The following is a 57,671-nucleotide window of genomic DNA, read 5'->3' on the forward strand; positions in this document are numbered from 1 at the left end:
GTTGAGCCCCGGGCTTTCACATCTGACTTACCACGCCACCTACGCACCCTTTACGCCCAGTGATTCCGAACAACGCTTGAGACCTCTGTATTACCGCGGCTGCTGGCACAGAGTTAGCCGTCTCTTCCTCTTGCGGTACCATCAATTTGCAAAGGTGTTACCCCTGCAACCTTGTTCTCGCATGACAGGAGTTTACAATCCGAAGACCTTATCCTCCACGCGGCGTCGCTCCATCAGGGTTGCCCCCATTGTGAAAGATTCTCGACTGCTGCCACCCGTAGGTGTCTGGACCGTGTCTCAGTTCCAGTGTGGCTGGTCGTCCTCTAAGACCAGCTACCCGTCGTAGCCTTGGTGGGCTTTTACCCCGCCAACTAGCTGATAGGCCGCGGACCAATCGGGAAGTGACAGGCCTTGCGGTCCCCGTCTTTGATCTCTCGATCACATGCGGTATTAATCCAAGTTTCCCTGGGCTATCCCCCGCTTCCCGGAATGTATCCACGTGTTACGCACCCGTTCGCCACTGGACTGTCGCGATATTGCTACCTCAACAGTCCCGTTCGACTTGCATGTCTTATCCACGCCGCCAGCGTTCGTTCTGAGCCAGAATCAAACTCTCCAAAAAAATATTTTGCTGGCATTTAAGCCAGCCAAATTGACTGTGTCTGTTTAAACCACAGACACCTGCGCACTTTCGCGCGCAGCGCACAATTTAGCCTTCTGTTTTCTAGCAACACTGCTTGGCTTTCACCTCGCAAATGTCGCTTCTGTTTTCTGAAAGATCGTTTCTGAATTTCGGGAAAAGTGAGCTGCTTTTGCCTCTCGCACTTCCTTTTTTTCAGCCCGCGTTTTTCGCTGCGGGACGGAGAGATTAGTACAACTCCGAATCCCCGCAACATGATTTTGAACTTTTTTCTTCAATCCTCGTATTCGGTGCTCAAACTTTTTCAAAAAGCAGGCTTTTACCGGCTTGACAGTCTTGGAAACCTTTGAGGTGCGTTGCTTTCCTCAAGGCAACATCAGCTTCGTTGAAGAAGAGGCGGGCACATGCAACGCCACTCCTCACGATGAGTTTGTTTGCCGTTCTTGTGCGAGATCAACGATGGCCATCGTGCTTTCGTTTTCACTCCATGTATCAGCATGCACATCACGTTTTCTCCTCGTGCGCATCAGCACTGATGAATGTGGGACATGTTAGCATCCGCTCTACGCGAAGCTGCGCATCCATGCTTTGAATGCCAACGCACGCGCAATACGCTTCAGAATGCGCTCACGCTTCGCGGCTGCTGTTTGATCACAGCCACTCAGACCGCGTTATCGTCACGCTCTCACGAAAAACCGTGATGCGAGGTGCATTGAATACGAGAAGCAAAAAATCCGGGCGCCTTGCGGCAGCCCGGATTTTGTCATTCGTCTGACAGTTCAATCGCACTGATCAACCATTCGCACGCAGGATCTGCGCGAGGACGTAGGGGAGGATGCCGCCGGCGCGGTAGTAGTCGATTTCGACGGGGGTGTCGATGCGGACGACCAGCGGGATGTCGAAGGACGTGCCGTCGGCCTTGTGGACGCGGAGGGTGGCTTCGCTCATGGGCTTGAAGTCGTTGGACAGGCCCAGGAGGTCGAAGGTGGCATCGGCGAGGTCTTTGACCTTGTCGTAGTCGGCCTTGTTCTTGAAGTTGCAGGGCAGGACGCCCATGCCGACGAGGTTGCTGCGGTGGATGCGCTCGAAGGACTTCGTGATGACGGCCTTCACACCGAGGAGACGGGTGCCTTTGGCGGCCCAGTCGCGGCTGGAGCCCATGCCGTAGTCTTCACCGCCGAGGATGATGCTCGGGGTGCCTGCGGCTTTGTAGGCCTCGGCCGCGTCGTAGATGCTCATTTCGGTGCCTGCGGGCTGCAACAAGGTGTCGCCGCCTTCTTTGCCGCCGAGCATGAGGTTCTTGATGCGCACGTTGGCGAAGGTTCCGCGGGTCATGACGAGGTCATTGCCGCGACGGCTGCCGTAGCTGTTGAAATCGGCCTGCGTGACGCCGTTGTCGGTGAGGAAGCGGCCTGCGGGGCTGGCTTTCTTGATGGCTCCGGCGGGGCTGATGTGATCGGTGGTGACCGAGTCGCCGAAGATGCCGAGCGGGCGTGCGCCTTTGATTTCCACGATGTCGCCGGGGGTCATGCTGAAGTCGGCGAAGAAGGGCGGATGCTGGATGTAGGTGGATTTGCCGTCCCACTCGAAGACTTCGCCGATGCTGCCCTGGATCTCGTTCCACTTCGGATTCTGCGAGGCGAAGTCGGTGTAGAGCTTGCGGAAGACATCGGGCGAAAGCGCGGACTCCATGGCATCGCGCACTTCTTTGAGCGTGGGCCAGATGTCCTTCAAATAGACGCCGCTGCCGGCGACGAGCTCGTCCTTGCTCAAATCGATATCGACAGTGCCAGCGATGGCATAGGCGACGACGAGCGGGGGCGACATGAGGAAGTTTGCCTTGATGCTCTGATGCACGCGAGCCTCAAAGTTACGGTTCCCGGAGAGCACGGAGGCGGCGACGACGTCCTGGCCTTTGACGACATCTTCAATGCCAGCGTCGAGCGGGCCGGAGTTGCCGATGCAGGTGGTGCAGCCGTAGCCGACGGTCTGGAAGCCGAGCTTGTCGAGCTCGACCTGGAGGCCGGTCTTGGTGAGGTAATCGGTCACGACGCGGCTGCCTGGGCCGAGGCTGGTTTTGACGGAAGGCTTCACGGTGAGGCCCTTGGCGTTCGCTTTCTTCGCGAGGAGACCGGCGGCGAGCATGACGCTCGGATTGGAGGTATTCGTGCAGCTCGTGATGGCGGCGATGAGCACGGAGCCGTCGGTGATGGTGTCTTTCGTGTCGGCTTTGCTGTTCACGACGACTTCGGCGGGCTTGAAGGACTCCGCTTTGCCGAAACCACCGGCCTTCACATCCGCGCCGAGGAGGTCGCGGAATTTCGTTTTCAATGCAGGCACCTCAATGCGGTCCTGCGGACGCTTCGGACCGGACACGCAGGGCACGACGCCGCTGAGGTCGATCTCCATCTCGGTGGTGAATTCGATGCTGCCTTTCTCGGTGGGGATGCCCCACAGGCCCTGCGCCTTGTAGTAGGCCTCGACAGTCTTGCAAAGTTCCTCGCTGCGGCCGGTGCCGCGCAGGTAGGCGACGGTTTCTTCGTCCACGCCGAAGAAGCCCATCGTCGCGCCATACTCAGGCGCCATGTTGGCGATGGTCGCACGATCGGTGACCGGCAGGCTGACCGCGCCGGGGCCGTAGAATTCGACGAATTTGCCGACAACGCCGAGCTTGCGCAGCTTCTGAGTCACTTCGAGCACGAGGTCAGTCGCGGTGACGCCTTCTTTAAGCGCTCCGGTGAGGTAAACGCCGACCACTTCCGGCACGAGGAAGGTCACCGGCTGGCCGAGCATGCCCGCTTCCGCTTCAATGCCGCCCACGCCCCAACCGACAACGCCGAGGCCGTTGATCATCGTCGTGTGCGAGTCCGTGCCGACGAGCGAATCCGGGTAATACACGCCATCTTTTTCCAAAACACCCTTCGCGAGGTATTCGAGGTTCACCTGATGCACGATGCCGATGCCGGGAGGCACGACTTTGAAGGTATCGAAGGCCTGCTCGCCCCATTTCAGGAACTGGTAGCGTTCCTTGTTGCGCTCAAACTCCAGCGCGAGGTTTTGATTCAGCGCCTGCTGCGTGCCGGCGAAATCGACCTGCACCGAGTGGTCCACCACGAGATCGACGGGCACCAGCGGCTCGACCATCTTCGGATTCTTGCCGAGCTGCTTCACTTTGGAACGCATCGCGGCCAGATCGACGAGAAGCGGCACACCCGTGAAGTCCTGCAGCACGATGCGGGCGACGGTGAACGGGATTTCATACTCGCCGGGCGCTTTCGCGTTCCAGTTCGCGAGATTCTTCACATCCGCCTCGGTGACCTTCTTGCCGTCCAAATTGCGCAGCAACGACTCCAGCACGATGCGGATGGAAACCGGCAGCTTCGAGACTTTGCCGATACCCGCGGCCTCAAGAGCCGGGAGGGAGTAAAATTTGCCAGTGGAGCCGGAGCCGGTGGTGAAGGTTTGGAGGGTGTTCATTGCGAAGGGAAACGGAGAAATAGCGATGCTAGCAGGATTGACACCTACTTTTTAATGCCCGCATCTCCGGCGGCATCCGGCCAGGAGGAGCTCAAAGCAGCGACGCTGTTGTTTCCCTGGCTTCCCGGCTCAAAAACGATCAAACTCACTCCATGAGCGCCACCGTCTTTCCCATGATCCCCGCCGCGAGCAAGTCAGTGTGGTTCTTCGGCATCATCTGCCTCCTGCTGGTTGGCCTGCTTTTCCTGATGGGCTGGCTCGCCTGGTCCATGCAGCATGCGCAATTCACCGTCTCCAAAGACGGCCTGCGGCTTGAAGGTGATCTCTGGGGACGGACGATCCCTCTCAAGTCGCTCAAGCTCGACGAAGCGGTCGTCACCAACCTCAACATCGACAGGGATCATCAGCCCAAATGGCGCACGATGGGCACCGGACTGCCAGGCTACGCCGCCGGATGGTTCAAGCTGCGAAACGGCACCAAGGCGCTCGTCTACGTCACCGACCGCACACATGTCGCCCGAATTCCGACGACAGACGGCTACACGGTGATGCTCAGTGTTGCCGAACCACAGGCGCTGATTGACGCTTTGAAGCGTTTTAACCACCATTGACCACCATCCCGCGCAACGCGCTGGAGGACATCATCGGCTGAAGCAGGGCGAGTCCAGCGCGCAACTGGGCCGGGGTGGTCACTGAAGGGTTATTGACGATCAGCACGTCCGTGGCCAGCGGGGCCAGCGGGGCGACGTTGGCAAAGCTTTTCAGCAAAGGCGAAGCATCGAGAATGATCCAATCGACCTCCGTCTTCGCGCGCTCGATCCAGGTGCGATAGCCGTCGAGAAGCTCATTCGTCGCATGCGCGGGCAGGTCGCAGCCGGGGAGCAGGAAAAGATTGCTGTGGCCGTAGCGCAGCGCCTCGATGTGCTGCGCGTAGGCGCCGTAACCCTGTGCCGCACGCGGGAACCATTGATGCAGCGTGGGGGAGGACGGATTGCACTCCATCATGAACACGCGGCGCCCCTGGTGGCAGAACGCGGCGGCCAGCGCGGCAGAGACAAGCGTCTTGCCCTCGCCCGTGCCGGCGCTGGTGACGAGCACGACACCAGCGGTGCTTCCACGGTTCATCGCCTGATGCTCCAATGTGGTGGTGAGCTGATGCAGGGCGCTGGAAGCGCCGACAGGCTCGGGCTTGAGGAGCTCCGAAAGCATCGCTTCCGGTGTGATGCCGTGCACATAAGGCAGACGCGCGAGAATCGTGGTCGAAGCATCCAGCGGTTTGATGGCAGGCATGAGCCGTGTTTGCTGGCGCGGGGCCGGAGTGGGCTCCATGGCCGGCAACGCGGTCGTGGCAGGGTTCGCAACCGCAAAAGGTGAGGCCACAGGCGCGGGGAAGCCGCCCGTGCCCTGCATGTATGGCATTGCGTGCTGCCGCTGGCGTTCAACCTCCTGCACTGCAGGGTTTGCATTTGTGGCGCTGAAAAGCTGGCGCACATGGTCGTTGAAAATGCCGCGACCCAGGGGCAGCCCGATGAGGGACAGGCCGAAAAGCATCACGGCGGCCACGGCGGCTACGGGCTTGTTGGGTTTCACAGGTTTTTCAGGCACCATGGCCACGTCCGCCACACGCAGCAGGCCGCTGTCGCGGAACTGTCCTGTGAGCGCGGCCTGGCTGCGGCGCATCTCGATTTTCTCATACAAGTCGCGGTCCATGCGCACTTGGTCGCGCAGGAGGCTCTGCTGCACGTTTTTGCCGTTGAGATCCAGCGCCACGCCGCGCGCGTCCTCGAGCTGGTGGCGGTAATCGACGATCTGCCGCTGCTGGGTCTCCACCTCCGCCTGGATCATGCTGACGACGGCGGCCACCGCACGGTCGAGAGCGGATTTCAGCGCGTCGATCTCGTTGGCAAGGCCGATCATGCGCGGGTGCTTGCGGCCGCAGGTGGCCTCCAGCGGCGCACGTTCGGCGATCTTGGCGTCAAGCTGCTTGCGGATGTAGGCCACGTCCGGATTGTCCGCGAAGAGCTTCAGCTCCGTGAGGTCACGGCCGGCATTCTGCGCGGCCACGAGGTTGTCGAGGTCGCTTTTGGCCTTGGTAAGCTTCAAGTCGGCCTCGGTGATGGCGGCGTTGAGCTGGCGCACCTTGTCATTCGAAATGTCCTTGGTGTCCGTGTCCTCCATGATGCCCTGGCTTTTGCGATACTCGGCCAGCTTCTGCTCAGACTCGCGCAGGCGCTTTTGCAGCTCCTCGGACTTCTTTTCGAGGTAGCTGGAGGCGTCCGCGCTGATCTTCGACTCCTGCTCTCCGACGTAACTGATGTATTCCTCGATGTACTCGTTGGCAAAGTCGGCGGCGAGGCGCGGATCACGGTCGCGCACCTGCACGCGCAGCACATGGGACTCCTTCAGCGGCTCCACGCGCACGTTCGCGATCATCAGGTCGATGAAGCGTTCCTTCGGATCACCCGGCTTGCCGGGTTTGTACAATCCCATGAGCTTCATGAGCTCGTCCTTACGGCTGAGCGAGTCCGCCTCGCGTTTCAGATACGCATCCCGCTTCTGCGCGTCAAAGTGGTCGTAGAAGTGGGCGAGGAAGCGGCGGGAGAGCAGCTCGGTGCGGTGGTTGTTGATGAGCTGGGGAGCGCTCAGCTCCGTGACACCCCGTGTGGCCATGGCCTCGAAGTTGAACACGTTCGCGTCCTGGATGCGCAGCAGCAACTGAGACTCCGCCTCGTAGATCTTCACCCCCATGCCGAGGTAATAAAAGGTGAACGCGGCCAGCAGCAGGCCGAGAAACGCGCCCGCAGGCCAGTATTTGCGGATGTAGCCGAGCACATCCGCCACGCTGATGAGCGGCTGCACCTCGAAGTCGCGCGGATTGACCGGCGGAAGGAACGCGCGCGGATCAAACACCGGCGACATGCCCGGCTGCGCGGGCATCGTCATGGAGGGAGCCATGGGAGCCAGGCTGCGTGAAGGCGCGAGCGCAAGCATGGCTCCTAAACCGGGCTGGGGCGCGGTCGGAACGGGATGCATGCTGTAAGGAATGGCCATGATGGTCAGAAGGACGAATGAGGAAGGGCCAATGAGGAATGAACGGCGAATTCACCGCGGACAGCCTTCTGCAGGCGCATGGCGCGGATGATGATCTCGTTCACGAGGCGCACGTCGAAGACATCGGCGGCAAGTTGACGGCTGCCTTGGCCCTGCGCGGCGATCTGCGCGGGATTCGCAAGATACCACTCCATCGCGCACTCGACGGCGGCGATGTTCTGCGGCTGGCAGAGGAAGCCGTTCTCGCCCTGCATGAGCATCTCGCCGTTTTCGCGCTGCGTTTCGCCCTCGGCGGTGAGTTTGACGCATTCACGCGCGCCGACGGAGTTCGTTGTGATGACAGGGCGTCCCGTCGCGAGCGCCTCCAGGGTCGCGTGTGGCACGCCTTCGCGATACCACGTCGGCAAAACGAAGACGTGCATCGTTTTGAGCAGCGGGGCGACATCCCTGACCATGCCGTAGTGCGTGAGAGTGCCTTCGGCGACCCACTGGCGCACCTCGCTCTCGTCCACACGGTTTGGATTCGGGTCAAACGGGCCCACGAGATGAAATTCCGCGTGCGGCTGGAGCTGCTTTATGCGCCGCGCGGCCTCCGCGAACACTCGCACGCCCTTGCTGATGAGCAGGCGGCTCACGAGCACGAAGCGGATGCGGCCTGCGGCGATGTCCGCGTCGTTTTCCAGCGGCGCGTGGCCGAATTCTTCTATGTTCACGCCGGAACCGGCGGTGACATGCACGGGCACGCCTTGCGGCAGCATGTTCATGCCGGTGAAGAGAGTGACATCGTCGTGATTCTGCATGAAGATCACATCTGCGCGCTTCAGCGCGAAGCGGTGCAGCGCCTCGGAAATGAAGCTGACGATCTTTTGCTTCCACGTCACCGGTTTGACAAAGGTGAAGCCCAGGCCTGGCAGCAATGCGTAAACACGGCGGATGCCGGCCAGGCGCGCGATGACGCAGCCATAAACGACCGACTTGATCGTGTAGGCGAAGAGCGCGTCCGGTTTTTCCGAGCGGAACAGCCGCCACATGTCACAGAGAGTGACGAGATCCTTCAGCGGATTGATCTTCGAGCGCGCCATGCGGATGGCACGGTGCCTGCCGCCGAGTTTGCCGACAAATTCACGCACATGCGGATAATCCTCCGCCGCGGCAGTGACGACCTCGCAGCCATGCGCGGCGAAGTCGCGGATCAGATCGCCGCGATGATAGACGAGTGTGTTCGCGTCGGCGGTGAGGACGAGGAGCTTCATGCGGCGCGTTCCTCCGGGGTTGAATGGCTGAATTTCCGCCGCGCGGCGCGCAGCGTGTTGAAAACGGTGGCGCGCAGGCTGGTGGGGTTGTGAGCCTCGAGGTCGAGCAGCCAGCGCGTGGAGTCGCTCCACTGCTGCTTGTACTCGTAGTCGCCCGGCAGCATGTCGAACATGCCCAGCCTGAGGCGGATCGCGTGCATCACACAGGCGCCGACGACCAGCTTTCCGGGCGAAAGGCGCGCCAGCGTGTCATCCCAGCCCATCTGGTATTGGAAAAACTCCCCGCGCTCGATGAAGCCGTAAACGGCGGCGATGATCCGGCCGCGTGACTCGAGCAGAGGCATGACCGCACGTTCCCGGGGCAGCCAGGCTGACGCAATGCGACGGTGCAGCCGCGCAGCGGCCGGTGTTGCGAAGGTGGAGACGCCAGGCGGGAAATTCACCGCATGCAGACGGCACAGCTCGTCGAACGCATGCGCATGAGGCACGCGCTCTCCCGCCCGGGTGATGATGCCTTCATGTTCCTTGGTGAACGCACGCCACTTCCGGCGCAGCGCGCCGCGCCAGTTGGTGCTGTGCCGCGACTCGATCTGCTCCCACGTGGCCGGCAGGGTGATGCAGCGGCAGGCGTTGCGGTTCAAAACCCCTGAACGAATGAAATTCTGCTCCAAAGCCGCGAAGAGGTGCGGGGTGTTCGGAGACTCCTGCGGCACAAAACTCAGCCGCACGAGGTCGCATTCATCACGCAGCAAAGTGAAAGCCCGGCAGAGCAGCGGCGTCAGCTCGTCCTCGCGGCCGGCGGGCACGATGAAATCAAGCCTTTCGCCATGCGCGGGGCCGAAACCGCCGAGGAAGGCGAGCGTGACGAGGTGACGGCGCGCACGGTCGTCCTCGCGGGCGAGCATGAGCGGCGCGATGGCCTGCGGAACGCCTTCGGTGTCACGCAGCACACCGAGCGCGAGCTGCGCGCCCGCGCCGCATTCCTCCCACCACACACGCATCCAGTCCCAACGCAGGAACGGGGTGCGCGTGGCCATCTGTTCGACAAGGACGTCCCAAAACGGCTCCAAGGCGAGAAAGCCAGCCTCATCGCGCACGAGCTCGAGCTTGGGCGCGCCATGCCGGCCCGCCAACGGTGATGCGGAAAGCACGGCGGTCATTGCGCGCCTCCTTTCTGCACGGCGGCGGTCTGTTTGCGCTGATGCGCGGTTTCAAGCATGGCGCCAAGCTGGTGACGGGCGTCCATGAGCATGCCGGGGTTGTTGTCCCAGTCTCCGAATCCCCGTGCAAAACTGGCAGCGAGGCGCTGCGCCTCCTCATGCAGGCCGAACTGGCGTGCGAGCGTGAGGTAATCATAGTCCTCGGCTGTTTCGCGCAGCCATTTCAAGCGCATCGAAGCCACAGGGGCATGACGGCCGTGGCGTTTTTCCGTGGCGGGGTAGATGTAGGAGCCGTCGCCGTTGTAAATCGCGCCGTCGGGCGTTTTGAACGTGCCCGCGTCGCTCCACACATCGACGCCATCGGCGGCGAAGAGCGTGTCCCAGTAGGTTAGGCCGGTGATGCCATGTTTGGGCAGCAGCCAGCCGGTGACGCGGTGCGCCATCGGCGGATAATCGAGAGCCCAGACCGGCGGAAAACCGCTCTCGAGTTTCTTCGGCATTCCGTGCTGCTTTTCCCACTCGTCCGGCATCTGCACCAGAGCCGCGTAGGCCCAGACTTCGTCACCGGCCTGACGCCGCAGGGCGATGTCATGTTTTCCGCCGGCCCATTCCATGTCCTTCCACACGGAGCTGAAATGCGGCACCCAGATGTCCACGGAGCCGTTGAGCGTGCCCCACGCGGCTTTTTCCGCCGTCGGCTGCTCGGTGATGAGCAAAGGCACGCGGATGCCATGCTTCTTCTCGACTTCGTTGAAGAACTCGCCCCAGCGGCGCACGTTCTCGTAGGCGGCGGCGTCATTCGGCTCGTCGAGGTCGCCCATGATGACGTAGCCGCGTGATTCGCAGCGGATTTTCACCAGCAGCTTCATCCACTGGGCGACGTAGCCCATCGCTGCGTCACGGTCTTTGCCGAGCGGATCAGCGAACGGCCACTGCGGCCAGATCGGCAGGCCGATGGTGCTGCAATGGCGGTGCAGCAGGTGCTTTCGCAAGGCGCGCTCCGCCTTGTCCTCATCGAGCAAGCCTGTGGCGGCTTCAGGATAGCTGCCGAAGATTTGATCCACGCTCAAACGATGCGCGGCGAAGAGGTCATAATACTCGTTCAACAGCCCCGCATGCGTGAGGGATGGCGTGTTGTCCTTGTATTCAAGACCATGCACTTCGGCGACGCGGCGCACGGTGGTCATGATGGAGGTGCGCAGCGACGGGACGACGGGAAGATCGAAGTCCCAGACCTTCAGCGTGTAAACGGCGGTGTGCTCGGAGCCGTCGGCGAGCTTGAAACGCACCTCGCCGAAGTAATCGCCCGCGGCGGTGGTGTAGGGCACGAAGACATCCACCCAGAAGGGCTGGTTCACGACTTTGTCCCCGCTGATTTCCTGCGCGGGCATATCCAGGGGCATCAAGGCGTCGGCGTAATCTCCCGGCGGCAGCGGGGCCATCGGCGTGGATTTTGAGACGCGCACATAATGCTCGCGAAACACAAGCGGCGCGGGCAGCAGGGCGTCAGAGTCCTTGCGCGCGATGCCGCTGGCGCGCACGTCGATCGTTTTGAGCTGGGCCGGTGTGGCGGTGACGATGATCTGCAGCGGCTCCCATTCGCCGCGGGCGGCGTGCAGAGCGATGGTCTGCGCGGAGGGCGGAGTGCCCTCACGCGGGATGCGCGTCATGCCATCGCAAAGCGAGATCTGCACCGGTTGCGCGAAGGCGATGCCGCCAAGAGCGGAAAGCAGGAGAGCGGGCTTCATTTTCGCACCTCCATGAGCTGCGCATAGGTTTCCGCATACTGCCGTGAGGCTTGCGCAATGGTGAACTGCTCCAGCACACGCTCGCGTGATCTTTTCGCGATGTCTTCGCGTGCGGCGGGTCCGAGGCGCAGCGTTTCCTCCCAGGCCTGCGCGAGAGCCGCCGCGTCATGTGCGGGAACGACTTTCCCTGTGCCTTCGAGCAGACGGGAGCAATCTCCCACGTCCGTGGTGACGCACGGAACGCCACAGGCCATCGATTCGATAACGGTCATCGGGCAGGCCTCGGTGCGGGAGGAGAGAGAGAACACGCTGAACGCGGGATACAGCCGCCAGGGATCGGAGCGGAATGATTCGAAGCGCACCTGGTCGCGACGTGGGAGCTGGGCGAGCAAGGCGCGTGATTCGGCGTCCATCTCGACCTCGACGCCGCCGCAGAGGACGAAATGCGCGTCAGGCACTTCGTTTTGCAGGATCGCTGCGGCACGCAGGAAGGTCGGCAGGTCCTTCATCTCGTGAAAACGGCCTATGAAACCGACGACGGGCGCGTTGGGCGGCAGCCGCAGCTCGGCGCGTGTGTCGAGCGCGGCGTCCATGTCCGGCTTGAAGCGTGCTGGATCGATGCCATTCGGAATCCAGCGCATTTTGGAGCGCGGATAGCCGATGGCGGTGTGGTCCTCGATGGCGGCGGCGGAGCAGGAGATGATCCGTTTTGGGATGAACCGGGAGCTGAGCGAGAGGACGCGGCGGAAAAACGCGACCTTGCGGACGCTGTCGCCGGGATTGCGGTGGATTTCACGGCAGTGGATGCTCCAGACGATGTTTTTCACACCTGAAAGCCATGCCGCCCATCCACCGACGAGATCAGCATGATGCATCCAGGTTTGCACGATGTCCGGACGCTCCGCACGCAGCACGGCACGCAGGCGGGCGAGCGTTTCGTGCTTTAGGAACGCGATGCCCTCAAGGTCATGCACGTCCACCCCGGCCTCTTTCAGACGCCTCAAATGGTGCGGCCAGGGCCGCGCGTTCACAGCGACGACCACGGTGCGGAATTGCGCCGGATCGAGCGACTCGGCGAGATTCATCAACATCGCCTCCGCACCGCCGCCGCCGATGGTGTAGGCGTAGTGCATCACCACGGGGCGTCTGTCACATGCAGGCGCTGGAAGCGACCGCACGGGCACTGAAACACGCGCCGACGGCCCTGCGGGCAGCAGCATCGCATCAGTGGCGTCGAGTGTGATCGTTTTCATATCAGCGACATCGCCTTCAGGCAGCTCCGCCTCCATTCTTTGAGCGTCTCAAAAGCGCCGGACACCGTGGCCTCGGCCTCCCACACGGATTCGGGAGAGCCATAACGCGGGAGCTGGAACATCGGCGCCTCGGTGCCCACGCGGCCGTTGATGGTGCTGCACGCGCATTTGAAGCCGGCCTCACGCACAAGCAGCATCGTCTCGCGGGTATAATCCCCTTCTCCTCCGTTGGGATAAGCGAAAGATGCTGGCAGGTCACCCAGCTCCGCAAGGATGCGGTTGCGGCAGGTGGAAATCTCCGCGCGCATCGTCATGGAATCGCAACGGGAGAGGATTGGATGCGTGTGCGTGTGGCCGCCGATCTCTATCAGGCCGCTGTCGGCCATTTCACGAGCCATGTCCCAGGACATCGGTCGCATGGGAGCGGGCAGGTCCACCAGCGTGGGTGGATGCACCTCCAGAGCGCGTTCGAGGCGGTCCACCTCGTCAAGGAGGTCGGCGTCGGGGAGTTCCTTCAACTCCGGCATCAACTGCATCAGCGACTGCTGGCGCTGCTCACGCGTGCCGAGGTAAAGCCGCAGCTTCCTGCCGTTGATTTTCCATTCCAGGGTTTCCTTCCGCGTGCGTCCGAGCGCCAGGTCCACTCGCTGGAACCACAGCATGTCCACACCATCAAGGAAGCCGGTGGCGACAAAGATGGTCGCGGGCAAGTTGAATCTCCTCAGGATGGGATAGGCCAGTTTGAAATTGGACTCGTAGCCATCGTCAAAAGTGATGACGACCGAGTTGTCCGGCAGACTGAGCTGATTGTTCTGAGCCGCGATCAGGTCTGCGAGGGAAACCACCCGGTAATCAGACGCCAGCATCGCGCACACGCTGCGAAAGACCTCCACCGGTAGATGCAGGGTCCAATCTAGGATGTCCGGGCTGCCCGCATCCTCACACAATCCGTGAAATGTCAGGATCGTGGCCTCCGCCGCACGCCTCGTCCGCGTGAAAGAAGAAAACCCGCTGCCGACGAGGGCAGCGGCCTTGACGGCGCGCGATTGGAAGACAGGCGGCATGATCGAAAGGCGTTGGACCCCGTCTCTTGCGAGGCTGGGTCATGGGTTCTGGGTGTGAAAGCTCGTGACTGAGGGCTGACGACTCAATTTTAGGAGCTGAATTCATTAAGTTCAATAGAATAATCATAATTACTGTATTAATTTATGGTGCCCTTGCCTTTCCAGCTTTCCAGAAAGCAAACAGGGCCGGAGGGGAAACCTCCGGCCCTGACGGCTCGAAAAGATGGAGTTGTGAGCGGGAAACTCAGCTCACAGCGGCCTGATCCAGACGTTCCGAAGACGCACCGGCGGGTCGTTTTTGTGGTCCTGGATGCGGATCGGTGCCTTTTCGGGAAATTCGCCGCTGTAGTCGGTGATGTTCTTGTGCTTTGTCGGCCCCATGATCTTCGTGTGGTTCTGCACGCAGATGCCGTTCACAAAGGTCGTGATGTAGGCGGGTTCGACGACTTTGCCATTTTCCAGCTTTGGGGCGGTGAAGACAATGTCATAGACCTGCCACTGGCCGGCGGGGCGGACGGCGTTCACCAGCGGCGGCGTCTGGCCGTAAACGCTGCCCGTCATGCCGTCGGCGTAGGTGGGGTTGTTGTCGCAGTCCAGCATCTGGGACTCGTAGCGGTCCATGAAGAACACGCCGGCGTTGCCCTTCTTCTGCGAATTGCCCTTCGTGTGCGGCTCGCTCATCCACTCGAGGTGGAGCTGGCAGCTGCCAAACTCCTGCTTCGTCCAGCAGTCACCACCGGCGATCATGAGCACGCCGCTGTCGATTTTCCATGGGCAGGGCACCATTTTACCGGTTTCCTTGCCCTTCTCGTCCTTCTCCTTGGCCTGGAGGGCGTCGGTGTTCGTGCCGTCGAAGATCACAATCGCATCCGAAGGCGGCGCACCCGGCTTTTCGCCAGGAGCCACGGCATTGGGACGCGGACGGTCGATGTCATGCACCTTCCACTTCGTGCCGGGAATGACCGGTGTGTCCGAGTAGCCGATGGGCGAGGGCTTTTCCGCCGCCGGAGCGGCCGGTTTTGTGTCTGCGGCGAATGCGCCGATGCCCGCGAGGGCGAAGAAGAAGGTTGGGGCGATGTTTTTCATGAAGGGAAGCAGACAACGAGAAGCCACAGGGGACGTTGCAGCGCAAGTCATGAAGTTCGTGGGAAAAACAGGTTGCCAATTCCGCAGGAGAGCGGATTCTGTCGGCCCTTCAAATCGCGGGATGGAGCAGCCCGGTAGCTCGTCAGGCTCATAACCTGAAGGTCGCAGGTTCAAATCCTGCTCCCGCAACCAATCTCAAAGCCCTGTAATTCAACGAGTTACAGGGCTTTTTGTTGGCCGATTTTCGAGGGTCGGAAAAACGGCCAAATGGCACAAAATAGCCTCAAAACAGCCTTAAAATGGCACGAGTTTGGGCACGAGTTACGCCACGAGTTCCCTAGTGAAATGAGGCGCTCAAGGTTTCCGGGGGAACTCGTGCCCGACTCGTGCCACGAAAATCAGGCTGGAACGTAGTCCTCCGGGTCTCGCATGGAAGGCGGGACGCTCTCCCGGAATCCAGGACAGGCGGTGCTTTGAGCGCCGGAAGGTGCCGCCGGGTAAACTCGTGCCCGCGAGAAAAGACACGCGTGCCGCCCACGGCTAAGCTGGCATGAAGCCTTGTGCTAAATCAGGGCTCAGCGTCGAGATCAGCGCGGCAGGTGGGGCAGAGTTTGCAGGTCGGGGCGACTTCGTTGCCGCAATAGCCACAGGTGTAAATGCTGCGATATTTTACATCTACGAGGCATGCGACGGCAAGGAGCACAGCGCCTATGATCCAATGGAAGAAGAGGAAGCAGGGCTGGCCGACGAGCACCAGAATTATGCAGGCTGTGCGCGATCCGCTCACTGGCACGCGATGACGGTGGCGATAGGTGAAAATGGGCTCGTCTTTGTTGTCGCTCATGACGTGCTAACGCTTGCAGCCTACGAGGCAAAACGCACCGCGAAAAAACATCTTTTCTGCTCTCCGCCCTCAATTTTCTCAGACGAGTCCGCCTCCCCCCCGATCTGACTTTGAAGGCCGGAAGTCTCCCAAATCGGCCTTTCGACTCCCGCCCGACTCCCACGAGTTCCCTTGATCTGCAATGGCTCCGGCGTGTTTGGGAGGCGTGGGAGACTTCCCGGCCTGGATCTTATTCATACTCTCTCCCTGCTCTCCTGCTTCTTCCCTTTTTGATCTCATGTGCATGGGTGGAAAAGAAGTCTCCCAAGTCTCCCAATGCATCGCAACGCCTTGATTCTGCGGGAAAGTGCCGGGAGTCTCGTGGGAGCCGGTGGGAGACTTTGGCCGCGCCTTTGTCGCAAAGCGCAAATAGCGACACCAAAGCGCAAATAGCGACTACCCTTTGCGCGTTTGCGCGTCGCTTTGGCGATGTCGCGACATCACGCGGAAAAGCAGGGAGACGCAAAACCCGAGTGGAGAGAGGGGCAGCAAAAAGATTCCTTATGCCGGGGGGGCTCGTCTCCCGCATGAGTGAGAAAGCGCGATTTCACCGCGCTGGGAGCCTTTCGCGCCGTCAGATATCGAGGGGAACCGGGGGAGCGTGCGCTCAATCCGTGCGCCACGCCACGCCGCGATAGCCCACGGCATCGTGTCCGGCGAAGTCCTTCACGCTGTTCGATTCGTCCGCTCCGAACAACTCCTTCATCACGACGGGAAGCCGTGCCCCGATCTCGCGATCACTTGGCACGTTCCACCGCCGGAGTTTGCACTCGTCTTTGAAGCGCTCCCGAATGTCTTTTTTCGGGAGAGACTCGCCGTCCTTCTTCTCGATCCGATCAAGCACGAATTCCCGCACGGGGTCGGAGCGGTCAAGCATGTCATCAATGAGCCGCTGCTGTGCCGGGAGAAGCGGGAGCTTGCCGGAGACGAGGCACGCGAGCGCCGTGTGCAACGCACGGTTCGCGATGCCGGAGCCTTCTTCCCGAAGGAGCACGCGCTCCAGGTCGCGAATGCGCTGCTTCAGCTCGTGAGCCATGAAGCGCACTACCACGAGCCGCCGCGCCCACGCGTCACGATCTCCCTGCATCTTGATTCGCAGCTCGTCATTCGTCGCCACGATCACGTTGAAGATGCCGTAGAACGTGGGCCGTGCGTTGCCCTGCTTCAGCTCCGCCTGCATCAAGTCGCCGCCCGTGAGTGCCTTCAAAACTTCCGCGCCGGGAGAGAGGAAGAACTTCGGGTTCACGTCCGCTCCGAGAAGCAGAGTCCGCCCGATGAAGGAGCCGAGTTCAAAGCGCTCGTGCAAGAGATGCGTGCGAAGCTGTGCCGTGTTCTCTCCGCCCACGAGTAGCGCCGCCAGCTTTCCGAAAGTGCTCTTCCCGCTCTGGCTCGCTCCCTGAAGAATGAGGATTTTCTGAAGCGCATTGAAGCCGAGAAGCCCGAAGCCGAGAAAGGCAAAGAGCAAATCGAGGTCTGCTTCCGCCGTGTCCGGGTTGAGCGCCGGGAGAAGGAACTCGTTCACCGTCCGGGGACAGTCCGCCGACGGGTCGTAGTTCACGGGGCAGCGATTGCGCGAATAGTGCCGCTTGTCGAAGCCCTCGCGAAATCCGGCCGGAACTCCATCACGGAGCACGAACACCCCGTTCGCGAAGTGAATGAAGCGCTCGCCGTGCATGAAATCCACGTCCCGCTTGAACACGTCCCGCGCTTCCGCGATGGCCTTCAGCCGATACACGATCTCGTGATCTGACTTCAAGCAAAGCCGCTCCTCCAGGTTCAAGGAAGGATAGCCGGAAGCGATCTCGCTCCGCCTGCTCTCCGCCAGCATGAAGGAGCGGACACACGCCACGAGCTTTTCCTCCGTCATCACTCGCCAGAGGCCCGTAGCCTTTTCGTAATCGTAAAAGCGCTGTTCCTCCGGCTCCCAAAGCACGTCATGCTTGGCACCGTAGAGGCCAGCGAAGAAGGGCGGAGAAAACTTCGTGATGCTGGACAGTTCGCCGTCCGTGCTCCGGTAGAATGCAGGTTCCCCGTGAGCCGTGATGAGACTTTGCCGGAGTTCGCGCTCCGTGCGTTCCTCCGCTGGATTCTTGGCACCGTTCTCCGCGGCTCGCTCCTTCGCGGAGTAGATTCGTGTTCGATTACTCATGATTCAAAAGGCCGCGATGGAGCCGAGTTCCTCGATCTCGTGCCGCTCCATCAGAAGCACGTCGTTCAAATCGCCCACGGCATCGCCGGAGTTGGTGACGAGGCCGGAAAGGTCGAAGCAATGCGCCGCGCCTCCCGCCTTCGTGATTTGGGTTTCCCAGCGAAGCGCCGCCTCTTCGCCTGCTTTGCTCGTGTCGAGATGCGGGAAGATGCGGACTCGCCGCTGTGCGATCTCCGGCAGCGCTTCAGAAGGAATCCAATTCGCCGCGCCAGTCATTGCCACCGCCGCGCATCGCCCGTGCAAATGCTCCGCCGTGATGAAGTGCCAGGCCGCGAGGAAATCGCCGGAGCCTTCCACTAGAAGCACGCTCTCCGCCGTGGCGAGGTCTGCCGCGCCAATGGGCCACGAGGCCCACGAGCCGGGTGCCGCGAGCGTCTTTTTTGCTCCGGCAGGATGTGGAAACGGCTTCCCGTCCATGCGCCGGAACTGGCAGTTCCACCGCGTCGAATCCGTGATGCACCACGAGGCAAAGCCGCGCCACGGAGCCACGAAGAGCACGCCGAGCGCCGCCGCATGGAGCACGCACTCCAGCGATACGTGGCGCTGTCTCGCGATGTGCTCCGCCTCCGTGCTCGTGGGCGCTCTCAGGGCCGGGAGAAGCGGCTTCTCACGCACAGGAGCCGCTGGCGTCACGATCTGCCGCGCCCGTGGCACTCGTGGGCCGTGCCGCCGCTCCTGCGGCTCTCCCTTCACTCCGGCGAGTTCGATGAAGAGACGGCACGCCTCGCGCATGTCCAGCCCTTCCACCGCCGCGAGAAGCGCCGGAGCGTCGAACACGTCGCCGCTTTTGAAGTCCTTCGCCAGTTCCTCGCCGCCGGAGGTGGTGAACACGGAGAAGCTCTTCCTCCGGTCATCAGGCCGGAAAGGGGCGAAGCATTCCCGCGCTGGCTCGTGAGGCCAGCCACGGAGCCGCCAGAGGTCGGAGAGCCGGAGCCGCTCCTTCGCCCGTGCCAGGGCGCTGTCGGGGTCGTGACTCATAGGCCGGGGAAGAGAGGCGGAGATTCGTCTCCGGGTTTCTTGCGCGGCTTCCGCCACGGCTTCGCGATCTCGCCACGAGCTAGGTTCACCACGGAGACGCATTCGCGGAACTGCTGCGGGTCGGAGAAGTCGAAGTTCCGAATCGGCTTCTTGTGGGCGAAGAACCACGTCACGCCGTAGCTGGCGAGGTCGAGAGTCCCGCCCGTGGCACTCTCAAAGCGCCGCCGAAAGTCCTTCAGCGATGCCGCGCCCACGAGCCGGAGAATGCACTCCGCAGGCTCCCAGCCAGCCCGGAAGCATCGCACGAGGTATTCCACGAGATTGTAAACCCTATCACTCCGGCGATAAGCAAGAGAGTTTCGATAGCTCTGCATGTAGCGCCGATGGCGGAGCCGCTTCTTGTTCTCTGGCGTGCTCATAGATACTTCGCCTCCCGCGTGAACTGCTTCGCGAGTGCGGCTTCCACCTCGCGCACGTTGTAGCGCACGAAGCGGTGCCCGATCTTCACGCACGGAATCAGCCGCCGCTGCCGCATCTTGCGGAGCCAGCGCTCCGTGGGCCTGCTTCGAGGGTCGGGGAAAAGAGCTTCGAGAAGCCCCGTGTCATCAACCAGGCCCGAACGGAGCGATTCGGGGCGGGTTCCTGTCTGTTTGGGTAGAGTTGGCGGTGCCATAACGAGCGCCACCGTGTCAAAACGTGCCGCTTGCATAATGGGGCAGAACTGCCCCGCCAGAATCTCCGGAGATTTCCTGACCTACTTTTTGCCCCGTTGTTTTTTCGGTCTGCCGCTCTTGCCACGAGGAAGGCCACTCAATCCAAGTGCTCTTCTCGCGTCCCGCAGTTCTTTGTCATCACCACGCCATTTCCATTTCTCGCGAATAACGGAATCTAGTTCGCCGATGGTTGGGAGTGACTCCGGGGCCATCGGACGCTCCCCGACAATTTCCAAAAACGCACCAAGCATAACCGCTTTGAGACCATCTTGAAGCGTCGGCTTGAACCAGCTTGGCATGGATAGGTCATCACCAAAATCTAACGCGCCTTGGCTAATCGGAAACCTGTCCACAAGCTCTGCTAAAAAGCGCAGCATTTTTGCTGCATCGTTACTCAACATCACCTCGACAAATTGCTTTCCAATTAGAGGCAGGACACCTTGCTCTGCGAGCTTTGGCCTTAATTCCGACATTTGAGCCGTCTTTGCCAGAGTTTGAATAATCAATGGCAATTGTTCCAGAAATGCGTCGTCTTTAAAATGCAGATAATCCACAACTAGATCATGCAAATTGGTGACTAAGCCAAACTCCCCAACTCTCGATCTAAGCATGATTCGTCTCCTCTCGTTCATGCAGCCTCGTTCAAACCATGCCTTTAGAAACGGATCACCATTTTTAAAACGAGGCACCCAGCTTGGCAGTTTTAACCCGGCTTCACTCATGCAGCCGTCTCCTTTCTGAATGGAATGATCTTCGCAGGCTCCGCCGCTGGCGGGAGGATGCTCCAAAAGCGCTTGGCTTGCTCTCCGCGCTTCTTCGCTGGCGATTCGTAATGCTCCTTCACGATTTGCTCGCTGTTGCCGCCTTCCTTCGCCGCCTTCGCGAAGCTGTCGAAGCTCGCCACGAAGTAGGTGAACCACGAATGGCGGCACACGTCATGCGTAAGCGCGAGCTTCCGCCGGATGTCCTTCAAATCGCGATCCGTGTTTTTCTCCGGCAGAATCTCGCCGGGGAAGGCCGCGAGCCATTTTTTCAGATTCGGCTGCATCGTGATCGTGCGCTTGCGTCCCGTTTTCGTGATGTCAGCCGGAAGCTCGATCTCCCCGCAGTCCAAATCCACGCACTCGTGGCGCTTCTCATGGCGTGCGAGCTTGTGCGCCTCCGCCGGTCGCAGTCCGGCGAAGAGAAGCAACGCATAGAATCGCGCATAGGCTCCGCCCTTGAACTCGACAACGTGCGCCATGAGTGCTTCCGCCTGCTCTGGCGTGAGAACGTCCGGCTCCGGCCTTTGCTGATGCACGAGCTTGTGAGCATAGCGCGTCGTGTTCGTGACGGGATTTTCCGAGCACCAACGGCGCTTTTTGTCGGAGCACCACGCAAAGAAGGAACTCAAGTCCGCCCGATAGCCGTTCCAGGTCGAGAACTTCGCCCGATGAGCGCCGTCCTTTGATTTCAGGCCGGAGAGGAAGGCTTCCACGTCTCCTGTGGAAATCTCGTGAACCATGCACTCCCGCTCCGCCTCTTCCGATTCCTTCAAGCGTGCCGCGATGAAAGCCGCGAACTGTGAGAGCGTGCGCTCAAGCTGGTAAATGGAGCGCTCCCGCAGTCCTTCGCGCTCCTTGCCATCAAGGAACTTCTTCCGCGCCTCCGTGAGCGTGATTTCCGTCTCTGGCGCTTTGAAGTGCCGGAGGAAGTATTCCACCACCTCGTCCAGCGAATAGCGCCCACGAAGCCGCCGGAAGGCATTCTCCGCCTGTGCGATCTGCTCCGGCTCCAAATCAGTCGAGATGGCCTTCTTGAGTTCCTTCTTGTTCGCCACGCGCTCCACGTTCGCCGTGGCGAAGCTCCGTGCCTCTTCCTCGTCTTTGAACTTCCGCCGAATGCGAGCGCCGTCTCCGTCGTGCCCTTCCACCATGAAGTAGCTGTAGTCGTAGCCGTTGCCCTCCTTCACAGAGGCGTGAATCTGCTTCAGCTTGAGCACTCCCAAGTCCTTCAAGAGGATCGTTCGTGGCTTCTTCTTTGAGTGTTTGGTTCGTGCCATATCGTGCCTTTCTGGTGTCTGAATAAGTGCCCCAAATGGCACGAGTCAAGGCACGAGTTGGCACTTCTCCTTGTAAATCAGGGCATGTCCACAGTCTCATAAACTGAAGGTCGCAGGTTCAAATCCTGCTCCCGCAACCAATTTCAAAGCCCGCAGCAAACGCTGCGGGCTTTTTGTTTCAGGATGGCTGCTCCACCTCGAAATAATCATCCTCCGCGATGTCCGGGATGCCGACGACGAGGACGCGCATCTTGCCGCGGGCGCCGTGGACGACGCCGGGCGGGATGTGGACGAGGGAGCCTTTGCTGACGGGTTGTTCGACGCCGTCGAGCATGACCGAGCCGCCGCCTTCGAGGACGTAATACAGCTCCGTGGACCGTTTGTGGTAATGGAGCTTCGCGCCGTCGATGTCCACGGCATGCGCCCAGGCGGCGGGGTGCAACTCAACGTCCTCCCGGCTGATGAGGCGGTCACGCCAGCCGCAAGTGCTGCGTTCACGCGGCGTGTGGCCTTCGTGGCGGACGAGAAGCGGGCCGGAGGCGGACATGGGAGGCTATTTCCTCGGCAGATGCGTTTTGATCTCCTCGGCGAGATGGACGAAGTCGCCCTTCTCACAAAGGCGGACGAAGCCCTCGGTGAAGCGCTTCAGCTCGTCCCACACTTTTCGGATGTGCTCGGCTTCTTCGAGCGTGATGCGGTCGTCGGACGCCGCCTTGCTGATGGCGGTGAGCAGGTCGGCGAACTGCTGCACGATCTCCTGGGTGGCAGGCATGAGCTCCATGCCACGCGGGCCGCCGCTGGCGGGATTCTGCACAAAGACGCCGTTCGCCTTATGGCAGAGCCACTGGATGAGCTGCGGATCGCGCGTGATCTCGTAGAGCTGCCGCACGCGGTCGAGCGGATTGGCGGTGCCGCTGCCCTGCAGCTCGTCGGGCTGGGACCACTTGTAGGCGAGCGAGAGTGAGACGCCCATCTGCGCGGCGACCTCCTTGAAGCTGGTGCGCTCGACAGCCTTGCTGATCACTTCATGGGATTCCATGCCCGATTTGTTTCAGAAGCGCGGCGGTTTGGCAAGCAGCATCCTTGCCGTTTTGCCCCGGCAAATGTCGAGCGCGGCCGATCTTTGCGCTTGTGGGCAAAAGCTTCGCCGCCGTAAGCTCCGGCCCTCATGAAAAAAACCCACCTTCTCCTCCTAGCGGCGGTCTCGTTCATCCTGACCTCCTGCCTTGAAATCAAATCCACGGTCATCGTCAACAAGGACGGCACCGCCACCATCGAGGAGTCCATGCTGCTCGGCGCTCAACTCGCGGCGATGGCCGCGGCCGGCGGCAGCCAGGGCGACCAGCTCAAGGGCCTCACCATGGACAAGGAGAAGGCCGAGGCGCGCGCGAAGAAGCTCGGCGAGGGCGTCACGGTGAAATCCCATGAGGAAGTCAAAACACCCGATGGCAAAACCGGCACGAAGGTCGTCTTTGCCGTCGCCGACCTCTCGAAGCTGAAATATGTGCCTTTTGAGCCGGAACAAGAAGGCAAGCCCGCCTCCAACACAGAGCCCATGACCTTCGCGCTCAGCGGCTCCTCCCTCACGATCACCAATCCGGAGTCGGAGAAGAAAAAAGGCGGCGATGCCGACAAGCCGAAGAAGAGCCCGGAGCAGCTCGCGCAGATGAAAGCACAGATGGGCATGATGAAACCCATGTTCGCCGGCATGCGCATGGCCGTGGAAGTGAAAGGCGCGGGCGGCATCGCCAGCTCCGACGCCACTCACCTCAATGACGGCACCATCAGCTACCTCGACATCCAGTTCGACAAGCTTATGGACAACTCCGACGCCTTCATGGAGGTCATGGAGTCCGGCGACGGCGGCATGAGCATGAGCGAGGCCGCCAGTAAGTTCAGCAAGGTCGAAGGCCTCAAGATCGAAGGCAAAAAGGTGGTCAAAGTCGAGCTCAAGTAGGTCTGCCAGGTCCATCCAGGGCTGATCTGCCTCATTCAATTTCTCGAAAACGGCCGGAGCGTGATGCTCCGGCCGTTTTTTTGTTTGCCGCAGCGCTTTGAAGCCGGACAGTCGCGCCCGCATGATCTCCCAGCTCCTCGATTTCGTCCTGCACGTCGATAAACATCTGCAAACCTTCGCGCTGGAGCATGGCGCACTGATTTACGGCCTGCTGTTCGCGATCATCTTCTGCGAGACCGGCCTCGTGGTGATGCCGTTCCTGCCGGGTGACTCGCTGCTCTTCGCCGTCGGCGCTTTGGCCGCGCAGGGGTTGCTGCGCATCGAGCTGATCATTCCGCTGCTCATGTGCGCCGCGATCATCGGCGACAATTTGAACTACTGGATCGGCCGCAAGGCGGGCGGCTGGATCGTGAACCAGCGCTGGTTCAAACGCGACTACCTCGCGAAGACGGAGGCTTTCTTCGTGAAGCACGGCGGCAAGGCCATCATCCTCGCCCGATTCGTCCCCATCGTGCGCACCTTCGCGCCGTTCACCGCCGGGTTCGGACGCATGGACTACCGCCGCTTCCTTTGCTACAGCCTCGGCGGCGGGCTGTTCTGGGTGCTGAGCTTTAGCATCGCCGGTTACTTCCTGGGCAGCATTCCGATCATCAAAAACAACATCAAGCTGGTGTTCCTGCTCATCATCGTCGTCTCCGTGCTGCCCATCGTGATCGAAGTGATCAAGCACAAGGCGGAGGCGCGGCGGGCACGCCAAAACAGCGGAGATTAAGGCCGCACCCACGCTCCGGTGCGCGGATCGAGGTAATAGCCTGGGTTCGCGCCCATGCCGGTCGCATTCACTGGCTGACGGGGCATCGGCGCTCCCATGAAGGGCTGGTTGGGAACATAACCGGGAACTCCTGCGCCTGGATACACAGGCACACCGCCGATGGTCTGGTAGCTCTGCACGCCGCCGGAGGACTGGATCACCGTGCTGCTGCTGCGGCTGCCGAAAAGACCGGATTCATTCTGCTGGTAAATGAACTGGTTGCCCTGCGGCATCGCCGTGGGGCCGGAACCGGGCGCGTAACCACCGCGCGGCACGGTTGCATTGCGGTTGGCGCTGGTGCTTGCCGTGCTGGCGGCGGAGGGCGGCGGGTTCGAGGACGCGTAATAATAGCTCGACCCATCCTGCGGGGCCGGCATTTCACACGAAGAAAGGCAGGCGAGGCACAAGACAAATGCGCGGAGGCTTGTTTTCATGGTGGGATCGTATCACGAAGATCGATCCGGTGGTGGAAAACTTTGCCACCAAGGGCAAACGCGGCACAATGCGGCCCATGCAGCCCGTTGTCGTTCAGCATCCTCTGGCGCAATGCCACCTCGCCGCCATCCGCGCGCAGGCGACGCCCTCGCATCAGTTCCGCCGGCATCTGAACCTGCTGGCGCGCATGCTTTTTCTGGAGGCATCCCGCGAGCTGCCCCTGCGCGAGATCAGCGTGCGGACGCCGATCACTCAAACCACCGGCGCGGCGCTGGCGCGGCCCGTCGTCTTCGTGCCGATCCTCCGCGCAGGCCTCGGCTTGCTCGATGGCATCCTGCCGCTTGTCCCGGAGGCCACGGTCGCGCACGTGGGCATCAAGCGGAACGAGGAAACCGCGCTGCCCCAGTCCTACTATGCGAATCTGCCCGCCAACCTTGGCAGCGCGGATGTTTTCCTGCTCGATCCCATGCTCGCCACCGGCGGCAGCGCCTGCGAGGCAGCGCGCCAGCTCAAGGCAGCCGGCGCCCTGCGCATCACCATGATCTGCGTCGTGAGCTGTCCTGAGGGACTTTCTGCCATGGAAAGCGCCCACCCGGATGTTCCCATCGTGACCGCCGCCATCGACCAGGGCCTGAACGACAAATGCTACATCGTCCCCGGCCTAGGCGATGCTGGAGACCGCTATTTCGGCACCTAAGATCACATTCTGACGAGCACGATCCGCATTCCTCACGACGTTTCACTTTCCCATGCCCATCTCCCTCCCACCCCTGACCCGCCGCGGCTTCTTGAAGCGCGGCTCCGCCGCCGCGTTTGGCGCGCTCGCCACGTCATCGCCCGCCGTTGAGATTCCCGAACAGGTCTGGGTGCTTTTTTCGGACACGCACATCGCCGCTGACGAGGCGCTGAACGCACGCGGCGTCTGCATGGCGGAAAATCTGCGCCGCTGCGCCAACCAGGTCCTCAAAATCGGCCAGAAACCCTTCGGACTCATCGTGAACGGCGACTGCGCCTACCTCGAGGGCATCAGCGAGGACTACGTCACCTTCCTGCGCTGCATGCAGCCGCTGCGGGAGCAGTCGATCCAGATTCACTGCACCCTGGGCAACCACGACCACCGCACTAATTTCCTCAACGCCGTCATCGGCCCGCCGCCGCCGAACGCGGAGCGGCCGATGAACGTGCCGGACAAGCACGTCACCACCGTCACCAGCGCCCAGGTGAACTGGATCCTGCTCGACTCGCTCGACCTCGTGAACAAAACACCCGGCCTGCTCGGCCAGGCCCAGCTCACCTGGATCGAGCGCGAACTGCGCAATTCGCCGAACAAACCGACCTTCATCGTCGCGCATCACAACCCGATGCAAGCCAGCATGGATGAGAAGAAAAAAGGCGGCTGTCTGCAGGACAGCGACGCCCTCTTCGACCTCCTGGCCTCATATTCAAAGGTGCAGGGCTTCATCTACGGCCACACCCACACCTGGTTGAAGACGAAACACGAGAAAACCGGCCTCCCGCTCATCAACCTCCCGCCCATCGCCTACACCTTCGATCCGAAGCGTCCGAATGGCTGGGTCATCGCCCGCATCGACGCCGATCGCGCCGAGTTTGAGCTGCGCGCCCTGAATCCGGCCCATGAGGAGCACGGGCAGAAGCATGTGATCCATTTCACCTGAGCCTGGATGCCCAGGTTCGCGGCCCTCGGGACATTACCGCCCCGAGGATCTTCGGACTCCGGCATTCAAAGTCCGCCCAGCTTGCAGATGCGGTCCCAGTGCTTCTGCTCCACCGGCGTGATGGAAAGTCGATTGCCACGACGCAGGATGAGCATGTCCGCCAGCTTCGTGTCCGCACGCAGCATGTCGAGCGTGACGAAGGTTTTGAAATCCGCCTCCCACTTCACGTCCACCATCAGCCAGCGCGGCTCCTCACGCTTGCTGCCCGCGTCGAAATACTCCGATGATGGGTCAAACTGCGTGGGATCGGGATAAGCCTCCTTCACGATCTTCACCACGCCCGCGATGCCCGGCACCTCGCAGCTTGAGTGGTAGAAAAACCCGAGATCGCCCACCGCCATCTGATCCCGCATCATGTTCCGCACCTGGTAATTGCGAACGCCATTCCAGGGTTCCGTCTTCTTCGGCCGCGACTTGAGGTCGGTGAAGGAAAACACGTCGGGTTCGGATTTGAGAAGCCAGTGAGACATTGAAGAGGAAAATGACGAAACCAGAATGTCGAATGACGAATCAATGTCGAAGCTCAAATGACAAAGTGCCGCGAATTCGAGTTTCGGAATTCCTCATTGGTCATTCAGCAAAGCGCTAAACGGTGATCAGCCGGTTCCGTGCCGTGATGGGCCAGCGCTCGGTCGTTTTGCCGGCTTCGATGACATACGCCTCGCCGTGCATCGAAACCGTCGGGCAAACGTGGCGTGGGATGCCGTGGAGCGCTTGGCCGATGACAAATTCGTGGGCGCGCTCGGTTTCGAGCACGAGGTGTTCCTCGCTCTGCATCACGGCCGTCGCATCCGGGAGTTCTTCGAAGCGCACACGCGGGTGCGGATTCTCGGGAGCGACGGATTTATGGCCGAGATCGAGCGTGATGCGGTTTTTGCCTGGTTTGCTGATCACGCGGGCCAGCAGGACGGCAGCAGGCTGGAAGGGCAGGTCGGCGGGATATTTGTCGCCGTAACCAAAATCCCACAGCACAGTGGTGCCGGGGCTGAGCGTGCGGTCGGCATAGCCCGCATGGATGCCAAAGGTGGGCGAGCCGCCGGCGACGAGCTCCTTCACCACGATGCCCTCGCCCTGCAAGCGGCAGCGGAACTGCATCACAGGCTCGAATGCGGCGTCGCAGCGCTCCCGGCGCACATCGAGGCTCTCATCGTGAATGTGGCCGTCGTAGGCGTGGATGCCGCGGAAATGCAGCAACGGCGTGTCTTTGATGACATGCACGAGGTAGGCCGCCTCGTCTCCCGGCACGATGCCGGTGCGGCTCATGCCGCAATCCATCTCGATGTAAACGCCGAGCGTGACCTTGTGCTGCTGCGCCGCGGCGGCGAGGAAGCGGATCGTCTCCTCCGCGTCGGCGATGCTGGAGAACTGCGTGCCGGGAAACTTCAGCGCCAGCTCCGCCAGCCGGTGCGCGTTGATGCCGACGCACGGCATGGCGAGCAAAACATCGGCCGCGCCGACGGCAGCACACATCTCCGCCTCGGCGATGGTGGCGGTTTTGAAGGACGTGATGCCCATCTCGATCTGCATCGCGATGATCTCGGCGCACTTGTGCGTCTTCACATGCGGGCGCAGGCGATTCGCATCTCCTCCGGCGATCTTGAGCATGAGCTGCAGGTTGTGCTCGATGCGCCCGCGGTAAAAAAGCAGCGCGGGAGACGGGATGTCAGCTTCGTTTTCGACGTGGAACCAGGCGGGATGCATGAGGCATCGTGGCGAGCGCCATAGGCGCGGTCAAATCCACGTTACAGAGCCAGCGTCGCCGCAGAGCAGGCTTGACCATGTCGGCCGTCCCCGTCAGCATCCGCACGCCATGAACCGCTCCACGCTTTCCTTCGTTTTTGCCGCCCTCACCACCACTGCCATCGCCGGGGAGAACTTCCTCGTCTATTTCGGCACCAACACGAACGCCAAAAACGGCAGCAAGGGCATCTATGTGGCCCGTTTCAACTCCGCCTCCGGCGAGCTGACCCAGCCCGAACTCGCCGCCGAGGCCGGCAATCCGGGCTTCCTCGCCATTCATCCGTCGAAAAAGTATCTCTACGCCATCGGCGACGTGACGCTGCCCGATGGCAAGAAAGGCGGCGGCATCAGCTCCTTCAACATCGACCTCAAATCCGGCAAGCTCACGCCGATCAACCAGGCCAGCGCCGTCGGCAGCGGCCCCTGCCATGTGAATGTCGATAAAACCGGCAAAATGGCCGCCCTCGCGAACTACGGCAGCGGCAGCGTTGCTTCCTATGCCATCAAAGACGACGGCTCCGTCAGTGAGGCTGCCAGCTTCATCCAGCACGAAGGCTCCAGCGTCGATCCGAAGCGCCAGACCGGCCCGCACGCGCATTCGGTGAACTTCAGCCCTGACAACCGCTTCGCCTTCGCCTGCGATCTCGGTCTGGACAAGGTGCTCATCTACAAAGTCGATCCCGCCACCGGCAAGATGACGCCCAACGAGCCCGCCTTTGCCAAAACACCCGCAGGCGGCGGCCCGCGTCACCTCGCCTTTCACCCGAGCGGCAAATACGTCTTCGTGAACAACGAAATGGCCATGACCGAAACGGTCTTCGCCTACGACGCGGAAAAAGGCGCTCTCACCGAGATCGAAACCGTCTCCACCTTGCCCGAGGCTGATCGCGGCAAAACGGGCTTCAGCACCGCCGAGACGCTCGCGCATCCGAACGGTCGCGTCGTGTATGTTTCCAACCGCACGCACGACACCATCGCCGTCTTCGCCTGCGACCCTGCGACCGGAAAACTCACGCTCATTCAAAATGTTCCGGTGGAAGGCCAGATCCCCCGCAACATCTGCCTCGACCCGACCGGCAAGTGGCTCGTCGCCGCACATCAGAACAGCGGCACGGCGGCGCTTTTCAAAGTCGATCAGGACAGTGGCAAGCTCACCTTCACCGGCACCAAAGTGAATGTACCGGGCAGCATCTGTGTGAGGTTTCTGGCGCTTGATTAAGCTGCTGCCGCCCTTACTCTCGCGGCCCCAAAACACCCCAAAGACCATGACCCAGCTCGATCAACTGAAGCAGCACACCGTCGTCGTCGCCGACACCGGCGATTTTGAAGCCATGAAGGCCTACAAGCCCCAGGACGCCACGACGAACCCCTCCCTCATCCTCCAGGCGGCCTCGAAGCCCGAGTACAAAGCGATCTTCGACAAAGCCGTCGCCGACGGCAAATCCGGCGGTGTGGACGCAGTGATGGACAATCTCGTCGTCGCCTTCGGCCTCGAAATCCTCAAGATCGTGCCGGGTCGCGTCTCCACCGAGGTGGATGCCCGCCTCTCTTTTGACACACAGGCGAACATCACCAAGGCCCGCCAAATCATCGGCCAATACGAAAAGGCCGGCATTGGCCGCGAGCGCATCCTCATCAAGATCGCCTCGACGTGGGAAGGCATCAAAGCGGCCGAGGTGCTGCAAAAAGAAGGCATCAACTGCAACCTGACGCTGCTCTTCAGCCTGGCGCAGGCCGTGGCGTGCGCGGAAGGCGGCATCAAGCTCATCAGCCCGTTCGTCGGCCGCATTCTCGACTGGTTCAAGAAGAGCACCGGCAAGGATTTCACCGGCGCGGAAGATCCGGGCGTGCAGTCCGTGACGCAGATCTACAACTACTACAAGCACTTCGGCTACAAGACCGAGGTGATGGGCGCAAGCTTCCGCAACAAGGGTGAAATCACCGAGCTCTGCGGCTGCGACCTGCTCACCATCAGCCCTGGCCTGCTCGGCGAACTCGCGGCGAGCAGCGATCCGATCTCCCCGAAGCTCAACGCCGCAAACGCCGCCTCGCTGAAGATCGAGCGCATCGGCAGCGACGAGAAGACCTTCCGCTGGCTCTTCAATGAAGACGCCATGGCGACTGAAAAGACCGCTGAAGGCATCCGCAACTTCGCCAAGGACATCGTGAAGCTCGAAACGATGGTGAAAGCGGCGATCGGCTGAGTCCGAGCCGGGATGGAGTGATGGAGTTGTGGAGCATTGGATTTCCCAAGCTCCAACCATCACTCCAGCACTCCCACACTCCATTGCTCCCCGCCATGCTCACCAAACGCATCATCCCCTGCCTCGACGTGAAGGAAGGCCGTGTCGTCAAAGGCACGAAATTCCTGCAGCTTCGTGACGCGGGCGATCCGGTGGAGTGTGCGCAGGTTTATAATGCGCAGGGGGCCGATGAACTCGTCTTCCTCGACATCACAGCGAGCCATGAGGAGCGCAAAACGATGGTCGATGTCGTCGCACGCACCGCGGCGAGCTGTTTCATGCCTTTGACAGTCGGTGGCGGCATCCGCACCGTGGCGGACATGCGCGAGATGCTGCTCGCAGGCGCGGACAAGGTCGGGATCAACACCGCGGCCGTCAAAACGCCGCATGTGATCGACGAAGCCGCAGAAGCCTTTGGCTGCCAGTGCCTCGTCGTCGCGATCGACGCGAAACGGAACGAAAAGGGCTCCTGGACGGTTTACACGCACGGCGGCCGCAATCCGACGGAGCTCGACGCCGTCGAATGGGCCGCGGAGGTCTGCAAACGCGGCGCAGGCGAGATTTTGCTGACCAGCATGGACGCGGACGGCACGAAAAACGGCTACGACATCGCGCTGACCCGCGCGGTGAGTGAGGCGGTGACCATTCCCGTCATCGCCAGCGGCGGCGCAGGCAAAGTCGATCACATGGTCGATGTGCTACGCGACGGCAAAGCCGACGCAGTGCTCGCCGCGAGCATCTTCCACTTCGGCGAATACACCGTGGGCGATGTGAAGCGCTTCCTCAGCGAGCACGGCGTGCCAGTGCGCCTCTGAAAGGACGACAGACACTCCTGTCTGTCGTTGTGCGCATCTCCCACGATTCTCTGCTTGGAATCCTGCACACCATCCGTGTAGGCTCCACGCATGACTCCGCAAAATCTCTCCCGTCGTCAGTTTGGAACCCTCGCCAGTGTCAGCGCCATCGCCGCGATGCTGCAAACGCAGATCGAAGCCGCCGACAAGGCCGCGGGTGGAGGCAAGGTGAGGCACTCCGCCTGCAAGTGGTGCTACAAGGAGCTCCCGCTGGAGGACTTCTGCCTCGCCGCGAAGGAGATCGGCCTCGAATCGGTCGAGTTGCTTGATCCGAAGGACTTCGCCACGGTGAAGAAGCATGGCCTGCACTGCGCCATGGTGAGCTTTCCCACCATCGAAGGCCCTGGCGGCGTGAAGATCGGCCCGATTCCGAAGGGCTGGAACCGCATCGAACATCACGACCTGCTCGTGCAGGCCTACGAGCCGCTTTTGAAGACCAGCGCCGAGGCCGGCTTCAAGCAGGTCATCTGCTTCAGCGGCAATCGCGAGGGCATGAGCGACGAGCAGGGTCTCGAAAACTGCGCCAAAGGTCTCCAGCGCCTGCTTCCGCAGTGTGAGAAGCTCGGCGTCACGCTGGTCATGGAGTTGCTCAACAGCAAGGTGAACCACCCCGACTACATGTGCGACAAGAGCGCCTGGGGCGTGTCGCTCGTGAAGAAGCTCGGCTCGCCGCACTTCAAGCTGCTCTACGACATCTACCACATGCAGATCATGGAAGGCGATGTCATCGCCACCATCAAACGTGAACACGAATCCTTCGCTCACTACCACACCGGCGGCGTGCCCGGACGTGCCGAGATCGACGAGACGCAGGAGCTGAACTATCCCGCCATCATCAAAGCGATCCAGCAAACCGGCTACACCGGCTACCTCGGCCAGGAGTTCATCCCGAAGCGCCCCGACAAGCTTGCATCGCTGAAGCAGGGCGTGACGATCTGCACGGTGGGCTAGGTCGCCGCCAGTTTCTCTACTTCTTCGGCCGCTTTTTCCCACTCGGTGGTCATTTTTGCGATCTTCGGCTCGATGGCTTCGAGTTCGGCGCTGAGGTCGCGAAATTTGACGGCGTCGGCGTAGGTGGCTTCGTCTTGGAGGAGTTCGACGATCTCGTGTTTGCGTTTGTCGAGAGTGGCGAGTTCGGCTTCGATCTTGGCGACGCGTTGCTCCGCGTCTTTTTTGGCTTTGCTGCGGGCGTTGCGGGCTTCGGCTTCGAGACGCTTCTGTTCCTTCGACTTCGGCGGCTCGCGGACGGCGGGGGCGGTGTACGAAACGGGCTGGGCGTTGTGCAGGGTGGCGGTGAGGGCTTCGCGGGCGCTGCCGGCCTTGGTTTTGTCGAGGTAGTATTGGTAATCGCCCGCGTAGGGCGTGATGACGCCGGCGCTGACGTGCAGGACGTTTTTCGCCATCTTTCGGATGAAGTGCACGTCGTGGCTGATGAAGACGAGCGTGCCTTCATATTGATCGAGCGCGTTGATGAGGGCGTCGATGCTGCCCATGTCGAGGTGCGTCGTCGGCTCGTCCATGAGGAGGAAGTTCGGCGGATCGAGCAGCAGGCGCACGAGCACGAGTCGGCTTTTTTCACCACCGCTGAGCACACCGACGGGTTTGAAGACATCGTCGCCATGAAACAAGAAAGAGCCGAGCAGAGTGCGGCAAAGGTTTTCACCGGGACGACTCGGCAGGTCCATGGCGGACTGCAGCACGGTATGGCGCATGTTGAGCACATCGCCGCGATACTGGGCGAAGTAGCCGAGTTTGACGTTGTGACCGAGCTCGCGCGTGCCGGCCTGCTGCGTGAGCGCACCGGCGAGAAGCTTCAGCAGCGTGGATTTGCCCGCTCCGTTCGGACCGACGAGCACGGTGCGCTGGCCGCGCTCGATTTCGAGGTCGAGGCCGTGATACACCGGCGTGTTGCCATAGGCGAAGTCCACGTCCTTCATGCGAATGACACGCTGGCCGCTGCGCGGCGGCTGAGGGAAGCGGAATTTGACCGTTTTGGCGTCGGCTACGGGCGCTTCGATCTTTTCGATGCGGTCGATCATCTTCGCTTTGTCCTGGGCACGGGAGGCGAAGTTGGCCTTCGCTTTGAATTTATCCACCCAGGCCTGCATCTTGGCCAGTTCGCGCTGCTGGTTGTCGTAGGCACCCTGCATCTGCTCCATGCGCGCGGCTTTTTCCCGCAGGTAGTCGTCGTAGTTGCCGGTGTAGCGCGTGATTTTGCTGTGCGCGACCTCAAGGATGCTGTCGCAGAGCGTGTTCAAGAATTCGCGGTCATGCGAGATCATCAAAATGGCCCCTGGATAGCCGAGCAGGTAATCCTGGAACCAGATGAGCGATTCGAGGTCGAGGTGGTTCGTCGGTTCGTCGAGCAGCAGCAGATCCGGCTCCTGCACGAGCAGACGCGCCAGATGCGCACGCATCACCCAGCCGCCGCTGAGAGTGCGGGCATTACGCTCGAAGTCCGATTCGCGAAACGCCAGGCCGCTGAGGATGCGTTTGGCCTTTGGCTCGACTTCCCAGCGATGGTTTTCATCAAGATGACCTGTGGCGAGCTCCAAAACGGTCACGTCGTCAATTGGAGCACTCTCCTGCGGCAGGAAGCCGAAGGTGATGCCGCGTTCCATCATCACTTTTCCTTCATCCGGCTCCGCATCTCGCAACAGCAGCGAAAACAAGGTCGATTTGCCCGCGCCGTTCGGTCCGATGAGGCCGATTTTCTCACCACGATTGATGTGAAAAGACACCTGGCTGAACAAAGTGCGGCCGGCGTAGGTTTTGCTGACGTTGGAGACGGAGAGCATGCGGGAATTTGGGGCGCGCATAGTGGCCCTGATTCGTCGCCTGTCGAGTTTGCAGGCGATTTCATGCCTGCGTGGGAAAAAGCGTCCGTTGGCGGGCGTTTGCCACTCGCATGCATCTCTCGCGCTTTCTCATCGGGTCGCTTCTGGCGACGAGTTCGCTCGCTTCCGCTCAAACCATCGCCGTGGCGAACGGCTGGCATCAGTTTCGCGGTCCAAACCGCGATGGCATCTCCAACGAGACCGGATTGATGAAATCCTGGCCTGCCGACGGTCCGAAGCTGTTGTGGGAGATCAAAGGCGCGGGTGGCGGTATGGGTTCCGTGACGGTGGGCAACGACCGCGTGTTCGTGGTGGGCAACCGCAAGGAGGGCGTGTCGATAACGGCCTTCGACTTGAAGACGCAGCAAGAAGCCTGGAGCACGGTGATCTGTGACAAGCGCGATCAGCCAAACGGCGCGCCCACTTTTGATGGCGAGCGGCTCTATGCAGTGAGCAAGGACGGCATCCTGGCCTGCTGCGATGCGAAAAGTGGTGAACTCATCTGGCGGAAGAGCTACACGGCTGATCTCGGCGGCCTGATCATGAGCGGCTGGGGCTTCAGCGAGTCACCGCTGGTCGATGGCGATCTCGTCATCGGCGTGCCAGGCGGCAATGAGAGCATCGTGGCCGCGATGGACAAGAAAACGGGCGAGGTGAAGTGGAAGTCGTCGCTCCCGGCCGATGTGGGCACGCGTGGCAAGGATGGCGCGGGTTACACCGGCGTAGTGATCTCGAACGGCGGCGGTGTGAAGCAGTATATCACGCTTGTGGGACGCGGACTCGTCAGCGTGCGTGCCAGCGATGGCAAAACGCTTTGGACTTACAACGCCGTGGCGAACGGAACGGCGAACATCCCCACGCCGCTGGTGTGGGATGATTATGTGTTCACGTCATCCGGCTACGGCACGGGCGCGGCTTTGCTTCAGTTGAAGAAAGACGGCGATGGTGTGGCCGCGGAGGAGAAGTATTTCCTCAAGGCGGGCACCTTCCAAAACCACCACGGCGGCATGGTTCGGCTCGGCGACCACATTTATGCCGGCAGCGGCCACAACAACGGCATCCCGGTCTGTCTCGAGTGGAAGACCGGCAAAATCGTGTGGGAGCAGAGCGAGCGCCCCGGCCGCGAAAGCGCGGCGGTGATCAGCGCTGAAGGCGAGTTGTACTTCCGCTGGCAGGATGGTACGATGGGCCTCATCGAGGCTTCGCCTTCGGGCTACAAACTCGGCGGCACCTTCAAGCTGCCGAACGTGAAAGGCCCAAGCTGGCCGCATCCGAGCATTCACGACAAGAAGCTGCTCATTCGTGCCCAGGATCAGATCTTCTGTTACGACTTGGCGGCGAAGTGATCTGACTTCGTGTGCCAGTAGGTGCGCCATGATTGATTCTGGATCGTGGCTTCGCGGGGGATCTGCGAGACGATGAGCAGCACGCCGAGCAGATCGCCGCAGGCCAAAAATGCATTCACGATGGAGCCAGTAACTGGCAGCGGGTGCGTAATGCCGACGATGGCGCACCCGATCAACGGCATAACGCTAAGAACGACAAACGGTGCGATCAGGATGGCGATGAAGCGGTTCCGGCTCATCGGGCCATGGCAGTGCGCGTAGAACAATCCGCGTGAGAGCCACAGGCCGATGCAGGTGCGGTCTGACAGGCCACGCCCCGGATGAACGAGCGCATGAACGGCCTCATGCACAGGAATGAGCCAGACGAAGGCTGTTAGAAACCACAAGCCGAAGAGCGGGGCACGGCTTAATTCCTTCAACGGAGTGAGCCAAAACCAAAGCGCCCCAATCAACACACCTGAAAGCACCGCGACCGGTACGGCCAGCAATTGCATGAGCCACGGCGTCGGTTCCTTCATGGCGCGCCATGGTGGTTCGGGCACGAAGTCAGGCGTCTCAGGGATTGGGCCAAAGTGGAAGCGCATGAGTGCAGACTAATCGGGCGGTCGGCGAAGCGACAAGCGTGATGGAAGAACTCATTCGTCGGTCTTCTTCTTTTTCTTCTTCCCGGCTTTCTTCGGGTCGCCGCCGCCGTTGGGGCTGAGGCGCTGCCACCAGTCGGGGCCTTCGGCGTCGATGGCGGCATTGTGCTCGATGAGCCGGGCTTTGAGGGCGGCGAAGCGTTCGGTTTCCTTGTCTTTGAGGTCGGTGGTCTCTTTGGGATCGTCCTTGAGGTTGTAGAGCTCAAAGTCGGTCAGTTCGGCGTTGGCGAGGATCTTCCAGTCATCGACGCGCATGGCGATCTTGGCGTTCGGGGCCATGTGGAGTCGCCAGAAGAGCGGTTGGGACCGTTCGAGCTTCGTGGCAGTGCCGGTGAGGGCGGGGAGCATGTCCACGCCGTCGAGGACGCGGTCTTTGGGCGGTGTGACGCCGGTGAGGCCGAGCGCGGTGGGGAAAAAGTCGCTGCCGATGACGGGCAAGTCGCACACGGAGGCGGCGGGGATGTGTCCCGGCCAGCGGGCGAGGCCGGGGACGCGGATGCCACCTTCGTGCATGTCGCGTTTGCGGCCACGCAGGCCTCCGCTGCTGCCACGGCCGGGTGATTTGATGCCGTCGCCCTCGGGGCCGTTGTCGGAAGTGAAGAAAATGAAGGTGTTGTCTGCGAGTCTCTGCGCGTCGAGCTCCTTCATGAGCATGCCGAAGGCGTGGTCCATCTGCGTGACGTTGGCGTGGTGCTCACGCTGGATGTCATCGGTGAGGTCGGGATAGAGCGCTTTGAATTTGGGATCGGATTTGATGGGATAATGCGGCTCGTGGGTCCAAACGGCGAGGAAGAAGGGCTTGGAGGCAACGCGCTTCTCTTTGAGCCAGGTGATGGCCTCGGTGACGACGAGCGGCGCGGAGTAGCCCTGCATCTGGCCGACGGGCTGACCGTTGCGAACGAAGTTGCTGGGGTTCTCGTGGGAGGGGCCAGCGTTGTTTTGCGTGGCCATCCACCAGTCGTAGCCGTGGTCGCCCGGTTGTGGCTGGGCGGGGTTGTTGAAGAGGCCGTTGAGATGCCATTTGCCGCTGTGGCAGGTGGTGTAGCCGGCTTTGTTTAATAGAGAGGGCAATGTGATCTCGCTGGTGCGCAGATGCACCTCCGCGCCTTCGGCGATCCAGGTGTAAACTCCATTGCGATGCGGGGTGCGGCCGGTGAGCAGGGCTGAACGCGAAGGACTGCACACGGCGCTGCCGGAGTAGCATTGCGTGAGCCTGACGCCCTGCTTCGCGAAGGCGTCGAGATTGGGCGATTTGATGATCGGGTGGCCAAAGCAGCCGAGATCGCCGTAGCCGAGGTCGTCGGCGAGGAAAAGAATGACATTCGGCTGCGCCGAAAATGACGAATGCAAAATGGCGAATGACGAAAGGAGGGCGACGAGGAAGCGCATGATCGCACGGGAACGACCGGCGCGGTGATGATCCTTCGAGTGACTTTTCTTGCTGAAAAGATTCAATTGGGAGGCTTACGCCAGACTTGAGTGAGGCTGTCTATCAGCTCTCCGCTTTCAACAAGCTTCTCCAAGGCATCATGAATGGCAATTTCGTGTCCTCTCCCCTCGATGCAGAGTGCTCGCATAACAGTTCTAACCACATCTTTTATCGCCACCTTCTCGCGCATCGGAATTGCCGTCATCACCACTCTCCGCAACTCAGGGGGAAGCAATGCGCCCTTCTTGCCGTTCAGTTCTGACAATACGCGGTCCAGTGCGTCTGGGTTGGCCCCCGCCATTGGCCGCATGGGAGCATCCGCTGGCTGAGGCTGATTGAACAGGTCGGTTTGCTCGGAGGGCAGTAACTCGGCCTGAATGTGTCTGATCTCTGGCTTTTGATAGGCAGAAGCGACCGCGGCCTTGGTTGGCGTCGGTGTCGTTTGTTGTTCAGCAGTGCTCTCTTGAGGCCTCGTACTCCCATGCATCGGATGTATGTCCATCTGAAAGAGCTTGCGCCACAAAGACTCCAGCGCTGCATCGGGATTTGCGTAGAAAGCGGATGCGGCCAACCGCCAGAACGTCCAACCGCAACGTTCAAGCTGACGCTGACGAACCATGTCCTGGGTGATTCGTTCAGGTTCATCGTGATGAGGCCCATCGCATTCGACCGCAAGGCGGGAACGATTGCCTTCGTTAACGAAGTCTATTCGATAGCTGTTGGGACCGAATGGCTCAAACTGCGGAATAATCCGATAGCCTCGTTCATGGATGCGAAGACCGACGCTTCGTTCAAACTGGCTTTCGCATTGCTCCCAATCCGGACCACCAGCGGGGGTTTGGCGCGGATCGGAATAGTATGCGAGCAGCTTGTAACGCATATCTGCCGGATTCATGTCATTCAGGGTCACTGAATGAAACAACCAGACTTGATCACGAGCGCGGCTGGCGGCGACGTTGAACCGCTGACGTGCGGCATCCGTTGTTAGGGCCTGAAATCGCTCGTTTGTTGCGGCGACCATACTGAGGAATATGATGTCACGTTCATCACCTTGGAATGCGTAAGCATCACCGCATACGATTTCACGATCTTCGATCTCCTCAGGTGTGAGTCTCTTTAGAAGAAGCGAATTGATGAGCTTTGCTTGGGTCTCGCCCTGCAACGAAATGACCCCAATCGTTTTGTCGGCGTAGGCTGGATTTCGGCAGCACTGACAGATTGCTTCGACAAGCGCCTCGGCTTCGACGGGGTTTCGTGCGCTCTGGGAGGTTCCCTCGCGGTATCCATCTGCTATGTGGCGAACGACAATTGGTTCAAGCCGTTGCGGCGGGTATTGCCGCAGCGGCTCGAGTTGGCCGCGATAGCAGAGATCACTCGAAAACCGAATGATCTCAGGCATGCAACGGAAGTGCTCTCGCAAGACAACTCGCCCGCTGAAACGAATCGCCGCTTGGTGAAAGAGACTCGAAGTGATGCCCAACGCGTCCCGATGGGGAATGTCCACCAGAAACTGGTCGGCCAGCGTGTCCACGGCGTCACGAGACACACCTACACCTTCGGGGCTGATTTGTTCGTCGTCACCCACAACCACGATCTGTTTCCCGAGATAAAGTAACGCTAAGGTTTCCGGGCCACTCTGACTTGCTTCGTCGATGATAATCACGTCGAACGCCCCAGCAGAGGCCGTAACAGTTTCCGCAATGCGATGAAACGGCATGACCCAAGCAGGGACGGCTTCTCGGCAAGCATCGAGGTGTTGTTGTGCATCCCTGCGATGCCGCTCGGCTCGCTTGCCTGTGCCGCGACCAATGCGGCGGATGGCCTGCGTCCAAGCACGCAGATGCTGATTCTGCCTTTCCGTAAGTCGGAGGAAGCAGTGACCCCATGCCTTTGCTGCCGCGAGCTTGGCCATCGTTTCGCGCTGTTGCTTTTGTAAACGCGCCAACTCTTCTTCCAACACAATAGGATCGCCCCGACTGAGAAACTCCTGGAGCCAGGTTCGTGCTCGCGCCCACTGCCAGGCAGCCTCCACATCTGCGAGACGTGAATCCCAGTGCTCATTCGCATATGATTCAGCAAGCAAACGCGCTAACAATGGCGCTATAGCGGTGAGTGCAGCATGGCGTTGCTCCAATGTCGCGAGCAATTCAGCGTCTATAGTCAACGCCGACCATTCTTCGTGCGCCTTAGCGTAAGCGTGCAGGTCGCGGGCGGCCACGCTCGTGGAAAGTCTGCCGGCGACCGGGTGCGACCGCGGGCGCACGGCAAACGATTCGAGAGCTTGGTTATAGGCCGTGAGCTTCGCAGTGGCCTCACCAAGGCGTTGCCGCGCAAAACCCGCTTCACAATCGGCGAGTAGTGCATCCAACTCCATTGGTTGGTCCCAAGCTGGCTCAATCAGGCCGGATACCGCAGCAATCGCGCTCCGTGCTGCGGCCAATTTGTCCCGCATTCCGAGCACAGCCCCGAGTGCATCGCGCATTGTTTGAAGTTCATTCACCTGCCGAACAATGGTCCCACTCGCAACCTCATGCACATCGACCCAATTCAACCGCAGTTCATCAACACGCAATTGTGTCTCAAGATGTTCGATCAATTCACCAACTACTTCTGCGCGCTTCGCGTGGCGACCATTCACACGCACGCTTTCAGCGATGTATGCCGTGCGGCGAACTACATCCGAGCTATAACCAAACAGCCACCACTGAATTCCAAGCTCATTGTTATTCTTCACAAGATAATCCTGCAGGTCACGAGCATCGGCTAAAACAGCTTTGGGGTGGCTGCCGTCTGGTAGAGCAACCTCGCGGCTATGTGCCTGCCTTGCTCGGTCGAGCAAACCATCCAGCGAGTTCGTTGTGAGTTGGAACAGGTCCTGCCACATTCGCTCGTGTCCGGTGAGGACTCCGGTGAAAGCCTGTTGCATCCATGGCATCCGAAATTGTTCAAGTGCGGAGATGGACTTCTGAAGCGCCTGCACTGCGGCAACGAGTGCGCTTGTCGCGCTCGCGCCCGCCGCTTGTAGCTTCCGACAACGTGGTGAATCTTCACGCCCGGAGAGTGAATCAACAGCTGCACGAGCTTCGCGTTCTTGGTCCACAGCACCGAGAAAAGCTGACACGTCGGGAACTCTATCGGCTGGCGGAATCGGCCTCTTCAGTTCGGCGCGCCTCCCTGGCGAAAGACGACGCCAGGCTTCGAGCAAGGCAGCGAAATCAGGGGCAGAAAATGGCAATGGTGTTTCCTCTCGGATCGCGTCACTCAGCCAATCATAACGTGAGGCTGCCTCCGTAACACCCTGCGCGATTTCCGACGCGGTGCCGGTGTAGGCCCCCCATGCAACGCGATGTTGCCAAGTCTCCGCTTCACGATGTTGGCGGATTGAGTTTTCCAACACCGCGACACTTTTCCTGTTCTCAGTAAGCTGTCGAGCAAGGAGCTGAATCATCTGGCGGTTCTGCTCCGGCAACCACGTTTGCTGTTGATCAGTTATTCCGTGGACCGAGTTTTGCAGGTTCTTGAGTGCTCCTGCGTCATTGCCTAGAACGCTGACGCAAAGAGCCGAGAGTTCGGTTGGAACCTTTGCTTCGAGCACCTTGAGCGCGCGCGGTGTCTGGCTCGTCACGAGCACGCGCTGGCCAGTTGCCAGCAAGTGGCAGATGAGATTCGCAATAGTGTGGCTTTTGCCTGTGCCTGGCGGTCCCTGCACCAACACGCCCTGGCCTCCGGCCAAGCGCCGAACGATCCGAAACTGCTCATCGTTCGCAGGCAGCGGAAAATATACTTCGTCGTCGGCTTGGCCGATGGAGGTCTTTGCTTCGGTGCCTGTGCCCTCGCCACCATTGCCTCCGCTTTCGTCGATGATCTCGCACAACCGGCGGACCCCAAATGGGACATCACCGCCTGCTGCGATTTGGCGGGCGATGTCATCGAGCAGTTTGACGAGGCTCCGTGCAGTGCGTTTACGCAGAATGATTGCCGGCGCGAACGTGACCACAGGCACCGGCGGCAAAGTTGTTGGGCTTTCAAGCGAGCAGTCGTAGCTGCCGCGACGATTCAGCGCGTGAGCGTACGATTGGAGTGGTAACTCAACAGCAGTCGACGGCCACGGCATTTCAGTAACAGATTCGACCTCCCGTTTGCAGGCTTCTTGAAGCTCATTCAGCGGGCGCTCGTCCGCTTCCAACATATCCTGCTCAAGTGAAAGGCGGATTCCGTCGCTTCCCGGTCCGACACTTAACACTCCGCGATGCGGGTCGAATTGCAGACTGGCTTGACCGACTAGGAGGTGTCGAAAAACCCTGCTTCCGCGCTCCATCTGCCAGTTTAGCAGGCCGACACCCAGAACCACCTCAAAGGTCTCACCGCTCTTCTTGAGCATCTGGTGCATCGAAAACAGCTTGTCGTAGACACGCTGAATCGTTCGCCAGCGCCGGTGCTTCGGTGCCCACGGCTCCCACTCCTCGGGGACATATGCGTCCCACTCGCGCTTTACGTTTGGATGATCGCGCAGCGAGTGAAGCACGGGTGGCTCATCGGGATTTGCGTTCGGCCTGGCGATTTCTTCTCGCAGGCGCGGTGCCGCCGAACTGTCGCGCAGTGCAGATGAGTCGATCCAGGAAGCACAAATCTGCGGAGGCTCCGGGCACGATGGCTCGTCGACGCGCTCGATTTTCAGCCACGGTTCGCTGTCGTCCGGTTCGTTGGATCGCGCGATGCTTGCACACTGCGGTTCTTCAGGGACTTCGTGAAACCAAAGAACTTCCTCATAGTCGCGACAGTCGCGCACTGTCGAAAGCCGGAGTTTTGCCAATTCACGTAGGTATGCGAACAAACTGGCTGCTTTTTCAGAGGTAGTAGGCATACGGCTCCAATACGGCGAGAGCGGTAACACCGTCAACTTCCCACAAAGCATGCTCACATGGCATGTTGTTGGCCATGGAATGTCCAAGCTCTTTACTTTGAGCCGAAACTGGTGCTTGGCGTGCGGCGTTCTTTGTGAAAGCATCCGCCGTTCTTCCATGAAACTGACTCCCGCCCTTTTGTTTGCCGTCGCCAGTCTGCCGCTGCTCGCGGCGGAGGATTTGTCGAAACCGATCGAGGCGCTGCGAAGCGTCCAAAAGGAAGGCGAGGGCAACGAGGCAGCAGGCAAGGCGTGGCAGCAAATCGTGAAGGCGGATGCAGCAAACCTGCCGGAGGTGCTCAAGGGCATGAACGGAGCCAACCCGCTGGCGGAGAACTGGCTGCGTGCGGCGGTGGGTGTGATCGCTGATGAGGCGCTGAAGGCGAAGAAGATGCCGGTTGACGCGCTGGTGGCCTTTTTGAAGGACACGCAGAACAGCCCCGGTGCCCGCGTGGTGGCGTTTGACCTGATCCAGCGTGGGAACGCGAAGCTGGCGGAGGATTTGACGCCGACGCTGCTGAATGACGTGAGCAGCGATCTGCGGCGGCATCCGGTGGCGAAGCTGATCGAGGCCGGTGATGCGGCCCTGGAGAAGAAGGACAAGGAGGCTGCGATCGTGGCTTATCAGAAGGGTCTCGGCGGCGCTCGCGACGAGGATCAGATCAAGGCGCTGGCCAAGAAGCTGCGTGATCTGGGACAAACCGTGGATTTGCCGTCTCATTTCGGCTTCCTGATGAGCTGGAAGATGATCGCGCCGTTCAGCAACGCGGATCGCGGCGGTTTCGACACCGTTTATCCGCCGGAAAAGGAGCTGAAGTTTGATGCGAGCTACGAAGGCAAGGGCAAGGCGGCGAAGTGGGTCGATTTCACGAGCAAGGATGAGTACGGCAAGATCGACTTCAACAAGCCCTTCGGCATGGAGAAGAGCGTCGTTGGCTACGCGGCGACGGATTTTCTCAGCACGGAGGATCGCACGGCAGAGATCCGCATCGGCTGCAAGAACGGCTGGAAGGTATGGCTGAACGGCGAGCTGCTCTTTGCCCGTGACGAATACCACCGCGGCGCGAAGCTGGATCAATACAAGCTGCCGTGTCAGCTCAAGAAGGGGAAGAACACGATCCTGGTGAAGTGCTGCCAGAACGAGCAGACAGAGCAGTGGACCACGGAGTGGGAGTTCCAGCTTCGCGTGTGCGATGCGACGGGGACAGCGATCGTGGCGGCGAAATGATCCATCAACTGAATGACGACTATGAAAACGATCTCGATGTGTGTTTCGATGTGCCTGGCAGCGGGCTTGGTAAAGGCGGACTGGCTTCAATTCCGCGGCCCGAATGCGGCGGCGGTCTCCACGGAGGCGAAAGCGCCTGCAGAGGAGCTGAAGATCGCGTGGACGGCCGATCTGCCGGGGCGCGGGCTGTCGGCACCGATTGTGGTGGGCGACAAAGTCTTTGTGACCTGCTCCAGCGGCCCCGGCCAGGAGACGCTGCATGTGTTTTGCTTCAATGCGAAGGATGGATCGAAGCGCTGGGAGCGTGCGATGCGCGCCACCGGCCGCACGATGTCGCACAGCAAGACCTGCGTGGCCGCGAACACGCCCTGCAGCGATGGCGACCGCGTGTTTGCGCTGTTTTCGTCGAACGACCTGTTCGCCTTCGACCTCGATGGCAACCTGCTTTGGCTGCGCGGGCTGACGTTTGATTATCCGAACGCGAGCAACAGCCTCGGCATGTCGCAGTCGCCGGTGGTGATCGACGGCACGCTGGTGGTGCAGAGCGAAAATGACAGTGAGTCCTTCGCAGCAGGCCTCGATGTGGCCACCGGGCGCAACAAATGGAAACTGGAGCGCCCGAAGGCGGCGAACTGGACCAGCGCGACGCTTTGGAAAGGCGTGGCGGCGCTGCAATCCAGCAAGGGCATCCTCGGCGTCGATCCTGCGACCGGCAAAACGGTGTGGAATTACGAAGATGGCGCCAGCACGATCCCATCGAGCGTGGTGCATGGCGATTTGCTCTATGCGGTGTCGAAGGGCATCACGGCGCTGTCGCCGGAGAAGGGCGCGGTGACGCAGCTTTGGCGCAACGAGAAGCTGAACCCCGGCACGGCAAGTCCGCTAGTGCTCGGTGATCACCTTTATGTCGTGAACGGTGCCGGAGTGCTGATCAAGGCGAGCGCGAAGAATGGCGATGAGGCGTGGAAGCTGCGTTTGAAAGGGCCGTTCAGTGGTTCACCGGTGGCGGCTGGCAAGCGCATCTACATCGTGAACGAGCGCGGCATCTTCCAATCCATCGACCCTGATGCCCCCGAGGGCAAAGTGACACAGGAGATCGAGCTGAAGGAGACCGTTTTGACGACTCCGGCGATCTCCGACGGCGCGATCTTTGTGCGCAGCGACGCGAAGCTGTGGAAGCTGCAATAACAGCCGATGCCTGACGATCCCACGCAGGAGCCGGAGGAGCTCGATGTCACGATTGCCACGGAAGTGGAGCAGGAGACGTCGCGTGCCCTGAACAAAGAGACACGGCAGGTGCTGCTCGCGGTGCTGCTGGTGGCCGCGTTCATGGCGCTGGCGCATTTCACACCGCTGAAGGCCTGGATCACGAATGTGCAGACGTGGAAAGGCCTCGTGCGCGAGTTTGGCTGGATGGCGCATGGTATCTTCGTCGCGGCTTGTGCCGTGGTGGTGATGCTCGGCGTGCCGCGACTGCCGATGTGTGCCGCAGCGGGCCTGATTTTCGGATTTGGCGAGGGCTTGGTACTGTCGCTGATCGGCTCGACGTGCGGCTCGTATGGGGCGTTCGTTTTGTCGCGGCATGGATTCCGCCGCGCAGCGGAGTCACGCGCGGAGAAGTGGCCGTGGTTGAAGAAGTTGCTGAAGAAGCCCTCGATCATGCGTGTGTTCTGGGTGCGGCAGCTCATGGTGCCGGGTCTCGTGCTGAATGTGCTGCTCGGCATGACGCCAGTGCGGCATTCGCGCTTCCTGCTCGGCACGGCGCTGGGTTATCTGCCGCTGAACGTGGCCTTTAGCCTCGTGGGCAGCGGTTTGGGCAAAGGCAGCCTGGCGTCCACCTTTGCCCAGTTGCTCGCAGCGATGGCGGTGATCAACATCGCCGCGTGGCTGGTGTATCGGGTGATGAAGAAGCAGCGCGGCGCGTGATGGCATCCGCCCCACGTTCCCGCCGCCCAGCTCATTCCCCGTTCCGATACATGGCGCACATCTGACAGGCAGCGCACAGCTCGCAGGTGACGGCGTGCGGGTTCTCCGCGCACTTCGGGCAATGAACGCAGAGCATGCAAAACGGCCGCTGAGAGCCGCGGATTCCCGATATGCATGAACGTCTCTGCGGCTCCTCGCCAAGCAGCGCGCAGGCTCTCGATGAAAGCGGCTGAACCGGGGCGGAAACGGATGATTTCATGGCCTGCAAAGGGAAAACGTGACATCCATGGCCCTGAACCGAAAAACGCGCTATGGGCAGACCTTCCCATATTGGCTAACTTTTTTGCAGTCGTTGCGAATTTCGGCATCCCGCGCTAAATCCTTCCATGTCAGCGTCAACCAGGGCTGAAGCCGGCCAGGCATGTTTGAAATGGGGAAGCGGTTCGTTGCGGCTTTCCGGCCCCTGTGTGATCGGTCGCCGGTCTGATAATGACCTGCAAATCAACAACGTGCAGGTTTCCCGCCGCCACGCCTTGCTGATGAATCACAACGACGACTGGTGGCTGAACGACCTCGGCAGCCGCAACGGCATCCTGGTCAACGGCATCCGGCTCACCAGCGCCCGCCGCCTGCGTGACGGCGATGAAATTCGTATCGCCAACCACCGCATCGTTTTTCATAACAGCAGCCAGAATCCGCCGCACCACAGCACCATCGTCGGCAAAACCACCCAAGTGGCGGTTCCGGCCACGGACGAGACCCATCTGCCTGCGATGGCATGCGAACTCATCATCGCCACGGAGGAGGGCGCCATCCTCGAAGGCGAAAAACCCGCGCACTGGTTTTTTGGCAAGTCACTCGAACGAGCCCCGGGCGGCTCGCACTACATCCTCCCACCGCCGGTAAGAGAGTGGCTCGAACGGCTGGCGGCTGAAAAAGGCTTGGGCGTCGCCCCTTTGGAACTCTGCCAGGGCGAGCGTCGTGTGGTGATGTCGCTCGCGAGGCAGAAGGATGAGCGCTTTTTTCTGCTGATCCGGGAGGAATCGGCCAAAACGTCCATCGACCGCCTGCAGTCGCTGGGCCTCACCGAGCGCGAGGCCGAGGTGATGCACTGGGTTTGTGAAGGAAAGACGGCTCCGGAGATCGCCGAGCAGATGGCCATCGCTTCCAGAACCGTGAACCATCATCTTGAGCACATCTTCAAGAAGCTGGCCGTGGACAACCGCCAGAAGGCCATCAAGTGCGTGATGGAGCGTCTGGCGGCTGTGTAAACCGGGCGGCGATCACTTCACCACCGGACGCAGCAGCATGTTGCGGTAGTCCACGTTTGTGTGGTCGCCTTGGAGATAAATCGGGCCGGGCTTGAACTCATCGCTCGTCATCGCGCCGCCGGTGCAGCCGAGCACGGGCTGGTTGTCGATGATCGTCTTGCCATTCAGGATCACCGTGAGGTGGCGATCCACCAGCGTGATGTCCAGCGTCTGCCATTCGCCGATCGGCTTTTCCGCGTTCACGCTCGGCGTGATGCGGCTATACAGCGCGCCCATGTGGTGGGAGTCGAGCGGTTTGCCAAAGCTCTCCATGATCTGCACCTCGTAAATGCCGCGCAGGTAGATGCCGCTGTTGCTGCCCTCCTGCGTGCGCACTTCCGTCTTCAGATTGAAGTCCTCGAACTCCGCGTCCGTGCGCAGATTGCCGAAGTGCTTGCCCTTTTCCTTGGTGACGCGGTTTTGCAGCACGCCATCGACGACGCTCCAGCCATTGTCAGCGCCCTCCTTCAGCAGGCGCCAGCCGGTCAGGTCCTTGCCATTCATGAGCTGGATCTGCGCGCCGAACTTCACTTTGGAGAGATCAGGCGCGGGCGGCAGATCCGCGATGCGTTTGCCGGTGAACTCCGCCGGCTGGCCGACCGCCTTGCCCTCGGCGTTCTTTTTGGAGGTCGTGAGCTTCAAAACATCGCCGTCGATCTTTGCGGTGATCGTTTCCGTGGTGACTTTGCCTTCCTTGTTCTTCTGCTCACGTGTCACGATCAAGGTATCGCCATCAAGCTTTGTCGCGGCCGTCGGCACCACGCTGCCGCCACCCCACAGCACGCTGGAACTCAGCGCACCATCCTTCGACTCGACACCGAGCCATCCCGCACCTCCGCCAGGGATCGTCAGCGCCCAGCGACCCACGAAGGGATTGTCGGCGGCATTCAAAACAGCACCGAGGCTGAGCACGGCGGCGGCAGAGAGGAAACGAATCGAGAGGAACATGAGTATTCGGGTTGGAGGTGTGATTGAGGGCGGAGGAAACGGATCACTTCTTCTGATCCTTCTCGCAATCCGCGTCCGGCGGGGTCGGAGTGCCGGTTTGATCGACGGGATGGTTAAAAAGATACTTCCACACCGCCTCGTGGATGAATTTACCGTCCTTGTCCTTAACCGCAGCTCCTCCGGGCGTCACGGAGCTATGAGCGCGTTTGTCATCGCCTTTCACATCCGCGTCCGTGATGAGTCGACGGCTGTTTTCAAACGGCGGCACGACCTTGTCCACATTCACAATCGGCCCGAACTCATGCAGTCCCATCATCTCCCACGAGCGGCAGTAATGATCGCCCGTCCAGCCGCCGTCCAGCACGTGGCTGAAGCCAAAGATGCGATTCCCCGGCGTCGCCGACGGCAGTGACTGCCAGCTTTCGTAATTGTCCCGCGGCCCACAGAAGCAGACCACGCGGTCCACCTTCTGATGCTTCGCAAATCGCGCCGACGTCGTCGCGCCGTGAGAGGCACCGGAGAGGATCACCTTGTTCCAGTCCAGGCCTTTGCCATCCGCGCTGATGAACTGCTTCCACTTGCCCTCGGGATGCTCCTTGGACAGCCATTTCACGAATTGAAACGAGCGCTCCATGATGCTGTCCGGCTGCGGGATGCTCACCAGATCACTGCGATCCTCGCCGATGGACGCTTCGAGGCGGATGTCGCCCAAAGTCTTGCCATCATCGCGTCGTGCTGCCGGAATGATGCCGAACCACTTGTTCGCGTAATGCACCTGGATCGCATGCAGCCCGTAGCTGTTCAGACGCTCGAACAGTCCCGCGTTGTGACCCATCAGCCAGATCACCAGCTTGCCCTGCGCTTTCACCTTCGTGTCCACACTCGCGTTCTGCATGTCCTGCGGCTTGCCCTTCTTGTCCGTGAACACAAAGTCGATTTCTGGATGCTCCTTGGCACGCGGATCGATCTCGCTCGCACGTTTGGAGATGGTTTCGACGGCATGGAGGCTGACCGACAAGGCCAACAGACAGGTGAGGATGTTTTTCATGGAAGGATTCACGACTCAAACCTCCGCTCCGCCGAATACGACCCCACACTGCGGATCATCGCACCATCCGCCCGTGTTTGATCAAGTGCCTTCTGCACCCGTGGATCGGCCTCGGAGCCTTCGATCTCGATGTAGAAGCGGTATTTGTTCGGCTGGCCGCGAATCGGGCGCGATTCGAGACGCTTCATGTTGATGTCGTTCTCGCTGAGTGGTGTCAGGAAGCGGCACAGGCTGCCCGGACGGTCCGGAAGCTCGACAATGAGCCCGGTGCGATTGTGTTCGAGCGACGGCGTGTTCGCCGCATGCCCGATCAGATAAAACTGCGTGATGTTCGGCACCTCGCCCGCGATGGGAAAATGTAGAATCTGCAATGCATGCCGCTGTGCATTCTGTCGCGGGCCAATCGCCGCCGCGCCGGGTGTCGCCGCCGCTTTTTCCGCCGCCTTGGCCGTGCTCGGCTCCACCACGCGCTTCACATCCGGGTAATTCGCCTTCAGCCAGTCATCGCCATGGTAGAACGGCATCGCATGCGAGTGGATGGACACGATTTTATCCCCTTCCCGGCCCAGCAGCGCCAGTTTCACGTCCAGCGTCAGCTCCTCGATGATGTGCAGCGTGCAACGCGCATCCACCAGGCGATCCACCGTGTCGATGATGAACCCGCCGGATGAATTTTCGATCGGCACGATGCCCAGCGCGTCCGGATTCGAGGCGAGGAAGTCAAACACATCGCCCACGTTGTCCCGCAGGCTCACCGCCACGCCGGGAAAGCGCATCTGCGTGATCAGATGCGAAAAACTGCCCTCGGGACCGAGGCAGGCGATGGTTGGTGGCGGGTTCATGCGCCGCGCATGCTCCGCTGCTGACGCCCACGGTCAAGAACACCGCGCTGGATTTCATCCTGCCCTCGCGTTCCTTTCCCCATGCGCCGCCGCTGGAAAGCCACCCTCATCACCCTGCTCGTTCTTGCGGCAGCCGGCTGGTGGGGCGCGCCCTGGCTCGTGCCGCTGCCGGACGCACTATCGAAACCTACGCCAGCCTCCACGCTCTACCTCGCACGCGATGGCACACCGCTGCGGCATTTGCTAAACGAAGACGGCACGCGCTCCGCCCCGCCGGTGAAGTTCGCTGAGATTCCGGCCACGCTCGTTCATGCCTTCCTCGCCGCCGAGGACAAACGCTTCTTCTCCCACGGCGGTGTCGATTTGATCGCCATCGGCCGCGCGGCCTGGGACAATGCACGCAGCGGACGCATCGTCTCCGGCGCATCGACAATTCACCAGCAGCTCATCAAAAACACCGCGCCACGCTCCAGCGGGCGCACACTCGGGGTCAAAGTCATCGAAGCGCTGCAAGCACGTCGTCTCGCGATGTCGTGGGACCGCGAGGAGGTGTTCGCCGCATACGCGAACCGCATTTCCTTCGGCAATCTCATGAACGGCGCGGCCACGGCCGCTTCCGGTTACTTCCACAAGCCGCTGAACGATCTCACGCCTGCCGAATGCGCGCTGCTCGCCGCCGTGCCGCAGTCTCCCGTGCGATTGAACCCGTTTCGCAAGCTGGAGGCCGTTCTGCCGCGCCAGCGCCGCATTCTCGACAAGATGCGCGAACTCGGCTGGCTCGATGACGAGCAGCATCGTGTCGCTGTGAGTCAAAACATCGTGCTGCAGCGCTTCAGCGGCGGTTTTGAGGCCCCGCACGCGATTGAGATGCTGCGCGGCGATTCCACCGCACCCATCATTCGCACCACGATCGACATCGCGTTGCAGCAGCAGGTCGAAACCATCGTCGCACAGCGGTTGGAGGCGCTGAAGGGCCGCCACGTCACCCATGGAGCCGTTGTGGTGATTGAAAACGCCACGGGTGCCGTGCTCGCGCTGGCTGGCTCTCGCGACTTCTTCGCGAAGAACGGCGGCCAGCTCAACGGCGCGTGGGCACCGCATTCGCCTGGCTCAGCGATGAAGCCCTTCACGTATTTGATCGCCTTCGAGCGCGGCGCGACTCCTGCGAGCATCGTCGCGGATCTTCCCATCGAGTTCGCCACCACCAGCGGCACCTACAAGCCGGAAAACTACTCCCTGCGCAGCTACGGACCGATGACGTTTCGCCACGCTCTCGGCAATTCGCTCAACATCTCCGCCGTGCGCGTGCTCGACTCCATCGGCGGCGCGGAAACGCTGCTGCCACGCCTGCGCGAACTCGAGTTAACCACGCTGAACGAAGACGCCTCGCACTACGGCCTCGGCCTCACGATTGGCAACGCCTCCGTGCGTTTGATCGAACTCGCCAACGCCTACGCCTGCCTCGCTCGACTTGGTCGGTTCAAGCCGTGGACGCTGCGTGCCGATGCTCCCACGAGCGAAGAACGCCGCCTGCTCGGCGAAAACGAATCCTGGCTCATCGCCGACATCCTCAGCGACAACCAGGCGCGCGAGATGGAGTTCGGCAGTCACTCCGTGCTGCGTCTGCCGTTCAAGTGCGCCGTCAAAACCGGCACCAGCTCCACCTTTCGCGACAACTGGACGCTCGGTTACACGCCCGAGTTCACCGTCGGTGTCTGGGTCGGCAATTTCGACAACACGCCGATGCAAGACGTCAGCGGCGTCACCGGCGCAGGTCCGATCTTCCGAGATGTGATGCTTCACCTGCACGAAAAACATCCTGCCTCGTGGTTTGCGCGTCCTGCGGCCATCAAACACGTGCGCATCGACCCGCGCACCGGCAAACGCCTCACGCCACTGACGCCGCCCGCGCGTGTGAGCCGCGAGGAACTCTTCGCCGACGACAACTTTCCGCCCGTGGCTCAGGCGAGCGACTACGACGCCCGTGGCCGCGCCATCCTGCCGCGAGAATACGCCGACTGGGTGCAAAGCAGCGCCAACTGGCTCGGCGATCTCGTCACCACCGCCGAAACCGATGCGCGTCCGACGCTGCGCATCACCAATCCCATTCCCGGCACCGTCGTCATCCTCGATCCCGACATCCGCAACAACGGCAACCGCCTGTTACTGCAAGCCACGGGATCAACCCAGCCACGCTGGAGCTGCAAAACTCTCGAACTCCGCACCGAAGACACCCACACCTTCGCCATCCTCAAACCTGGCCGCCACGAAATCGAACTGCGCGATGAAGCGAGCGGTTTGAGCGCGAGGACGTTTGTGATCGTGCAGGAGGAGTAGCGTCCGCAGGTCGTACGTTGTTCACGCTTCAGCGTGTCAGTATAGGTAGTTCAGACACGCTGAAGCGTGAACAATGTGCCCAACCCCGATCCCGAAGGGATCAAAGAGGGTAGCCAGGGGTAAGATCGCGAAGCGAGCGCCACCCCTGGAACCACGAACAATACCGCCCCTTCCCAAGGCCGCATCCTGAAGGGATGCAAGAGGCGTTCACCCGCTCCTCGTTCACGCCGGATTCGCGAACACCTCTCGCATACCTCCGGCATGCGGCCTTGGGGGACTGACTGTTTTGGTATTCCAGGGGCGGCGTCTGCTACGCAGACTTGCCCCTGGCTACCCTCTTTGATCCCTCCGGGATCAATTTGACCACCACGGGGCTTTCGGTTCGCAATTTTTGTGGCACTCACTTTTCACCATGTCTGATGAACTCATTACCTCAACCGGAGTTGCTGCCGCTCTGGGTTCCAAGCTGCTTTATGATGTCTGTGGACCATCCGCGAAATATATCGGCGGTGAATTGGCCTCTTACTCGGAAGCTGGGGTTAAAAACCTCAAAAGGATTTTCTCGATCGCCGCAGATCGAATCAAAGCACTCGGAAAAGCTGAAGGGCAGGTGGCACCACGACTTCTGAAGGACATATTGATGGAAGGATATTTCTGCGAAGATGAATTGGGGGCTCAGTATCTTGGTGGCGTTCTAGCCTCGGGGAAGAGCCCTGTGTCGCGCGACGATAGAGCTGTCGCCCATTGCGCTCTCGTTACATCGCTTTCCTCCTATCAGATCAGGACACACTATCTTCTTTACAGCTCGATCCTCACTTTTAGCGAAGACACCGTAGCACAAATCTTGGATTGGGTTCGTCGTGGACATGGGGCCACCGTGTTGATCAACGCTGCTGAATACAATGAAGCGATGGAGTTCACGGCACATGAGGACCCCAAACAAATTTCAGAGCATGCCTTTATTGGCTTACAGCAGAAAGGACTCGTAGAAGAAGGCGCTTCCGTCATCAATCCCAATCCAAAAATTCGTGACCAGCCGCTAACACACTTTCGGTTCTTCCGACCAACAACAGTCGGCATTGAACTCTTTCTATGGGGGCTCGGCGTTGGCGACCTTGGATTTGCAACATACGGGCCGCATCTGCTTACATCCGAGACGCCACCAACTATTAAACCTGTCCACTTGGAATTTGGACAATGCTCCTACAGTTGATGGTCAAATACTTCACTCCGCCAACCGCTCGCGATAGACCTTCCGAGCGTGCTCATACGCTGCGACGGCATCTTCGTGCTCTTTGGCGTCGATGAGCTTTTCTTTCTGAGACCAGCATTGATCGACGCTTTGCAGGCACCATTCGAGGCTTTGTTTTTCGCGGATGGGCTTGTCGTTCACGAGGACGAAGATGGGATTGGTGTGGGAGCTGGCGCGGATGCGGAGGGCGAGCCAGCAGCTCTTTTCGATCGGCACGTCGAAGGTGAGATCGCGCATCTCACCGTCGGCGGCGATGGTTTGCTTTTGAACGGAGACACCGTTGACGAGGAGTTCGACAGGCACCTCGCGTGAAGTGCCGATTCGCGCGCGTTCGAGGTCCCAGAAGGGCTTTTGACCGGCGGGGGCGTTTTTGATTTCTGGATGCGGCTGCGCATCGAGCAGCGCAGCGGCTTTGACGGTGACTTTGACCGTTGCGGGCTTGGCGAGCTTCAATTCGCTGCCGTTCACGCCGAGTTCGACGTCGTTCGCCTTGAAGTCGATGAGGTGGCTCTTGCCATCGCTCACGTAGGCGCGACCGGCGCGGATGCCTTCGCACCAGGCGTCGTAGGTGAGCTTGTCGTCGAGCTTCACGTAGGCGCGGCCGAGGCCGACGCGCTCGCCGTAGATGCAGGGGAAGTCGGTCTCACCGCTGATGCGGGTGCGGAAGCCGGCATTGAGCGTGTGATACCAGATGTTCAGCTCCCAGGTGTGCGGCGTATCGACCATTGAGAGGAAATCGACGGCAGGCACGGGTTTGCCGTCCGGTCCTTCGACCATGTGCGTGACATCGACGATGTATTCGCACGCGCCGATGCCATTGAAGGGCGGGATGATGTAGTTCGGCAGCTCGTCGGTGGCGCTTTGCATGCCGAGTTTGTATTGCTGGCCGCGAGCGGGGTCGTTTTCGGCGAGCGGCTGCAGGCCCCAGCCGCTGTGCGCGGGGCCGGTGAGCGCGCCCTGCTTCTTCGCCCACTTCAGCGTGTTCAGGCAAAGCGTGGGCCAGTGTGCGGTCGAGTCGCCGCCGGGATACATCTGCTCCTTCAGTTTCAGCAGGCAAAGATGGCCGCTCTTGTGCGAGCCAAAGCCACTGACCTCCACATCGTAGCGCAGCAAAAACGGATAGCGCGATTCCTTGTCCTCGGTGCCGGTGAAGAACTGCTTCTGATAATCGAAGCACGGGCCCCACGTCAGATTCGCGCCGATTTTGAGGTCTTCGCCCATGCAATGCCGCGCCATGTCCGGCGCATGCACGCCCTGCGATGGCACGGAGTAGTGCGCACAGCCCGCCGCATGGATGTGATGATCACCGCTCCACCAACCGAGTTTCGACGGATCGATCCAGCGCTTCACTTGGAAGCTCGAGGAGGTGTTCTGGCCTGAAATGACGACTTTTCGCGTCTCCGGAAGCGATTCAGGTCCACGACGAAAAACCACGTCATACTCGCCATCGGGCAGTTTGAGCGATTCGCCGTCTCCACGATAAATTTGCGGGTGGAAGAAGAAATCTGGCGCATGGCGCTTGATCTGGCTCGGATACACGCGCCCGGCCTTGTCCTTGATGAGCAGCTCCGCGATGCACGGCTTGCCATTTTCATCGGTGATGGCCAGTTTCACCTCACGCGCCGGCTGGCAATCAAAAAGCACGCTCGTTTCATTGCGAAAGCCGAGATCCTGCGTGCCCTGGCCGGTGTCGAAGCTGAAGGTGGCATCGCGTTTGCCGGCGTCGCGGCTGTAGAGCTGGATGATGCGGTATTCGAGGTTCAGACCGCTCAAAGTCGGCTGCATCGGCGGCTGCTCGAACATCTGCAAATCGAGCCAGCGTGCCGAGATCGCTGGTTCACCGGGATCTTTCGGCTTCGCATGCGGCGCGACGGGCGGCGAGCCTTTCACATACATCTCCTTCGCCTGCGGACTGCTCACCGCGAGCCTCGCGGTGACACCGGCTTCGTTATCGACGCGCACGAGATACTGACGCCAGCCCGCTTCATCGAGCACGGGCTTGGCGGCACCGCGCTCGACCTTCACCCGCTGCTCCGGCGTGATCGTGACATGAAACAACGCATGCGCATCCAGAACCGCCTGGGCCTTCTCAACTGCTGCGGCGTCGTTTTGCGAGATGGCCGTCCTCAAGGTGATGATTTCATCGTCGCTGAACGGCGTCCCGAGAAAACTCGTCGCATCGATGAGGCGCTGCGTAGCGGAGAGAAATGGCTGAGGCTCCACCCCAGCCGCAGGCACGAGAGAAACACAGGCGAGGAGGCATAAGAGCGGTTTCATGCCTTCTAAACGTGCGGTGGCACAGGCGGCTTGCCGTGGAGGCTTCACACCACCACCAGCACGATCGCGCTCATCATCATGAGCGCGCCTGCCAGGCGCCAGCGCATGACGGCGGGGGCGAGATGCTGCTCGGTGTTGTGGAACCAGTGCCCGACCATCCACACCAGCGCGACACTGAGCAGTCCGCGCGAGGCATAGACGATGTTCGCGTTCGTGGCCTTGCCAAAGACGGCGAGCGTGCTGACGAACGTAATGCTCTGGATGCCGAGCAATGCGGAACCGCCAAGCAGCCAGGGCCAGGCCTTGGCGGGCACCTTGCTGAGCGGCGCTGAGAAACGAAAGACAAGTCCGAAGGACAGCAGGGCGTTGATCCAGAAAATGCAGGGCAGCAGGCGGCCCACACCCCAGTGCGGCCCCCATTTTTGCACAAGCACATCAAACACCGCGAAACACACCGAGCCTGTTCCGCCGGCGATGAAGGTGATCAGCAGATGCTGCGGCGGTTTGCCGGCATCCTTGCGGTTCAGAAAGGTGATGCCCAGCACGCTGAGCACGGCGGCGACCCAGAGCTTCACACCCACGGCCTCGCCGATGAGAATGGGCGTGAAAAAGGCCACCAAGATGACCTTGAGGCCGAACACGGGAACGGCGACGGACACATCGCCTTTTTCCAGCGCGAGGAACTGCGTCAACTGACCGACGAAGAGGCACAGGGCGATCACGCCGGGCTGCCAGAGCAGTTCCTTTTCCACCGGCGGACCGCCGAGCAGCCAGAGCAGAGAAAAGAGCCCCGCGACGATGAGGTTGGCCACAAACGTGGTGCGCCAGAGTCCGACGCCGAGATCACTGGAGCGCTTCAACACCAGCGCCCCGAACGCATACAGCAAAGCGGCAATGAGCGGAAACAGCGTGGTGGCGACGGCGGGGGGCACAAGGGGCCTTAACACGGGGGTAATGGCTGGCAAGAGGAGAAGAATGAGGAAACCAGAATGAGGAATGCCCGGAGACGCAGCCCCTTCGTCATTCCTCATTCGGATTTCGTCATTGTTGCGCCACCGCGGCGGCTCGCTATGGCAAGCCCCCCAACCACCATGATCCCAGCCTATCCCGAACAATCCGTGGCCGTGCTCTTCAGCGGCGGCGACGCGCCCGGAATGAACGCCTTTCTCCGCGCCATCGTGCGCCTCGGCCTGAACCGTGAAAAGATCGCCGTGCTTGGCATCCGTGACGGCTACCGCGGCCTCGTGCGCACCGCCCGGGCCATCAATGGAGACGCGGAGGCGCTCGTTCGTTTGAAAAAGGACATCGCGAGCCACACCGGCCGCGCGGGATTGATCTCCGAGCAGCTCCACATCATCCAGATGGACCATGCGAGCGTGAGCGGAATCATGGGCAAAGGCGGCACCATCCTCGGCTCCGCACGCTGCCTCGAATTTCATGAGAAGGAAGTGCGCGCGAAGGTGATCAAGCTGCTCAAGGGCCTGAACGTGCGCGCGCTCGTCGTTGTGGGCGGCGACGGCTCGCTCACCGGCGCGAAACTGCTCGCCGACGAGAGCGACCTGCGCGTGATCGGCATTCCGGCCACGATCGACAACGACCTGCAGTTCACTGACATGGCGCTGGGCGTGGACACGGCCGTTCACACGCTCGTTTGGGCCGTGGATCATTTCATCGACACCGCCCGCAGCCATCGCCGCGTCATGGTGCTGGAAACGATGGGCCGTGAGAGCGGCGACCTCGCGCGCATGGCCGGCCTGGCCTCAGGCGCAGAGATGATCATCACGCCGGAGCCCGGACCACTGAACGAGGAGGCCATGAAACGCCTCGCCGCGAAGATCGAGGGCGCGATGACCCGTGGTCGCGGCCACGCCATCGTGCTTGTCGCCGAGGGAGTGAAATTTGACCCGCCGCAGAAGCGCAACCGCGCCTATGTGCTCATGGATGCCTTCCAGCAGTATTTCCAACGCCCTGGAGCTCCCTTCCCCGACCTCGAAGTGCGCCCATCCGTGCTTGGC

At 60.8% G+C, this 57,671-nt stretch carries 45 protein-coding genes, 1 tRNA gene and 1 rRNA gene (1 of these 47 running past the window's edge); 19 read left to right on the top strand and 28 right to left on the bottom strand.

Going from position 1 to position 57,671, the window contains the following annotated elements:
• Both ACILSE_RS19620 and acnA read right to left on the bottom strand, forming a co-directional pair.
• Nucleotides 1-622, bottom strand: a 16S ribosomal RNA gene (locus ACILSE_RS19620); the annotation flags it as partial.
• A gap of 810 nt (nt 623-1,432) precedes the next feature.
• The gene (gene acnA, locus ACILSE_RS19625; RefSeq protein WP_395719133.1) at nt 1,433-4,117 is read right to left on the bottom strand and encodes an aconitate hydratase AcnA; all 2,685 of its coding nucleotides are present in this window, start codon (nt 4,115-4,117) and stop codon (nt 1,433-1,435) included.
• Between the two features lie 152 nt (nt 4,118-4,269).
• Between acnA and ACILSE_RS19630 the strand changes: the two genes are divergently transcribed.
• Nucleotides 4,270-4,728 (top strand): PH domain-containing protein, encoded by a 459-nt coding sequence (locus ACILSE_RS19630; protein ID WP_395719134.1) that lies wholly within the window; start codon nt 4,270-4,272, stop codon nt 4,726-4,728.
• Here the strand turns inward: ACILSE_RS19630 and ACILSE_RS19635 are convergent.
• From ACILSE_RS19635 to ACILSE_RS19665, 7 genes are all read right to left on the bottom strand, one after another.
• Nucleotides 4,715-7,072, bottom strand: coding sequence for an exopolysaccharide transport family protein (locus ACILSE_RS19635; RefSeq protein ID WP_395719135.1), 2,358 nt, complete (start codon nt 7,070-7,072; stop codon nt 4,715-4,717). The genes ACILSE_RS19630 and ACILSE_RS19635 overlap by 14 nt on opposite strands.
• Before the next feature lie 101 nt (nt 7,073-7,173).
• Nucleotides 7,174-8,421 carry a glycosyltransferase family 4 protein gene (locus ACILSE_RS19640; RefSeq protein WP_395719136.1) on the bottom strand — a complete coding sequence of 416 codons (1,248 nt, stop codon included), beginning with the start codon at nt 8,419-8,421 and terminating at the stop codon, nt 7,174-7,176.
• A complete protein-coding gene (locus ACILSE_RS19645) occupies nt 8,418-9,581 on the bottom strand; it encodes a GNAT family N-acetyltransferase (protein WP_395719137.1) in 1,164 nt (387 codons plus the stop codon). The genes ACILSE_RS19640 and ACILSE_RS19645 overlap by 4 nt, the downstream gene beginning before the upstream one ends.
• Nucleotides 9,578-11,329, bottom strand: a complete 1,752-nt coding sequence (locus tag ACILSE_RS19650; RefSeq protein WP_395719138.1) for a hypothetical protein — start codon at nt 11,327-11,329, stop codon at nt 9,578-9,580. Before ACILSE_RS19650 ends, ACILSE_RS19645 begins: the two co-directional genes overlap by 4 nt.
• Nucleotides 11,326-12,582, bottom strand: a complete 1,257-nt coding sequence (locus tag ACILSE_RS19655) for a glycosyltransferase (protein ID WP_395719139.1) — start codon at nt 12,580-12,582, stop codon at nt 11,326-11,328. Before ACILSE_RS19655 ends, ACILSE_RS19650 begins: the two co-directional genes overlap by 4 nt.
• Nucleotides 12,579-13,646 (bottom strand): polysaccharide deacetylase family protein, encoded by a 1,068-nt coding sequence (locus ACILSE_RS19660; RefSeq protein ID WP_395719140.1) that lies wholly within the window; start codon nt 13,644-13,646, stop codon nt 12,579-12,581. Before ACILSE_RS19660 ends, ACILSE_RS19655 begins: the two co-directional genes overlap by 4 nt.
• A 249-nt stretch (nt 13,647-13,895) precedes the next feature.
• Complete coding sequence (locus ACILSE_RS19665; RefSeq protein ID WP_395719141.1) at nt 13,896-14,732, bottom strand: DUF1080 domain-containing protein; 837 nt, start codon at nt 14,730-14,732, stop codon at nt 13,896-13,898.
• Between the two features lie 115 nt (nt 14,733-14,847).
• Between ACILSE_RS19665 and ACILSE_RS19670 the strand changes: the two genes are divergently transcribed.
• Both ACILSE_RS19670 and ACILSE_RS19675 read left to right on the top strand, forming a co-directional pair.
• Nucleotides 14,848-14,924, top strand: a tRNA-Met gene (locus tag ACILSE_RS19670).
• Nucleotides 14,925-15,282: 358 nt separating this feature from the next.
• On the top strand, nt 15,283-15,684 hold the full coding sequence (locus tag ACILSE_RS19675; protein ID WP_395719142.1) for a hypothetical protein: 402 nt from the start codon (nt 15,283-15,285) through the stop codon (nt 15,682-15,684).
• A gap of 538 nt (nt 15,685-16,222) precedes the next feature.
• On the opposite strand, the gene ACILSE_RS19680 is transcribed toward ACILSE_RS19675, so the two are convergent.
• The 7 genes from ACILSE_RS19680 to ACILSE_RS19710 all read right to left on the bottom strand — a co-directional run bounded on the left by ACILSE_RS19680 (nt 16,223) and on the right by ACILSE_RS19710 (nt 22,595).
• Nucleotides 16,223-17,764, bottom strand: a complete 1,542-nt coding sequence (locus tag ACILSE_RS19680) for a DUF5906 domain-containing protein (RefSeq protein WP_395719143.1) — start codon at nt 17,762-17,764, stop codon at nt 16,223-16,225.
• Between the two features lie 3 nt (nt 17,765-17,767).
• Entirely contained in the window at nt 17,768-18,802 is a 1,035-nt protein-coding gene (locus ACILSE_RS19685; protein ID WP_395719144.1) for a hypothetical protein, read from the bottom strand.
• On the bottom strand, nt 18,799-19,221 hold the full coding sequence (locus ACILSE_RS19690; RefSeq protein WP_395719145.1) for a hypothetical protein: 423 nt from the start codon (nt 19,219-19,221) through the stop codon (nt 18,799-18,801). Before ACILSE_RS19690 ends, ACILSE_RS19685 begins: the two co-directional genes overlap by 4 nt.
• Nucleotides 19,222-19,556: 335 nt before the next feature.
• A complete protein-coding gene (locus ACILSE_RS19695) occupies nt 19,557-20,237 on the bottom strand; it encodes a hypothetical protein (RefSeq protein WP_395719146.1) in 681 nt (226 codons plus the stop codon).
• Entirely contained in the window at nt 20,234-21,556 is a 1,323-nt protein-coding gene (locus ACILSE_RS19700; protein WP_395719147.1) for a tyrosine-type recombinase/integrase, read from the bottom strand. The genes ACILSE_RS19695 and ACILSE_RS19700 overlap by 4 nt, the downstream gene beginning before the upstream one ends.
• A gap of 178 nt (nt 21,557-21,734) precedes the next feature.
• A complete protein-coding gene (locus ACILSE_RS19705; RefSeq protein ID WP_395719148.1) occupies nt 21,735-22,103 on the bottom strand; it encodes a cupin domain-containing protein in 369 nt (122 codons plus the stop codon).
• Nucleotides 22,104-22,109: 6 nt separating this feature from the next.
• Complete coding sequence (locus ACILSE_RS19710; RefSeq protein WP_395719149.1) at nt 22,110-22,595, bottom strand: phage regulatory CII family protein; 486 nt, start codon at nt 22,593-22,595, stop codon at nt 22,110-22,112.
• Between the two features lie 129 nt (nt 22,596-22,724).
• Here ACILSE_RS19710 and ACILSE_RS19715 point away from each other — a divergent pair, with 129 nt between their 5' ends.
• Both ACILSE_RS19715 and ACILSE_RS19720 read left to right on the top strand, forming a co-directional pair.
• Entirely contained in the window at nt 22,725-23,513 is a 789-nt protein-coding gene (locus ACILSE_RS19715; RefSeq protein WP_395719150.1) for a hypothetical protein, read from the top strand.
• 121 nt (nt 23,514-23,634) lie between these two features.
• Complete coding sequence (locus ACILSE_RS19720; protein ID WP_395719151.1) at nt 23,635-24,285, top strand: DedA family protein; 651 nt, start codon at nt 23,635-23,637, stop codon at nt 24,283-24,285.
• Here ACILSE_RS19720 and ACILSE_RS19725 read toward each other — a convergent pair.
• The gene (locus ACILSE_RS19725; protein WP_395719152.1) at nt 24,282-24,701 is read right to left on the bottom strand and encodes a hypothetical protein; all 420 of its coding nucleotides are present in this window, start codon (nt 24,699-24,701) and stop codon (nt 24,282-24,284) included. The two genes, ACILSE_RS19720 and ACILSE_RS19725, sit on opposite strands and share 4 nt — an antisense overlap.
• 134 nt (nt 24,702-24,835) lie before the next feature.
• Here ACILSE_RS19725 and upp point away from each other — a divergent pair, with 134 nt between their 5' ends.
• Together upp and ACILSE_RS19735 are read left to right on the top strand one after the other, a co-directional pair.
• A complete protein-coding gene (gene upp / locus ACILSE_RS19730) occupies nt 24,836-25,456 on the top strand; it encodes a uracil phosphoribosyltransferase (protein WP_395719177.1) in 621 nt (206 codons plus the stop codon).
• A 52-nt stretch (nt 25,457-25,508) separates the two neighbouring features.
• A complete protein-coding gene (locus ACILSE_RS19735; protein WP_395719153.1) occupies nt 25,509-26,435 on the top strand; it encodes a metallophosphoesterase family protein in 927 nt (308 codons plus the stop codon).
• Between the two features lie 65 nt (nt 26,436-26,500).
• Here ACILSE_RS19735 and ACILSE_RS19740 read toward each other — a convergent pair whose 3' ends face one another.
• Entirely contained in the window at nt 26,501-26,965 is a 465-nt protein-coding gene (locus ACILSE_RS19740; protein ID WP_395719154.1) for an EVE domain-containing protein, read from the bottom strand.
• A 115-nt stretch (nt 26,966-27,080) separates the two neighbouring features.
• Nucleotides 27,081-28,196, bottom strand: a complete 1,116-nt coding sequence (locus ACILSE_RS19745) for a D-TA family PLP-dependent enzyme (protein WP_395719155.1) — start codon at nt 28,194-28,196, stop codon at nt 27,081-27,083.
• Nucleotides 28,197-28,305: 109 nt separating this feature from the next.
• On the opposite strand from ACILSE_RS19745, the gene ACILSE_RS19750 reads away from it, so the two are divergent.
• The 4 genes from ACILSE_RS19750 to ACILSE_RS19765 all read left to right on the top strand — a co-directional run bounded on the left by ACILSE_RS19750 (nt 28,306) and on the right by ACILSE_RS19765 (nt 32,283).
• Nucleotides 28,306-29,454, top strand: a complete 1,149-nt coding sequence (locus tag ACILSE_RS19750; protein WP_395719156.1) for a lactonase family protein — start codon at nt 28,306-28,308, stop codon at nt 29,452-29,454.
• Nucleotides 29,455-29,500: 46 nt separating this feature from the next.
• The gene (gene tal / locus ACILSE_RS19755; RefSeq protein WP_395719157.1) at nt 29,501-30,439 is read left to right on the top strand and encodes a transaldolase; all 939 of its coding nucleotides are present in this window, start codon (nt 29,501-29,503) and stop codon (nt 30,437-30,439) included.
• Nucleotides 30,440-30,534: 95 nt separating this feature from the next.
• Nucleotides 30,535-31,293 (top strand): imidazole glycerol phosphate synthase subunit HisF, encoded by a 759-nt coding sequence (gene hisF, locus ACILSE_RS19760; RefSeq protein ID WP_395719158.1) that lies wholly within the window; start codon nt 30,535-30,537, stop codon nt 31,291-31,293.
• A gap of 90 nt (nt 31,294-31,383) precedes the next feature.
• The gene (locus ACILSE_RS19765; RefSeq protein WP_395719159.1) at nt 31,384-32,283 is read left to right on the top strand and encodes a hydroxypyruvate isomerase family protein; all 900 of its coding nucleotides are present in this window, start codon (nt 31,384-31,386) and stop codon (nt 32,281-32,283) included.
• Here ACILSE_RS19765 and ACILSE_RS19770 read toward each other — a convergent pair.
• Nucleotides 32,280-34,130 carry an ABC-F family ATP-binding cassette domain-containing protein gene (locus tag ACILSE_RS19770; protein WP_395719160.1) on the bottom strand — a complete coding sequence of 617 codons (1,851 nt, stop codon included), beginning with the start codon at nt 34,128-34,130 and terminating at the stop codon, nt 32,280-32,282. The two genes, ACILSE_RS19765 and ACILSE_RS19770, sit on opposite strands and share 4 nt — an antisense overlap.
• A gap of 110 nt (nt 34,131-34,240) precedes the next feature.
• On the opposite strand from ACILSE_RS19770, the gene ACILSE_RS19775 reads away from it, so the two are divergent.
• Entirely contained in the window at nt 34,241-35,515 is a 1,275-nt protein-coding gene (locus ACILSE_RS19775) for a PQQ-binding-like beta-propeller repeat protein (RefSeq protein ID WP_395719161.1), read from the top strand.
• Here the strand turns inward: ACILSE_RS19775 and ACILSE_RS19780 are convergent.
• The 3 genes from ACILSE_RS19780 to ACILSE_RS19790 form a co-directional block, all read right to left on the bottom strand.
• Nucleotides 35,494-36,099, bottom strand: a complete 606-nt coding sequence (locus ACILSE_RS19780; RefSeq protein ID WP_395719162.1) for a DUF3267 domain-containing protein — start codon at nt 36,097-36,099, stop codon at nt 35,494-35,496. The two genes, ACILSE_RS19775 and ACILSE_RS19780, sit on opposite strands and share 22 nt — an antisense overlap.
• Before the next feature lie 51 nt (nt 36,100-36,150).
• Entirely contained in the window at nt 36,151-37,545 is a 1,395-nt protein-coding gene (locus ACILSE_RS19785) for a sulfatase (protein ID WP_395719163.1), read from the bottom strand.
• Nucleotides 37,546-37,607: 62 nt separating this feature from the next.
• Entirely contained in the window at nt 37,608-42,449 is a 4,842-nt protein-coding gene (locus tag ACILSE_RS19790) for an AAA domain-containing protein (RefSeq protein WP_395719164.1), read from the bottom strand.
• 157 nt (nt 42,450-42,606) lie between these two features.
• On the opposite strand from ACILSE_RS19790, the gene ACILSE_RS19795 reads away from it, so the two are divergent.
• From ACILSE_RS19795 to ACILSE_RS19810, 4 genes are all read left to right on the top strand, one after another.
• A complete protein-coding gene (locus ACILSE_RS19795; RefSeq protein WP_395719165.1) occupies nt 42,607-43,716 on the top strand; it encodes a hypothetical protein in 1,110 nt (369 codons plus the stop codon).
• Nucleotides 43,717-43,737: 21 nt separating this feature from the next.
• Nucleotides 43,738-44,904: a PQQ-binding-like beta-propeller repeat protein gene (locus ACILSE_RS19800; RefSeq protein WP_395719166.1), complete on the top strand. Its 1,167-nt coding sequence runs from the start codon at nt 43,738-43,740 to the stop codon at nt 44,902-44,904.
• Between the two features lie 6 nt (nt 44,905-44,910).
• Entirely contained in the window at nt 44,911-45,642 is a 732-nt protein-coding gene (locus ACILSE_RS19805; protein ID WP_395719167.1) for a TVP38/TMEM64 family protein, read from the top strand.
• A gap of 386 nt (nt 45,643-46,028) precedes the next feature.
• Nucleotides 46,029-46,913 carry an FHA domain-containing protein gene (locus tag ACILSE_RS19810; protein WP_395719168.1) on the top strand — a complete coding sequence of 295 codons (885 nt, stop codon included), beginning with the start codon at nt 46,029-46,031 and terminating at the stop codon, nt 46,911-46,913.
• Between the two features lie 12 nt (nt 46,914-46,925).
• Here ACILSE_RS19810 and ACILSE_RS19815 read toward each other — a convergent pair whose 3' ends face one another.
• From ACILSE_RS19815 to ACILSE_RS19825, 3 genes are read right to left on the bottom strand one after another with little or no spacing between them, the layout of a single operon-like run.
• Nucleotides 46,926-47,900 (bottom strand): DUF1080 domain-containing protein, encoded by a 975-nt coding sequence (locus ACILSE_RS19815; RefSeq protein WP_395719169.1) that lies wholly within the window; start codon nt 47,898-47,900, stop codon nt 46,926-46,928.
• 43 nt (nt 47,901-47,943) lie between these two features.
• A complete protein-coding gene (locus ACILSE_RS19820) occupies nt 47,944-48,948 on the bottom strand; it encodes a BPSS1187 family protein (protein WP_395719170.1) in 1,005 nt (334 codons plus the stop codon).
• An 8-nt stretch (nt 48,949-48,956) separates the two neighbouring features.
• Nucleotides 48,957-49,790 carry a prephenate dehydratase gene (locus tag ACILSE_RS19825; RefSeq protein ID WP_395719171.1) on the bottom strand — a complete coding sequence of 278 codons (834 nt, stop codon included), beginning with the start codon at nt 49,788-49,790 and terminating at the stop codon, nt 48,957-48,959.
• Between the two features lie 81 nt (nt 49,791-49,871).
• Between ACILSE_RS19825 and pbpC the strand changes: the two genes are divergently transcribed.
• Nucleotides 49,872-52,127, top strand: coding sequence for a penicillin-binding protein 1C (pbpC, locus tag ACILSE_RS19830; protein ID WP_395719172.1), 2,256 nt, complete (start codon nt 49,872-49,874; stop codon nt 52,125-52,127).
• Between the two features lie 412 nt (nt 52,128-52,539).
• Nucleotides 52,540-53,340 (top strand): hypothetical protein, encoded by an 801-nt coding sequence (locus ACILSE_RS19835; protein ID WP_395719173.1) that lies wholly within the window; start codon nt 52,540-52,542, stop codon nt 53,338-53,340.
• A 12-nt stretch (nt 53,341-53,352) separates the two neighbouring features.
• Here ACILSE_RS19835 and ACILSE_RS19840 read toward each other — a convergent pair whose 3' ends face one another.
• Nucleotides 53,353-55,656: a CehA/McbA family metallohydrolase gene (locus ACILSE_RS19840; protein WP_395719174.1), complete on the bottom strand. Its 2,304-nt coding sequence runs from the start codon at nt 55,654-55,656 to the stop codon at nt 53,353-53,355.
• Between the two features lie 44 nt (nt 55,657-55,700).
• Nucleotides 55,701-56,588 (bottom strand): EamA family transporter, encoded by an 888-nt coding sequence (locus tag ACILSE_RS19845; protein WP_395719175.1) that lies wholly within the window; start codon nt 56,586-56,588, stop codon nt 55,701-55,703.
• Nucleotides 56,589-56,747: 159 nt separating this feature from the next.
• On the opposite strand from ACILSE_RS19845, the gene ACILSE_RS19850 reads away from it, so the two are divergent.
• Nucleotides 56,748-57,671 carry the 5' portion of a 6-phosphofructokinase gene (locus tag ACILSE_RS19850; protein WP_395719176.1) on the top strand. 225 nt of this gene lie beyond the right edge of the window, so the window shows 924 of its 1,149 coding nt (coding positions 1-924); it begins with the start codon at nt 56,748-56,750; its stop codon lies off the right edge, out of view.

This window comes from Prosthecobacter sp. (assembly GCF_044236155.1).
Taxonomy (GTDB): Bacteria; Verrucomicrobiota; Verrucomicrobiia; order Verrucomicrobiales; family Verrucomicrobiaceae; genus Prosthecobacter.

Coding starts and splice junctions, on each gene's coding strand:
- hisF (WP_395719158.1), top strand. CDS start 30,535: ATGCTCACCAAACGCATCATCCCCTGCCTCGACGTGAAGGAAGGCCGT.
- ACILSE_RS19725 (WP_395719152.1), bottom strand. CDS start 24,701: ATGCCGGCCCCGCAGGATGGGTCGAGCTATTATTACGCGTCCTCGAAC.
- ACILSE_RS19710 (WP_395719149.1), bottom strand. CDS start 22,595: ATGGAATCCCATGAAGTGATCAGCAAGGCTGTCGAGCGCACCAGCTTC.
- ACILSE_RS19810 (WP_395719168.1), top strand. CDS start 46,029: ATGTCAGCGTCAACCAGGGCTGAAGCCGGCCAGGCATGTTTGAAATGG.
- ACILSE_RS19695 (WP_395719146.1), bottom strand. CDS start 20,237: ATGAGTGAAGCCGGGTTAAAACTGCCAAGCTGGGTGCCTCGTTTTAAA.
- ACILSE_RS19720 (WP_395719151.1), top strand. CDS start 23,635: ATGATCTCCCAGCTCCTCGATTTCGTCCTGCACGTCGATAAACATCTG.
- ACILSE_RS19790 (WP_395719164.1), bottom strand. CDS start 42,449: ATGCCTACTACCTCTGAAAAAGCAGCCAGTTTGTTCGCATACCTACGT.
- ACILSE_RS19640 (WP_395719136.1), bottom strand. CDS start 8,421: ATGAAGCTCCTCGTCCTCACCGCCGACGCGAACACACTCGTCTATCAT.
- ACILSE_RS19635 (WP_395719135.1), bottom strand. CDS start 7,072: ATGGCTCCCTCCATGACGATGCCCGCGCAGCCGGGCATGTCGCCGGTG.
- pbpC (WP_395719172.1), top strand. CDS start 49,872: ATGCGCCGCCGCTGGAAAGCCACCCTCATCACCCTGCTCGTTCTTGCG.
- ACILSE_RS19825 (WP_395719171.1), bottom strand. CDS start 49,790: ATGAACCCGCCACCAACCATCGCCTGCCTCGGTCCCGAGGGCAGTTTT.
- ACILSE_RS19775 (WP_395719161.1), top strand. CDS start 34,241: ATGCATCTCTCGCGCTTTCTCATCGGGTCGCTTCTGGCGACGAGTTCG.
- ACILSE_RS19690 (WP_395719145.1), bottom strand. CDS start 19,221: ATGAGCACGCCAGAGAACAAGAAGCGGCTCCGCCATCGGCGCTACATG.
- acnA (WP_395719133.1), bottom strand. CDS start 4,117: ATGAACACCCTCCAAACCTTCACCACCGGCTCCGGCTCCACTGGCAAA.
- ACILSE_RS19630 (WP_395719134.1), top strand. CDS start 4,270: ATGAGCGCCACCGTCTTTCCCATGATCCCCGCCGCGAGCAAGTCAGTG.
- ACILSE_RS19650 (WP_395719138.1), bottom strand. CDS start 11,329: ATGAAGCCCGCTCTCCTGCTTTCCGCTCTTGGCGGCATCGCCTTCGCG.
- ACILSE_RS19705 (WP_395719148.1), bottom strand. CDS start 22,103: ATGTCCGCCTCCGGCCCGCTTCTCGTCCGCCACGAAGGCCACACGCCG.
- ACILSE_RS19750 (WP_395719156.1), top strand. CDS start 28,306: ATGAACCGCTCCACGCTTTCCTTCGTTTTTGCCGCCCTCACCACCACT.
- ACILSE_RS19645 (WP_395719137.1), bottom strand. CDS start 9,581: ATGACCGCCGTGCTTTCCGCATCACCGTTGGCGGGCCGGCATGGCGCG.
- ACILSE_RS19820 (WP_395719170.1), bottom strand. CDS start 48,948: ATGAAAAACATCCTCACCTGTCTGTTGGCCTTGTCGGTCAGCCTCCAT.
- ACILSE_RS19655 (WP_395719139.1), bottom strand. CDS start 12,582: ATGAAAACGATCACACTCGACGCCACTGATGCGATGCTGCTGCCCGCA.
- ACILSE_RS19835 (WP_395719173.1), top strand. CDS start 52,540: ATGTCTGATGAACTCATTACCTCAACCGGAGTTGCTGCCGCTCTGGGT.
- ACILSE_RS19815 (WP_395719169.1), bottom strand. CDS start 47,900: ATGTTCCTCTCGATTCGTTTCCTCTCTGCCGCCGCCGTGCTCAGCCTC.
- ACILSE_RS19770 (WP_395719160.1), bottom strand. CDS start 34,130: ATGCTCTCCGTCTCCAACGTCAGCAAAACCTACGCCGGCCGCACTTTG.
- ACILSE_RS19780 (WP_395719162.1), bottom strand. CDS start 36,099: ATGCGCTTCCACTTTGGCCCAATCCCTGAGACGCCTGACTTCGTGCCC.
- ACILSE_RS19665 (WP_395719141.1), bottom strand. CDS start 14,732: ATGAAAAACATCGCCCCAACCTTCTTCTTCGCCCTCGCGGGCATCGGC.
- ACILSE_RS19685 (WP_395719144.1), bottom strand. CDS start 18,802: ATGAGTCACGACCCCGACAGCGCCCTGGCACGGGCGAAGGAGCGGCTC.
- ACILSE_RS19785 (WP_395719163.1), bottom strand. CDS start 37,545: ATGCGCTTCCTCGTCGCCCTCCTTTCGTCATTCGCCATTTTGCATTCG.
- ACILSE_RS19660 (WP_395719140.1), bottom strand. CDS start 13,646: ATGCCGCCTGTCTTCCAATCGCGCGCCGTCAAGGCCGCTGCCCTCGTC.
- ACILSE_RS19765 (WP_395719159.1), top strand. CDS start 31,384: ATGACTCCGCAAAATCTCTCCCGTCGTCAGTTTGGAACCCTCGCCAGT.
- ACILSE_RS19715 (WP_395719150.1), top strand. CDS start 22,725: ATGAAAAAAACCCACCTTCTCCTCCTAGCGGCGGTCTCGTTCATCCTG.
- ACILSE_RS19840 (WP_395719174.1), bottom strand. CDS start 55,656: ATGAAACCGCTCTTATGCCTCCTCGCCTGTGTTTCTCTCGTGCCTGCG.
- upp (WP_395719177.1), top strand. CDS start 24,836: ATGCAGCCCGTTGTCGTTCAGCATCCTCTGGCGCAATGCCACCTCGCC.
- ACILSE_RS19740 (WP_395719154.1), bottom strand. CDS start 26,965: ATGTCTCACTGGCTTCTCAAATCCGAACCCGACGTGTTTTCCTTCACC.
- ACILSE_RS19745 (WP_395719155.1), bottom strand. CDS start 28,196: ATGCATCCCGCCTGGTTCCACGTCGAAAACGAAGCTGACATCCCGTCT.
- ACILSE_RS19805 (WP_395719167.1), top strand. CDS start 44,911: ATGCCTGACGATCCCACGCAGGAGCCGGAGGAGCTCGATGTCACGATT.
- ACILSE_RS19700 (WP_395719147.1), bottom strand. CDS start 21,556: ATGGCACGAACCAAACACTCAAAGAAGAAGCCACGAACGATCCTCTTG.
- ACILSE_RS19680 (WP_395719143.1), bottom strand. CDS start 17,764: ATGAGTAATCGAACACGAATCTACTCCGCGAAGGAGCGAGCCGCGGAG.
- ACILSE_RS19735 (WP_395719153.1), top strand. CDS start 25,509: ATGCCCATCTCCCTCCCACCCCTGACCCGCCGCGGCTTCTTGAAGCGC.
- tal (WP_395719157.1), top strand. CDS start 29,501: ATGACCCAGCTCGATCAACTGAAGCAGCACACCGTCGTCGTCGCCGAC.
- ACILSE_RS19675 (WP_395719142.1), top strand. CDS start 15,283: ATGAAGCCTTGTGCTAAATCAGGGCTCAGCGTCGAGATCAGCGCGGCA.
- ACILSE_RS19800 (WP_395719166.1), top strand. CDS start 43,738: ATGAAAACGATCTCGATGTGTGTTTCGATGTGCCTGGCAGCGGGCTTG.
- ACILSE_RS19795 (WP_395719165.1), top strand. CDS start 42,607: ATGAAACTGACTCCCGCCCTTTTGTTTGCCGTCGCCAGTCTGCCGCTG.